The sequence below is a fragment of the Caenimonas sp. SL110 genome, assembly GCF_001044395.1.
GTDB lineage: Bacteria > Pseudomonadota > Gammaproteobacteria > Burkholderiales > Burkholderiaceae_C > Ramlibacter.
The window spans coordinates 1-57,076 of record NZ_JANU01000029.1 but is presented as its reverse complement, the minus strand read 5'-3'; the positions used below and the strand labels follow the sequence as shown (position 1 = coordinate 57,076).

Sequence of the window (57,076 nt, the reverse complement as noted above, 5' to 3'; positions counted from 1 at the left end):
AGCTTCTTCAGGAGCCAGGCCACCAGGGCACCAGAAAACACGACTGCGATAAAAACAACTGCAAATCCTGCGGCATAGCGCAAAGGCTCCGCCGCCTTGCCCATCGGCAGCCACACCGCTGCGTCCGGCGCCAGCCACTGCGCCACGAAGAACGCGGCGATCCATGCGAACACCGACAGCACTTCGTAAACCAGACCCCGCCATGCGCCGATCAACAGCGAAATCAGCAAGACGGCGACGAAAACCCAATCCAGCGTTGCCATCTACAAGGTGAGGATGGCGGCCGGTAAATCCAGCCCCTTGATCTTGTCCGCCGCCCTGGTGGCCTCTTCCTTCGTGGCAAACGGCCCGACACGCACACGCGTGCGCTTGCCGTCCTTGGTTTCGGCCACGTTGGTATATGTCTTGAGGCCTGCTCTTTCAAGCTTCATCCGGGCTTCACGGGCGATCGTCGCATCAGCAAAGGCGCCGACCTGCACCACGTATCTGCCACTGGATGCGGCTTCCGGCGATTTGCCTTCCAGCAGGGCTCGGGCCTTGGCCCCGTCGTCCGCTTTCGCCTGTGCCTTGGGGGCTTCCGGCTTGGGCTCCGACTTGGCAACTTCAGGTTTGGCTTCAGGCTTGACTGCGGCCACCTTGGGCTCCGGCTTGGGCTCGACAGGAGCCTCTGCCTTGGGCATGGGCAATGGCGCTGGCGTTTCTGCTTGGGGAGCGACCGGCACGGCAGCCACAGGGGTCGTGGTGACCTGGCCGGACGCGGCTGCTGCCGCAGTTGCGACGCTGGCAGGCTGGGCGGGCACCGCGAGCGGCCTGGCCTTGTTGCGATCGGGAATCTCGATCGGGATATCGACGGCGATCGGACGAGGCTGCGTATCGAAGAGCATCGGGAACCCGACAACGCCGATCAGCACGAGCAAGCCGGCGCCGATCAGCCGGTGCCTGGCGCGCCTGCGCATGGCCTCGACACTCTCGGCGGGTTGCTGGGTGGCTGCGGGCTCGTCGCCACTTTTACGAAACTTGAAAAAGGGCATCAGGCGAGATGTTTGGCGTGGAGGCGGGGCAATCCGTGCTGCAGGACGCCCCCTACTGTGTAGAAGGATCCGAACACGACGATTCTATCAGTGGGGGTCGCTGCGGCCACCGCAGCCGCAAGCGCTTCCATGGGGTCGTGATGGGTGCTGCCGGCGACATCGGTACGCTTTTCCTGCGTGCGCCATTTTTCGAGCAGGTTCACCGCGGACTCGGCGCGGCCAGCGGGCAAATCCGTGAAATACCAGCGGTCGATGATCGGGCCGAGTCTGGCGAACATGGTGTCCAGGTCCTTGTCTGCCATTGCCCCGAACACGGCATGCGTGGTCGGATAAAACCCCATTGCATCCAGGTTGGCGGCAAGAGCCGACACCGAATGCGGGTTGTGCGCCACGTCGAGTACCAGCATGGGTTGTCCCGGCACGATCTGGAACCGGCCCGGCAACTCCACCATCGCCAGCCCGTTGCGCACGGCCTGTGCGGTCACAGGCAACTGAGGCCTGAGCGATTCCAGCGCGGCCAGCACCCCCGACGCATTGACCAACTGGTTCGCGCCACGAAGCGCCGGGTACGCCAGCCCCGCATAGCGCCGTCCGCGCCCGGCCCAGGCCCACTGCTGCTTGTCGCCGGAGAAATTGAAGTCACGTCCCGGCAACCACAGGTCCGCGTCGATTTCAGTGGCCCGGTCGATCACGCTTTGCGGGGGCACCGGGTCGCTCACGATGGCCGGCTTACCGGTTCGCAGGATTCCCGCCTTTTCGCGGCCGATGGTTTCACGGTCGCTCCCCAGAAACTCCATGTGATCGAGGTCGATGCTGGTGATCACGGCGCAATCGGTGTCGATGATGTTGACGGCGTCGAGCCGGCCGCCCAGCCCCACCTCCAGGATCGCGACCTCCAGCCCGCTGGCCGCCATCAGGCTCATGATCGCCAGCGTGGTGAACTCGAAATACGTGAGCGTGACATCACTGCGCGCAGCTTCGACCCTGGCGAAATGCGGCACCAGCGCGTCGGGCTTGACGATCTCGCCGTGAATGCGGCAGCGCTCCTCGAAGTGCACCAGATGAGGCGAGGTGTAAACGCCGGTCTTGTAGCCTGACTGCAGCAAGATGGCTTCGAGCATGGCGCAGGTCGAGCCCTTGCCGTTGGTGCCGGCGACCGTGATCACCGGGCAGTCGAACTTCAGGTCCATGCGGTCGGCCACGGCCCGCACGCGATCCAGGCCCAGCTCTATCGTTTTGGGGTGCAGGCTGTCGCAATGCGCCAGCCAGTCTTGCAAAGTATCCATGCCCGCATTGTCCCAGCACGGCGATGTACCCTTGTTACGCAACACTATGATCGCGGCATGACTCCCGTTTTGCATGGCATCCCCAACTGCGACACCGTCAAGAAGGCCCGTGCGTGGCTGACCGAACGCGGCATCGACTACACATTCCATGACTTCAAGAAGCTGGGCGTACCGGCTGATCGCCTGGACGACTGGATCGCACAGGTCGGCTGGGAAAAGCTGGTCAATCGCCAGGGCAACACCTGGCGCAAGCTCGATGCGCAAGTGCAGGCCTCGGTGAAAGACGCCGAAAGCGCCAAGGCGGTGATGAACCAATACCCAAGCGTCATCAAGCGCCCGGTCGTCGATTGGGGCGACCAGACAACAGTGGGCTTCAGTCCAGACACCTGGGCGTCAACGATTGCACAGTGAGCCGCGCGTTTACCGGCGCTTTACCGAAGCGCAACAGCACTGCCGGGTGGATTGCCTAGAATTTGTGCAAACAGGTATCCGAAGGAGTCACCCATGAAAAAATTTGCAATGTTTTCCGCGATCGGCATGCTCGCCGCGACCGCAGGCGTCGCCCATGCGCAGCAGGACGTCGGCCGCGTGATCTCCTCCACGCCGGTGGTCCAGCAAGTGCCGGTGCCGCGCCAGGTCTGCCAGGTGCAACCCATGGCAGCGCAACCTTCCGGCGCGGGCGCGGTGATCGGCGCGATTGCCGGTGGATTGCTCGGCAACACGATCGGGCACGGCGGCGGCCGTTTTGCAGCGACCGGCATCGGCATGGTCGCCGGTGCGGCGATTGGCAACAGCGTCGAGGGCAACAACGGCTACGCCCGCAGCGGCCAGTACTGCACGACCGAATCGACCTACGAGAACCGCACGGTCGCCTACAACGTGACCTATGAGTACCAGGGCCGTCAGTACACGACGCAAATGGCCAACGACCCAGGCCCGACCATCCAGCTGCAAGTCACGCCCGTGGGAGCCACGACGCTGCAGGGCGACGGCGGCGCAAACTGGACGCCGCGCGCGACCATCATCTCTTCGGAAGTCATCGCGCAGCCGATGGTCGACTACCCGGTTTACTCGTCGGGCTACTCGCGGCCTTACTACGCGCCTGCCTACCCCGCTTACGCCCCCTCCTATGCGCCTTACATCGCACCCATCGGTATTTCCCTGGGACTGGGCTACTACGGCGGCAGCCGCCATCGTCACTGGCGCTAAGCCAGGGCGGCACCGCGCAGCGCGGGACACATGACGGGCGGCTTCGGTCGCCCGTTTTGCATGGGGGCGGCAGGAGTGAAGGCCCTCGCGGGGCGACAGCTAAAATTGGCCGATGACTACATCGACTATTGCCCAGGCCGAGATTTCCACCCAGGCCAACGTGTACTTCGACGGCAAGTGCGTCAGCCACAGCATCACGCTGGCTGACGGCACCAAAAAATCTGTCGGCGTCGTGCTCCCCTCGCAGCTGACCTTCAAGACCGGCGCGGCCGAGATCATGGAATGCGTGGCAGGTGCCTGCGAATACAAGCTGGCGGGCTCCGACAACTGGCTCAGTTCCGGCCCCGGCGACAAGTTCAGCGTCCCGGCCAACAGCAGCTTCGACATCAAGGTCGCACAGGCCTATCACTACATCTGTCACTTCGGTTAGTCCGGTCATCGGCCCATCGATTCAACGACTCCCTGCTTCATCGGCTCCAGGCGCACTCCCCCCATGTCCACCATCCTCGAAAACCTCCCCACCGGCCAAAAAGTCGGCATCGCCTTTTCAGGCGGCCTGGACACCAGCGCCGCATTGCACTGGATGCGCCTGAAGGGCGCGGTCCCGTACGCCTACACGGCCAATCTCGGGCAGCCCGACGAGCCCGACTATGAAGACATTCCGCGCAAGGCCATGCAATACGGCGCCGAGCAGGCCCGCCTGATCGACTGCCGCCTGCAGCTCGCGCACGAAGGCATCGCAGCCCTGCAGGCCGGCGCGTTCCACATCTCCACTGGCGGCCTGACCTACTTCAACACCACGCCGCTGGGCCGCGCAGTCACCGGCACGATGCTGGTGGCCGCGATGAAGGAAGACGACGTCAACATCTGGGGTGACGGCAGCACGTTCAAGGGCAACGACATCGAGCGCTTCTATCGCTACGGCCTGCTCACCAATCCGTCCCTGCGCATCTACAAGCCGTGGCTCGACCAGCTGTTCATCGACGAGCTGGGCGGTCGCGCTGAGATGTCAGCGTTCATGACCAAGGCGGGGTTTGGCTACAAGATGTCCGCCGAGAAGGCGTACTCGACCGACTCCAACATGCTGGGCGCCACGCACGAAGCCAAGGACCTGGAGAGCCTGGCGACGGGCATGAAGATCGTGAACCCGATCATGGGTGTGGCGTTCTGGAAGGACGATGTTGTGGTGAAGGCAGAGACAGTCACCGTGCGCTTTGAAGAAGGCCAGCCGACGGCCCTGAACGGCAAGACCTTCGATTCGCCTGTCGACCTCATCCTGGAAGCCAACGCCATCGGCGGGCGGCACGGCCTGGGCATGAGCGACCAGATCGAAAACCGCATCATCGAAGCCAAGAGCCGCGGCATCTATGAGGCACCCGGCCTCGCGCTGCTGTTCATTGCGTATGAGCGCCTGGTGACGGGCATCCACAACGAAGACACTATCGAGCAGTATCGCGACAACGGCCGCAAGCTCGGCCGCCTGCTGTACCAGGGCCGCTGGTTCGACCCGCAAGCCATCATGCTGCGCGAGACCGCGCAACGCTGGGTCGCGCGCGCTGTCACTGGCGAAGTCACGCTGGAGCTGCGTCGTGGCAACGACTACTCGCTGCTCAATACCGAGTCTCCCAACCTGACATACGCACCGGAGCGCCTCTCGATGGAAAAAGTAGAGAACGCACCGTTCTCGCCGAAGGATCGCATCGGGCAACTCACGATGCGCAACCTCGATATCGTCGATACGCGCCAGAAGCTGGGGATCTATTCGCGCGCCGGACTGCTGACGTCTGGCGAAGGTACGCCGATTCCGAACCTCGAGCACAAGACGAAGTGACTCGGCTGTCATTGCGGACTTGATCCGCAATCCATCGTGGATCGAGCGCAGTCGCCGCTTCGCGGTGGATGCCGGATCGAGTCCGGCATGACAGCCCTTCTTGCACTGTCATTGCGGACTTGATCCGCAATCCATGACTTCAACAGCCGTCGCCGGTGCGCGGTGGATTGCGGGTCAAGCCCGCAATGACAAGCAGGCGCGGGCTCAATCGAACGAGAACGTCAAGATCAAATCCACTGCCGTGCGCTCGCCCGCCTCCGCGCGCACGGTGATCCGGCGCGTGATGTCGTAGAAGATGAACAGCGTGCCGAGCGCCCCCGAAATGCTGCGTTCATACGCTGCATAGAAGTTGGTCCCGAACCGACGGCCCAGCGCGATCGCAGGTGCGCCCGCTGCATCACGGCGAAACGAAACTTCATCCAGCCCCAGCGACGCCGCCAATCCCTTCTTGCCGCCCGCACGATTGGCCAGCAACGCGATCGCGGCTTGCTGCACCAGCGCCGTCTCCGCGCCCGACGAAGGCGCAGCGCGGCCCGTCACGAGCCACGACAATTTTTCAGCTTCGGGCAAATCGGGCTCTGCATAAAGACGCACGAACGGTGAAAGCGCCGAGCCCGAAATCAACACCCCGACACGCTGCACCAGGTTAGGCCGGATCGCCAGAATGTCGAGCGACGGATTGTCGGCAGCGCCGGTGAACCTGATGACGCCCCGCTCGATGTTCAGTCGCTGGCCGTACGCCTGGTACTCGCCGCCAGAGGTGGTGATCACACCTGTCAGGCGCGGCTGCACCACCGAACGGCCGGTGAGCTTCAACTGCCCACGCAGCCGCGTGTCAATGCCCAGGCCCTGCACGCGAAGGTTGTCGCCCAGCTCCAGATTGACGTCCAGCGTCAGCTCCTGCGAGGGCGGCTTTGCGCCGGTGGGCTGCTGCAGGGCGCGCGCCTCGGCGCGAAGAATCGGCCCCCCTGCCCCGCGCACCACCACGTCGTCGCCCAGGCGTGGCGCTGTCTCATCCGGCAGCACGATGAGCGCCTGATCGACCTTCAATGTTCCGTTGACGATCGTGCCTTTGGCATCGCGCGAGGCGGTGATCTTTCCCGACACTGTCACCTGCCGATCCGACCGGATGCTCGCGCGCAGCCGGGTCACTTCGGCGGTGAGCTGTGTCTGCAAGCCCTCGCTGGTCCAACGGCCCTCGCCGGTGGCCACCAGGGTCCCGCCGTTGTCGCCGGGTCCGCGAAGACGGAATTCGTCGACGACCAGCCGGGTCCCCTCGAAGTGCGCGCGCAGACGTCCACCCTGCAGCTCGATTCCGTCCACCACCGAGCGAAGCGCCAGATCGTCGGCGGCCAGCGTGCCGGCCATCTGGGGAGCCGACCGCGTGCCGCTCACCGTCAGGTCCGCACCGAGTGAGCCACGCAGTCGCCAGCCAGGCGGCGCGAGCAATGACCACACGCCAATACGCGGAAGCTGCGCGCGAACCGTGCCGCTGACCGGTGCCTCCGCGGGCCACGACCATCCGGCCGCACCGCCTTGCGACAGGCGGCTTTGCAGCCGCGCATCAGCGGTGCCGCCGCGCTCGCTGTCCCAGCGCAGCACGGCAGTCACGATTTCGCCCTGACTCTCAACCGACAACCGCGCCTCGCGCACGCCGGCCTTGACCCGCGTGGCAGCCCCATCGACGGTCTCGGCCAGCACCGTGAGGTCACCGCTGGCGCGCTCCAGCGACGCGCGAATGCGAGGCGTCGCCCCGAGCGCGGCGTCCCACGACCCGTCGAACACCATGTCGCCGGCCAACGCTGTTCCCTGCAGCTGGGGTCCGCCGACCAGTTCGATCCATGCAAGCGGCAGGCCCTTGATGCGCCCTGTCGTCTTGAGCTCGCCGCGCCCGTAGCGAACGGGGTCCCAGGTGATCGTCGCCGAGCCCACGCCGCCGACGCTTCGAGGTGCGCCTAGCAATGCTTCGCCTGCGCTCGCATCCAGCGTTCCCTGCGACCACCGCACATCGAACGGACGGGCCGTCTTCAAGGTCCAGTTGCCCGCGCCCGCTGCCGGGTCGCTGCCCACCACACCCAGTGATGCGACCTGTGCAAACCAATCGCCGGGCGCGCCCGGTGCGCCACGCTTGCCGCCGCGACCTGACAGCTCGAGACTGATGCGTCTCTGTCCCGATTCAGCACGCCCGCGTACCTGCAGGGCCGCGTCGGCGAGCCGGCCGTTGAGCGTGGCCGTCGTGTCGCGCACGGTCCAGCCGGTGGGTGGCGTGGTGGGTGAGGTGGCAGGCGGCGCGGTTGAGGACGAAGCCGTCTGCGCGCTGCGCCAATCGAGTTGCGCGATATCGACCTTGGCCTGCACCGCCGGATCGCGCCAGCCGCCCTGCCACTCGGCCCGTGCCTCGGCCCGGCCTGCGGCCACCTGCGCCAGCACGGCCGGAGCGCCTGGAAGCCGTTGCAGCCATCGCGCCGCCTGCGCGAGATCGGCGGCGCTCGCGCTGATCGTGCCGCCGCCGCTGGCCGCGGACAGCTTGCCCTGCACGCTCGCGACCAGCCCTGGCACCTTGAGTTCGGCCCGCCCACTACCGGAGCGGCTTTCCAGCACCATGTCGCCGCTGGCCTGTAGCCTGGCATCCGACGTAACCACTTCCAGCGAGGCCAAAGAAAGCGCGCCACTGTTCCACCGCCCCCTGGCTGCAGCAGAACGCAGCTCCAGCGCTGCCGCCGCCGCTGCGATCTCGTTGCTTTTGACGGCGTCCTTGTCGGGTCCTTTTTCCGGGACTTTGGCGCTGCCATTTCGCGCGCGGCTCCTGGTCGAAGATGCGCCATCGGCCGCGAGCGAGACATCAAACCCGATCGCCTTGCCCTCGCCCGTCAGCGTTGCCTTGCCACTGACCGGCAACGACGCCAGCGCCCCATGAAGCGCAGCAGGATCGACGCTGGAAAGCGTGCCATCCACGGTCCAGCCATCGGCGCCGGCCCATGCGCCTTTGGCGCGCACTTCGCCGCCACCCACGGTCGCTTCCAGCGCACGGATCACCGCCTGCCCACCCTTGCGCCATTCACCGCTGGCCACGATGCGCTCGACCGGTGCGCGCTCCTTGTCCCAGGGGCCGGCCAGCGTATTGGTCGCCTCCACCTCCATGGCCCACGTGCCCGCAGAGGCGGGACGCACATCGAGCTTGCCTGACAGCGACGTGTGCGGTGCCTGTGCCCACAGCAGGCGCAGGTCCAGCCTTGCGAAATCGGCGTGCGCCTCTGGCAAGGGCTGCGCGCCCCAGGGCGTGATCCGGGCCGTAGCCGAAGCTGCAGCACCGGTTGCGGCGCTTGCACCCGAACCGGTTTGCAGTTGCGCCGTCGCGCGCATGTCCGCGACCGGCCCTTCGATGCGCGCATTGAAGGACAAAGGCAGCTGCGCCTGACCGCCGGGCACTGCGGCATCGAGCCGCCCTTGCAGCAGCGCGAGCACCGGCAGCTTGCCCTGCGCCCCGACCCGGCCCTCGCCCGAGTACAGGCCGCCCTGCCACCGCAGCCGGTCGAGCTTGACCTGGTGATAGACGTTGTCGAAGCTGTAGGTGCCGGTGACGTGAGAGACCTCGATCGTGTTGGCGGCGCTCTTGAATTCAAGCTGGCCGAGCAGCACCTGCGCGATCTCCACCCGCAGCGGCAAGGCCAGCGAAACCGGCACGATGGGCGGCGTTGGCGGGCGCTTGTCATCGATGAGCAAATGACCCGCGCGCAGGTAGTCCAGCCGCAGGGTGCCGCGCATGAGCGACAGCGGCTGCCAGGCCAGTTCGGCAGCGCGCGCCTCCAGCACCAGCCCTTCACGCTCCCAACGCAGGCGCCTGGCCTTCAGCCCGGTGCGCAGCGATCCGCTGGCGCCCTCGATCTGCAACGCCTGCCAGCGCGCGGCCCGCTCCAGCGCCCAGTCGAGCGAAGCGGGTGTCCCGGCCCACCACCACAGAAACGCGCTTGCCGCCACCAACAAGCCAAACAGGCCCGCGAGCGACATCAGCGCGATGCGAAGCGCCTTGCGCACTCCGCCCTTCAAAACGTCACTCCCAGGTTGAAGTGCAGCCGGAATTTCTTTGGCTGGATGCCGTAAGCCAGATCCACTTGCAGCGGCCCCAACGGGCTCTTCCAGCGCGCGCCTGCGCCCACGCCGAACACCGGTTTCATGCCGCCGATGCGATCGCTCACAGCACCACCGTCAATGAAAACGGCGCTTTCCCATTCGGTGGCCAGGCCGCCGCGCTTGATGGGTTGCTGCCATTCGACGCTGCCCACTGCCATGTAGCGCCCCGGCCCCACGACGTTCCCCGGACGCTCGACGCCGATTTCGCGGTAGCCGTAGCCACGCACCGTCGTGTCGCCGCCGGTGCGAAACAGCTGCGACGCCGGCACGTTCGCTGTCGATTTGGCAATCACCGCCCCCGCCTCTGCCCGAAGTTGCAAACGCCCGGACTGCAAGGGACGCACACCCAGCCAGCGAACCAGCGTGCGCTGAAAGGGACTGCGGCTTCCGGTCAGCGTCAGGCCACCGCCCAATTCAAAACCGACGCCATAGCCGCGGGTCGGATACGGCATGCGGTCGAAATAGCGCCCCGTCCAGACGTAGTTGGCGCTGATGGCCGTGCCGTCGCCGTTGTCCGGGATAGCCGTGGCCGCGCCCGCAGCGGCCCGCACATTGGCGCGCTCGTACTGCGCATACACATTGCGTTCGATATGGTCGCCCACCCAGGTGCGACCGACCCGCAGCTTCTGGCCGTGGGTGACCAGCACGCCGTCATCCACGCGCTCGGCCCGCGCCAGCACACCCCAGCGCCAGCCATCGGCATCCGGTACCGCCGTCCACTCCGTTTCGACGAAGGGCGACTTGCGTTCGAGCTGCAATTTGGTGACCGCACGCCAGCCGATCACCGGCACGCGGTTGTTGCGGTACTCCACCGAGCCCCGGGCCCCGCTGTCGGTCGAAACACCCAGTCCCAGCACGAGCTTGTGCAGGGGCGCTTCCCGAACCGTGACTTGCACCGGCGCGGCCTTGGGGTCGCCTTCGGTATCCAGCAGGATGAACGCGGAATCGAAATAGCCGCTGCCGGCCAGTCGCAATTGCGCCTGAACCAGCGCTTCCTGGTCATAGATGCTTCCAACGGGCAGGCGCGCCAGGCGCGGCACGAGGACCGGGTCGTAGCGCTCCACGCCCGTCACCACCATCTCGCCCAGACGGTAGGGCGGCCCCGAATCGAGCTTGAGGCCGAGCCCGGCGCGTGAATTGGGCGCATCGATATCGGCCAGGCTGTAGCTGATGCGGCTGACCGGGTAACGGCGCGCCATCAACTGGCGCAAGGCGGTGCTCTTGGCCTGGTCCCAGCTTTCCTGCGTGAACCGCTGACCGATCGGCAAACGCCAGCCGGCCCGTATCTCATCGCGCTGGCGCGTCACTTCAGCGTCGGCCGATTGCGCGACATCGCCTTCGAATTCGATCTTCACCTCGCTGACCTGGGTGAGCTTTCCGGGCTCGACCTCGATCACGATCAGCGGACTGGCACGCGTTGCTTCATCGCGCCGGACCACGATCTTCGGGTCGAAGTAACCGAGCGTGCCCACCAGTTCGCGCACATCGCGCTCGGCCATCACGATCAGGCGCGCGAGCTCGGTGTCGTCCAGGTCGGTCACTTCGCGGTAGCGGCGCAGCTCCAGGTGGCGGTCGAGCAGGGACTTGATCGGTGCAGGCGCGCGAACGTCGATAGCGAATGCAGGGCGGGCGGCTTCGCTGGAGGCCTGCGAATGGGCTGCGCCCACCAGCGACAGCGACAGGCCCAACGCGACAACGCACGACTGCGCCCAGTGCAGCTGGAGCCTCATGCGGACGGCCTAGACCACGACAGGTTCAGGCTCCAGTCGAATGCCAAAGCGTTCATACACGCTGGTCTGGATGGCCCGCGCCAGCGTCACGACCTCACCGCCGGTCGCGCCGCCCCGGTTGACCAGCACCAGCGCCTGCCGCTCGTAAACACCCGCATTGCCCACCGATTTGCCTTTCCAGCCGCAGGCATCGATCAGCCAGCCCGCCGCCAGCTTCACCGTGCCGTCGGCCATCGGGTAATGAACGATATTGGGCTCGCGCGCGATGATGTCCTGGCACTGGTCGGGCGAGACCGTGGGGTTCTTGAAGAAGCTGCCTGCGTTGCCGATGACGCGCGGGTCGGGCAGCTTGGCAGCGCGAACGGCGCAGACCCACTCATAGACCTGACGGGCGGACGGCTCCTGGATGCCGGTTTCCTGCATCTTTCGTTCGATGTCGGCGTACCCGAGCACCGGCTTCCAGGGACGCGGCAACCGAAACCGCACCCGCAGGATCATCGCGCGGCCAGCCAGGCCGAAATCGCCCTCCTTGGCCGCGACGTGCTTGAACACCGAATCCCGGTAGCCGAATGCGCACTGCGCGGCGTCCAGGGTGAATGTCTTGCCAGTCACCAGGTCGATGGCGTCCAGCGACTCGAAGCGGTCCTGCAGCTCGACCCCGTACGCGCCCACGTTCTGCACCGGCGATGCACCCACCGTGCCGGGAATGAGGGCCAGGTTCTCCAGGCCGTCGAAGCCCTGCTCCAGCGTCCAGGTCACGAAATCGTGCCAATTTTCGCCCGCACCAGCTTCCACGATGAAGGCACGCGGCGATTCATCGACCAGGCGGCGGCCCAGCACCTCAACCTTGAGCACCACGGGCTTCACATCGCCGGTGATGACGATGTTGCTGCCCCCGCCCAGCACAAACTTGGGCGCCGGACCATGCTCGGGGTCGGCCAGCAGCTGCTGGACATCGTCCTGGCTGCGCACTCGCACCAGCGCGCGCGCTTTCGCGACAATGCCAAAGCTGTTGTGCGCCTGCAGGGGTACGTTTTGCTCCACGATCATGGGAGAATTGTCGCATCTGCACAGAGAGCAAAACGAGTAAGAACATGCCATCTTTTGACACAGTCTGCGAACCCAACATGGTGGAAGTGAAGAACGCGGTGGAGAACGCCGCCAAAGAGATCGCCACGCGTTTCGACTTCAAGGGAACCTCCGCCGCGCTCGAACTGAAAGAAAAAGACATCACCGTCTTTGGCGACGCCGACTTCCAGCTCAGCCAGGTGCAGGACATCCTCACGGCCAAGCTGGTCAAGCGCAACGTCGATGTGCGCTTCCTGGACAAGGGCGACGTCCAGAAGATCGGCGGCGACAAGGTCAAGCAGGTGCTCAAGGTGCGCAGCGGCATCGAGACCGAGCAGGCCAAGAAGATCACCCGGCTCATCAAGGACAGCAAGATGAAGGTGCAGGCCGCCATCCAGGGCGACGCGGTGCGCATCACCGGCGCCAAGCGCGACGACCTGCAGGCGGCCATGGCGCTCATCCGCTCGGAAATCGACGATGTGCCGCTTTCCTTCGACAACTTCCGCGACTAGAAGATCGCACCCATGAAACGGCTCCGCGCCGCAGCGGCCACCTTCGCATGCATGACCGGCATGGTCTGCACCGGCGCGTTCGCCCAGGCCGTTGCGCTGCAGGGCATGCTCGGCAACAAGGCGCTGCTGATCGTCGATGGCGCAGCGCCCAGGTCAGTGGCACCCGGTGACACGCACATGGGCGTGAAGGTGATTTCCACTTCCGGCGATGAAGCCGTGGTGGACATCAAGGGGCAGCGCCGGACGCTGCGAGTCGGTGAAGCGCCGGCCAGCGTCGGCGGCACAGGCCCCAGTCGTGCCACGGGTTCAAAGATCGTCCTGACGGCGGGCAACGGTGGGCACTTCTACTCGCAAGGCGCGGTCAACGGCAAGGCCGTTTATTTCGTCGTCGATACCGGCGCGACCACCATCGCGCTCGGGGCATCGGACGCGGATCGCCTGGGCATCAACTACAAGGCCTCCGGGCAACAGGGCCGCGTGGGCACGGCCAATGGCGTGGTGAACGTCTGGCGCGTCCAGCTCGATTCGGTTCGGGTCGGTGACGTGGAAGTCCGCGGTGTCGAAGCGGCCATCCTGCCGACCAGCATGCCGTACGTGCTGCTGGGCAACAGCTTCCTGTCGCGTTTCCAGATGACGCGCAGCAACGACCAGATGGTGCTGGAGCGGCGCTACTAGCCGCTCACTGTTGAACCCTGATGCCCGAAGTCAATCCAGAAACACCCAAGGCCCGGTCCGCCGACGACAAGATCACCGCGTTCGGTCCGCTGCGCTCACCGGTATTTCGCATGTTGTGGCTGACCTGGCTGGCAGCCAACACCACGATGTGGATGAACGACGTGGCCAGCGCGTGGCTGATGACGTCGCTTGCTCCATCGCCCTTGTGGGTGGCATTGGTTCAGTCGGCATCGACACTGCCCGTTTTTCTTCTGGGCCTGCCCAGCGGCGCGCTCGCGGACATCCTGGACCGCAGGCGATTCCTGATGCTGACCCAGTTCTGGGTCGCAACCATTGCCACCATCACCTGCACGGTCCTCGTGATGGGCTGGATGACGCCAGGCCTTTTGCTGGCTCTCACATTCGCCAATGGCGTGGGGCTGGCGCTGCGCTGGCCGGTGTTTGCGGCCGTGGTGCCCGAGGTCGTTTCACGCACGCAGTTACCGCAGGCGCTGGCGCTCAACGGCGTCTCGATGAATGCGTCGCGCATCATCGGGCCGCTGGTGGCGGGCGCGTTGATTGCGAGCTTCGCCAATCCGGCCTGGGTGTTCGGGTTGAACGCCATCCTGTCCATCGGCGCAGGCATCGTCATCATGCGATGGAAACGCGAACACAAGGAGAGTCCGCTCGGGCGCGAACGTCTCACCAGCGCGATGCGGGTCGGCGTTCAATACGTCTGGCAGTCCGGGCGCATGCGCGCAGTGCTCATCCGTATCGCGCTTTTCTTTCTTCACTCGACCGCCTTGCTGGCCCTGCTGCCGTTGCTGGCACGCAGCCTGCCCGGCGGACAGGCAGGCACGTTCACGGTGCTGCTCGCATCGATGGGAGCAGGTGCCATCGTCGCGGCGCTCAACATGCCAACCCTGCGCAAATGGTTGCCGCTGCAGACGCTCGTGTTTGCCGGTACGGCCACTCAGGCCGCCGCCATGCTGGTCGTCGGTTTCGCCAACAGCATCTACTTCGCCGTGCCCGGCATGATCGTCGCCGGCGTGGCCTGGATCACGGTTGCCAATTCGCTCACTGTCGCCGCGCAAATGGGCCTGCCAGACTGGGTGCGGGCGCGCGGCATGTCGATCTACCAGATGGCACTCATGGGCTCGACCGCGGCGGGCGCGGCGCTGTGGGGCAAGGTCGCGGACATGACCAGCATCCACGACAGCATCGGCATCGCAGCGGGTTCCAGCGTCATCCTGATGGCGATTGCCCAGCGGCTGGTGACCGATCGCGGCATCGAGGAAGACCTGACCCCCTCGCATGTGTTCAAGGTGCCGCACGCCGAAGCGCCGCCCGCGCAGGGCCGTATCCAGACCAGCATCGAATACCGCATCCATCCGGCTCGCACCGCCGAGTTTCTGGACCTGATGCAGGAAAGCCGCAGAAGCCGTGTGAGCCAGGGCGCGATCGATTGGCAGGTGCTGCAGGACCTGTACGAGCCCGGCCGCATCGTCGAGCAGATCACCGATGAATCCTGGACCGAACACCTGCGCCGTTTCGACCGCGTGACGGCGGCCGATGTGGCGCTGCGCGATCGCAAGCTCGCGTTTCACATCGCCGATGAACCGCCGATCGTGACGCGGATGCTGGTGGATCGCTGAACACCACCCGCCGAACCGAGGACAGCCCGTGAAAATCAAAAGCGTCGAGCCCTTCATCCTCCATGTGCCGGTGACTGGCTCGCAGATCGCGGACAGCACGCACAGCATCACGCATTGGGGCGTGGTGGGTGCCTGCATCACCACCGAAGATGGATTGCAGGGCTACGGATTCACCGGCACCCATGCCCACCTGCCCGGCGACCAGCTCATCACGCGCTGCATCGAGACCTGCCACGCGCCGCTCTTGATCGGCGAAGACGCGAGCGACGTGCAGCGCCTGTGGCTCAAACTCGCACGCAATCCGGCGCTGCAGTGGATAGGCCGCGCGGGCATCACCACGCTTTCGCACGCAGCCATCGACATTGCGCTGTGGGACCTGAAGGCCAAGGCTGCGGGCGTGCCGCTGTGGAAACTGCTCGGCGGACAGGTGCGTGACAAAGTCCGCGCCTACAACACCGACATCGGCTGGCTGAGCATCGACGACGACAAGCTGGTGGCCGGCGCGATGGGTGCGGTGGAGCAAGGCTTTTCCGGCATCAAGATCAAGGTCGGCTCAACGGTTGAGCGCGACCTCAGGCGGCTCGAAGCCGTGCGCAAGGCGATCGGTCCCAACATCACGATGGCGGTGGACGGCAACGGCAAATGGGACCTGGCGACGTGCCTGCGGTTTTGCCGTGGCGCGTCACCGTTCGATGTGTACTGGTTCGAAGAACCGCTCTGGTACGACGACGTCAAGGCCCATGCGCAACTTGCGCGGTCGACCCACATTCCGGTTGCGCTGGGCGAGCAGCTCTACACGCAGGATGCGTTCGGCGAGTTCTTCCACCAGAACGCGATCCACTGGGTGCAGCCCGACGTGACGCGCATGGCCGGCATCACCGAGGTGTGGCGGGTGTGCGAAACCGCGAACTCGTACCGGCTGCCGGTGGCGCCGCACGCGGGCGACATGAGCCAGGTCCATGTTCACCTCAACTATGCGCATCCGGCGTGCCAGGTGCTCGAATACATCCCCTGGATCAAGGACTGCTTCACCGACCCGGCTGAGGTGGTGGATGGCATCTTCAGGCTGCCTGCAGAGCCCGGCGCCGGCACAACCCCCACGCGCCAGGCATGGGAGAAATTCCGCCGCCCCGCCGCGTGATGGGGCTGCTTTAACATCGGCTGCAAGTTTCCCCAGCTTTCAAGGAGTTTTCTGCAATGACCTATCTCGAAACCGATCCCGAAGAACATCCCGGCAACACCGGCGAACCGCGCAACGCATTCCTTGAAGAAAAGGCCTTCAAGTCACGCACTGTCATGGTGTTCGGTGCCATCAGCGATGTGGCAGCAGCCGACATCGCGCGCCGCCTGATCGCGCTGGACGCCGAGTCGCCCACGCCCATCGACATGCTGGTGAGCTCGCCCGGCGGCCACCTGGAGTCGGGCGACGCGATCCACGACATCATCCGTTTCATCAGCGCGCCGGTGAACATGATCGGCACCGGCTGGGTCGGCAGCGCGGCCACGCACCTGTACCTGGCGGTTCCGAAAGAACGCCGGTTCTGCCTGCCCAACACACGCTTTTTGATTCACCAGCCCAGCGGCCGTTCGGGCGGACAGGCGACTGACATCGCGATCCACGCGCAAGAGATCATCAAGGCCCGTGAGCGCATCGCCCGCATCATCGCGCGTGAGACCGGCAAGCCGATCGAGCAGGTGTTGCAGGACATCGAGCGGGACCGCTGGTTGTCGGCAAGCGAAGCGGTCGAGTACGGCCTGGTGGGGCGCATCATCGAGCGCAAGACGGATCTGAGGTAAGCGGTCGCAGTCGCCGCTTCGCGGTGGATGCCGGATCGAGTCCGGCATGACAGCCGGGACGAGGGCTGTCATTGCAAGTCCGGCATGACAGCCGAGAAGAGGGCTGTCATTGCAAGTCCGGCATGACAGCCGGGAAGAAGGCTGTCATTGCAGGTCCGTCATGACAGCCAGGAAGAGGGCTGTCATTGCAGGTCCGTCATGACAGCCAGGAAGAAGGCTGTCATTGCGGACTTGATCCGCAATCCATCTCCTCCCAGGCGCAGCCTCAAGCGCGCGGCACTATCCCCTTCATCTCCACCGCCGCCAGAAAATCAAAATCCACGCCCTTGTCGGCCTGCATCACCGTCGACAAAAACAGCTTGCGATAACCCCGCTGCGCAGACGGCACCACCACCGGGTTGTCCTTCGCGCGCTGGGCCAGTTCTTCATCGGACACCAGCAAACTGATCTCGCGGTTCGCCACCGACAGCCGGATGCGGTCCCCACTTCGCACATGCGCCAGCGGCCCGCCGATGGCTGACTCCGGTGTGACATGCAAAACGATGGTGCCGAAAGCCGTGCCGCTCATGCGCCCATCCGAAATCCGCACGATGTCTTTCACGCCCTGCCGCGCCAGCTTGCGCGGAATCGGGATGTAGCCGGCTTCCGGCATTCCGGGCGCGCCCTTGGGCCCGATGTTCTTCAACACGAGCACATCGCCCGCTTCCACGTCCAGGTCATCGCTGTCGATACGCAGCGCCAGATCTTCCAGACCTTCGAAAACGACTGCACGCCCGACATGCTCCATCAACTTCGGGTCAGCCGCCGATTGCTTGATGATGGCCCCGCCCGGCGCAAGATTGCCCTGCAGCACAGCAATACCGCCCTGCGGATAGATCGGGTTGTCGCGCGTGCGGATCACGTCCTGCGTGAACGGCGCACTCGCACGATCGAGTTCCTCACCGAGCGTGCGGCCCGTCACCGTGAGTGCATCCAGGTGCAGCAGGGGCTTGAGTTCGCGCAGCAGCGTGGTCATGCCACCGGCTGCGTGAAAGTGCTCCATGTAATGCTGCCCCGAGGGCTTGAGATCGACCAGCACCGGCGTCTCGCGTCCCATGCGGTCCAGCGCCTTCAGGTCCACTTCAAATCCTGCCCGACCCGCAATCGCGGTGAGATGCACGATGCCATTGGTCGAACCACCGATCGCCAGCAGCACACGCATCGCGTTCTCAAACGCTTTCGCCGTGAGGATCTGGTCAGTGCCCAATCGCGCCTTCGCCATCTGCACCGCAACCTCGCCCGTTCTCTCCGCGACGCGCATCCGGTCCGCCGTCACCGCCGGTGGTGATGCGCCACCGGGCACCGTCATACCCAGCGCCTCTGCGATGCAGGCCATCGTGCTGGCAGTACCCATCACCGAGCAGGTACCCACGCTGGCGACGAGCTGGTTGTTCACATCGGCGATCTCCTGGTCGTCGATCTCGTCGGCGCGGTAGCGGCCCCAATACCGGCGGCAGTCGGTGCACGCACCCACGGTCTCGCCGCGATGCGAACCGGTCAGCATCGAACCCGTGATGAGCTGTATCGCCGGCAAGCCCGCAGACGCCGCGCCCATCAACTGCGCAGGCACGGTCTTGTCGCAACCACCGATCAGCACCACCGCGTCCATTGGTTGCGCGCGCAACATTTCTTCGGTGTCCATCGACATCAGGTTGCGCAGGTACATGCTGGTTGGCGCAGCGAAACTCTCGCCGATGGAGATCGTCGGGAACTTCACCGGCAGGCCACCGGCGAGCATCACGCCGCGCTGCACGGCTTCGATGAGTTGCGGCATGTTGCCGTGGCAGGGGTTGTAGCCGCTCGCCGTGTCGGTGATGCCGATCACGGGCCGCTCCAGCGCGCTGTCGGTGTAACCCGCGCCCTTGATGAAAGCCTTGCGAAGAAAGAGCGAGAAGCCCGCATCGCCGTAGTTGGTCAGGCCCTTGCGCATGCCCTCTGGCTGGGCTTGGTCACCACTGTCTGGATTCTTTTGGTCTTGCATGTGTTGCCTCTTTGCTTCAGTGTAAACACGCAGATGCAAGTGCGCACTTGACCCGGCGATTTCACCGCGCGATACTTCGCGACTTCCCCAACCACCACAGGAGAGCGCTATGGAAAATTTTGACCTTGCCCTTCTGTCGGCCGCCTGACCCACGCGTCATCTCCAGTGCCCTGCTGCACCTGGTGAATCAACCCGATTCGCCGCAACTGACACCCCGGTCACCTTGATTTGCCGCTAGCCGCGGCCGGCATCCATTTTTCAATTCGTACTGCGCATGCGCTGCATGCACGGTGTGTTCGCGCACGAGTCGCGAACTGGAAAACCATTTGGATACCCACCTCAAGATGATCGATTTCGATTTTGAAAAACTCCGCCCGATCGGCCTCACGCAAGTCGTCGTGAACAGCCTGGGCGCCATGCAAGACACCACACCGCCCGGCAGCCGGCTGATGCGGATCGTGGAAACGCAGCGCGACTGGTTCACGCTGCACGACGGCGATGCCGAGCACCGGGCGCGCATCGCGCAACGGCTGGTCAATGTGCTGCAGATGCAGGACAGCACCGTCACTGTCGGCGACTGGGCGGTCGTTACCGAGGGCGGCGCTGACGACCTGTGGATCGCCGCGCTGCTTGCGCCGGTGACGCAGATCGCGCGACGCGCCAACGACGGGCGACGGCAATCGCTCGCCAGCAACGTGGACACCGCCCTTCTCACCATGGGACTGGATGACGACTTCAATCCGCGGCGTGTCGAGCGCTACATCGCCATGGTGCGGGCGGGCGACGTGGCACCGGTGGTCGTGCTGACCAAGAGCGATATCGCGCGCGACGCGCAGGAGCGCATCGCCATGCTGCGCGAACGATTGCCGGCGAGCGTGCCCATCGTGGCCGTCAACGGGATGAGCGAACATGCCCGCACCGAACTGATGCCATGGCTGCACCAAGGGCAGACCCTGGTGCTGCTCGGCTCATCCGGCGCGGGCAAGTCAACGCTGACCAACACGCTCACCGGTGCCTTCACGCAGGACACCGGCGGCGTGCGCCGGGGCGATGGACGCGGCATGCACACGACCACCGCCCGATCGATGCATCTGTGCCCCCAGGGGGCCTGCATCATCGACACCCCAGGTCTGCGCACCTGGCGACCCGACGCGGATGGCGCCGCACTCGCGGCCGCGTTCGACGACATCGAGACACTGGCGCGGCAATGCCAGTTTCGCGATTGCCGTCATCAGGGCGAACCGGGGTGCGCGGTTCAGCAGCACATCGCACCCGATCGGCTGATGAACTTTCGCAAGCTGATGCGCGACGCCGAGCGCAGCGAGCAGACACCGCTGGAACGCATCGCAATCCGCAAGAAGTGGAAGTCGCTGCACAAGGCGGGGGCGGTGCGGGCCAGGGACAAGCGGCGTTAAAAGTGGCTGCCTACTTGCGCGCCTTCACACAAATATCGATTGCCTCCAGCGTCTGCGAGAGAATTCTCTCCAGACCTGGGGGCCACGGTTTGTGCGCCTCGTAAAGACGCTTCACCGAAGCGCGATCTTCTGACGTGCACAGCTCGCGATGCCAGCGCGGCATTCGACTTGCCGATTCTTCCGGCAGGCGACTGGCAAGAACACCGTACCGGTCACGAACAAACTGCAGCAGTGCCACAGCACTGTCCGGCACTTCTGCCGCCTCGCGCCAGATCGCCGAAGCCTCGCGAACATCGACACCATCGCCCAGCGGCAAGTCAAAGGCACGTTGCCGCAGCACCGGATCGCGGTACATGCCGAGCGTCTTGTAGATGTCGTAGCGCGTGCCCCGGTCGTCGGTCTTTGGGAGCGCAGCCACCAAGGCATCGAACACGACAGGATCGTTTTCATGGGCCATCAGCTGCAGCACCGCGCGAAAGCCCGAACCCACCTGCGCGCGGTCTCCTGCGAGCCACGCCAGCGCCAGGGTCCGCGCCTGTGCCTTCAACGAGGCATCTGGCCCCAACGCGGCAACGACAGGAAGCACAGTTGCCCGCAGCCTGCGAACCTCATCGCTCTCACCCGGCCGGGGCACCCATCCCAGTTCAACCGCGCGCGCCACCAGTTCCGGCGACACGGCTTGCGACAGGGTCCTGTCTTTTCCCGCTGCAAAAAACGCAGGATGCAAATCGATCACGGCAGCGATCGCAGCCTGTGCCACAGCCGGCCGCGCATCCGTATTGAACGGCGTGACCGCAGCGACCAGGGCCTGTGCGTCAATCCCGCCAGAGCGCGCGAGCAAGGCCTGATCGTTGATGAATGCGACCGCTTCTTTGGCGCTGAGCTGGGCCGGCGGCAAGGCGCCGGAAGACTTCGCGCCGAGCCGCGACAGGTAGTAGCCCGCACCCCCCGGATTGGGCAAGACCCACGCCGGGCACGACGCGGCACCCCGCAACACCACACGCTGCCGGGGCTGACTCAGCATCGTGCAAAGGGGCTTGTCGCCGCCACCTTCGTAGCGCATGCAGACCGGCATCATCCACTTTTGCGCGACCTTGCTCGCACCCAGCGGATCGAAGCGCCGCTGCCTCAATTGCATGGCGGGCTGGCTGCGCGAGCAATCGAGTTCGAACTCGACGACCGGAATGCCCGGCTGATGAACGAATCCCGAGAAGCCGCGCGCCACCTGCGGATCGGCCTGCGCCAGCGACGCGAAGAAATCCTGGGCGGTTGCGTTGCCCCACTCGTGCTTTTTCAGGTAGCGCCGCACGCCATCGCGAAACTTTTCTTCACCGAGCCAGCCTTCGTACATCGTCAGCAGCGCGCCGCCCTTGTCGTAGGTGATGCCGTCGAATGCATTGCCCAGGTCGTCTTCGTTGTTGACCGGCTGGCGGACCTGGCGCGTCGATGCAAGCCGATCGGTGCCCGCCGCCGACATGCGCTCGCGCTGCGCGCGCGCCGTCGAATCCCAGTCCGGCCTGAATTTCGAGACGGCCTTGCGCGCCATCCAGGTGGCGAACGATTCGTTCAACCAGATATCGGTCCACCACTGCATGGTGACCAGGTTGCCGAACCACTGGTGCGCGATCTCATGGGAGCCGATGCTTGCGTACACCTGTCGGAACTGCTCGTCCTCGCGCGCGCCGTTCGCAAGCAGGAAGCCGCTGCCATAGGTGATGAGGCCTGCGTTTTCCATGGCGGCAAACCCGACAGTGACGGGAATGGCCATGCTGTCGAGCTTGTCGTACGGATACGGCGTGCCAAAGTAAGTCTCCATTTGCTCCAGCAGCTTCGGCGTGACCTCTTTCGCGTAGCGCGTCTCGGCCGAGCGGCCCTTGGGCACGATGTATCGCAGCGGCGTGCGTTTGATCCCCGCCGTGCCACCATCGACCACCTCGAACGGGCCGACGCCGAACGCCACCAGGTACGAAGGCAAAGGCGGCGTCTTGGTGAAGCGCACCTGCTTCATGCCGTTGCCGATGTCGGTCTCGGATGCAGCGGGGTTGTTGCTGACCGCGAGGTGCTCTTGCCTGACGTTCAGTGCAATCGTCCACGGCGTCTTCCAGCGTGGCTCATCGAACGATGGAACCGCCCTGCGCGCATTCATCGGCTCGAACTGCGTGTACGCATACCACTGGCCGCGGTCTTGCTGGGTGAAGATGCCGCGCGTCTCTTTGGTGGTGAACGTGCCTGTGTAAGCAATGGACAAACGCCCCCGTCCAGACGGCAGCATGGACGCAAAACGCAGGCCGACAAAATTGGGACCGCCGGCAACGACAGCGGCCTCATGCACCTTGGCCCCTATCGTCAGGGACACGCGCCCTATGGCCAGCTCTCGCGCATTGATCCAGAAAAAATCCAGCGGCCGCTTCAGGTCGACATCGATCTCCACCCGACCATCAAAGCCCCTGGCGTCGGGAACGATGGTGAGTGTCAGGTCGTAGGCGATCGGCTGGACGACATCGGTCAATCGAATCTGCGGGGGCTTGGGGTCCGGCGTGGCGCCCAACGCGGCAAAGCTGATGAAGGCGGCAATGACCGAAAGAAAGAGCAAGCGCAGGGGAACAAGCATGGCGCGGATGATAGACGCGCCCAGCGCACTGGACACGGCTACGTCGCCGAAAGGCGAGCGCGCGGATCGTAGAGCCACTTGCGGATCTTGGTCGCCCGGACCTTGGCCGCATCCGCATGACGCGGATTGAGCAGCAGGTTGAACTCTTCAGCAACGATGACGGACGGCACCAGCGCGACCAGGCTCGATGCGCTGGCGCACCAGGTCGATCCCCAGTCAACACTCACCTTGCCGGCCGGCAATGCATCCCATCCGACGAGCCTGTCGGCCTGCGCGCGAGCAGCACTGGCAACAAGGTCCGACGGCACGTCGATGCGAACGAGATAGCGATTGAGCGGCAGTCCGCAAGCGCCCAGGTGCACCAGCGTTTCCAGCACCGCCAACGCGATGGACGAGGACGCGTACACCATGGGCGTGCCGGTGGAGTTCCAGCGGCCACCCGTCTTCTCGGCACCGCGCCCGGTCAGGTCGTCAGCGACGTACGCAGGCGTGTCCGCAGCGATGCGCCAGAAAGAAGCCGTCTTCAAGCGTAGGCACCCGATTGCATCTGGGAAAGCAACTGGGAAATAGCTTCCCGGCCGTCTGCGGTGTCCAGGAATTCCTCTGGCTTGCGACCGCCCAAGGCAGCAAGCGGCTGCGCGATCCAGGCTGCGAACCACTTGGCGGCCTTGAAGCCGGCGAGGCTGCCCGACTCCCCGACCATCGTTTCCACCTGGCCAATCAGCCGGGCCAGCCCGACGATCCGCTCACTCTCATCGGCCGACAGGTCGGATCGGTTCGCGATCTTGCGATTGACGGTTGCACGCGTGAGGCCCGTGATGCGCACGAAGCGGTCTTTGGAAATGTCCATCTCGTGACTGATGTCGCCAACCACTTTGGCAGGTGCGCCGGTCTTGACCAGGGCTGCACGATCCAGGCTCGGCATGCCGAAAATCGCGGCGAAGGCGCCTTGCCTGGACATGTTCGCCCACGATCCCGATCGCTTGCGAACCACCGGTCTGCCCGGTGTCTTCAGCAGCAAGGATCGCGCTCGGGAGGGTGCTGCGGTTGAAATCATCTGGAACACCTTGCCTCAATTGAGCTTTTATCTTAGCTCATTTGATCCGATAGATATCACCTGCCAGGACGGATCCTGCACGAGCCCCTAGAATCGCCCTTCCCCCACCCCCGCGCGGCCCGCCTCACAAGGGCGCCGCCGCATTGCAGCAGTACCCGCATGTCGCTCTACAGCCTGATCTGGCAGTTCCTGCGCCGCAACCGCGCCTCCTACGCCTGGGCCGGTGCGATGCTGGCTGCCATCGCCGTGCTGATCGTGTGGATTCCGCGGCAGATCGGCCATGTGGTCGACGGCCTGGTCGCCAACCGGTTGCAGGGCCCGCAGCTCGTGCAGGAACTGCTCTGGCTGCTGGCGGCGGGCGTTGTCGTTTACTTCATGCGTGCCGGATGGCGGCTCATGCTGTTTGCAGCGTCGATGCGGCTGGGCGTCGAACTGCGCCAGCGCCTCTATGCACGGCTCACGGTGCAGGGTCCGGCGTTCTTCCAGGGCAATCGCACCGGCAACCTGATGGCGCTGGGCACCAACGACATCGACGCGGTCGAGATGGCCGCCGGTGAAGCCATGCTCGCAGGCTTCGACGGCAGCCTCACGCTGGTACTGATCGTGGGAATGATGGCGCTGGGCGTTGACGGCCGGCTCGCATTTTTTGCGCTGCTTCCATTCCCCCTGATGGCGATCAGCTTCTGGTGGATCTCGCGCCATGTGCACGCGGCCTCACGCCTGTCGCTGGAGCGTTTCGGCGCGCTCAACGACCATGTGCAAGAGACCCTCTCAGGTGTGCGCACCGTGCGCGCGCTGGGCCTGCTGCAGCGCAGCGAAGCGCAGTTTTCCAAACTGGCCGGCGCTGCCGCCGATGCGAGTTTCGACGCGCAGCGATGGGAGGCCGGATACGAGCCCGCCGTCGGCTTCACGCTGGCGATTGCCACTGCGACCACGCTTGGCTACGGCGGATGGCTGGTGTGGCACAACCAGCTCACGATCGGCCAGCTCACCGCGTTCAGCCTGTACCTCGGACAACTGATCTGGCCCATGTTCGCTGCGGGCTGGGTGCTGTCGCTGTTCGAACGCGGCAAGGCCGCATGGGCGCGGCTGCAACCCGTGCTCGATGCACCGCTGACTGTCGACGACCACGGCACGGTTGCACAGCTCACACCGGGCACCATTGATGTGAGCGATGTCCGGTTCAGCTATCCAGGCCAGCCCAAGCCCGCGCTCGATGGCGTCTCGGTCCACCTGCAGCCCGGACGTACGCTGGGCCTGGTCGGACCCACCGGCGCAGGCAAGTCCACCTTGCTGCGCCTGCTGCTGCGGCACGATGCACCAGCAGCCGGACAGATCACCTGGAACGGCATATCGCTGCACGACTACACGCTGGACGCCTTGCGCGGTGCGAATGCGTGGGTGCCGCAAGAGCCCTTCCTGTTCTCCGCATCCGTTGCAGAGAACATCGCACTCGCCCGCCCCGATGCCACGCGCGCGCAGATCGAGGAAGCCGCCACGCTCGCAGCCGTGCACGAAGACATCCAGCGCCTGCCCCGTGGCTACGACACCCCCGTCGGCGAGCGCGGCGTCACGCTGTCGGGCGGGCAGCGCCAGCGCGTGGCCATCGCACGCGCACTGCTCACGAACGCGCCCTTGCTGCTGCTGGACGACGCGCTGTCGGCCGTCGATACCGACACCGAATCGCGCATCCTCGCGCATCTGCGTCAGGCGCGCGTGGGCCGCACCGTCATCATCGTGAGTCACCGCCTGTCGACCGTCGCCGATGCAGATGAGACCCTGGTGCTGCAGGGCGGCCATGTCACCGAACATGGCAACCACGCCGCGCTGGTCGCTGGCAACAGCTGGTACGCGCGCCAGTGGCGCTACCAGCAACTGGAGGCAAGCCTCGATGCCAGTTGAATCGCCTGCAACGACATCGCTGCCCGCCGAGCCGAAGGCGCGCCGCGCGCTGGTGAGCGACGCCGCAAACCTGCTGCTGCGCTCGGCCGCGCCGGAGAAATCGCACGTCATCTGGGGCACCTTCTGGCTCACGATTGCGGCGCTGCTCGAAGCCTTCGGCCCGCTCGCAGGCAAGTACCTGATCGACAACTACCTGCTGCCACGCAACGCCCAGGTTCCGCAGATCGTGGCGCTGATCGCAGGCGCACTCGTTGCAGGCATGGCGGCCAGCTGGATTCGCTACCTGCAACTGTCTCGCTTGGCGGGTTTGGCGATGCGGTCGGTGCGGCGCATCCGCGAGAGCGTGTACGGCCACGTGCTTCGCCTGCCCATGAGCTTCTTCGATCGCGCCATCACCGGGCAGCTGGTCAGCCGCGTCACCAACGACACCGAAGCCGTCAAGACGCTGTATGTGCAGGTGCTGTTTGTCATGCTTGACAGCGTGATCGTGCTGCTGGGCGCGATGGCGGCCATGCTGTGGCTCGACTGGCGACTGATGCTGATCGTGGCCACGCTCGGGCCGGTGGTGGTCCTGATCGTGCTGCTGTACCAGCGCATCTCGGCGCCTGCGGTGACGCGCACCCGCGAGCTGCGCAGCGAACTCAATGCGCAGATGGCCGAATCCATCGCGGGGATGCCGGTGCTGCAGGCGGCCAATGCAGCGGGCCGGTTCGACCAGCGGTTCGGTGCGCTCAATCAATCGCACTACCAGTCGCGCCAGCAAGAGCTCAAGGCCAACGCCTGGCTGCTGCGGCCGGTGCTCGACTTCATGAACGTGCTGCTGGTGTGCGTGGTGGTGTACGTGTTCGGCTCGCGCACCGAGGGTGTGGCGCTGACTGCGCTGGAAGTCGGCGTGCTGTACGCGTTCATCAACTACATCGGTCGCGTGGTCGAGCCCCTCATCCAGATCACGATGCAGTTCGCGCAGCTGACGCAGGCCATGGTAGGCGCCGCGCGTGTGAACGTGCTGCTGAAAGAAGCCGAGGCACCGGTTGCCGACGACCTCGGTCAGGTGACGGACGGCGGCATACAGATCGACCAGCTCGACTTTGAATACCTTGCCGGGCGTCCGGTGTTGCACGACATCAACCTGCACATCGCACCGGGCAGCTTCTACGGCATCGTGGGGCACACCGGCAGCGGCAAGAGCACGTTGCTGTCGCTGTTGCTGCGCTTCTATCCGGCGCGGCCCGGCAGTATTCGCATCGACGGAACGGCGGTCGATTCGATTGGCGAAGATCACTTTCGGGACCGTGTGGGACTGGTGCCGCAAGAGCCCTTTCTGCTGGCAGCAACTGCGCGCGAGAACATCACGATGGGCCGCACGCTGACGGACGAACAGGTCGAGAAGGCCGCGCGCGCTGCGCACGCCCACGACTTCATCGTGTCGCTCGAAGGCGGCTACAACACGCCGCTGGGTGAAGGCGGCGCACGCCTTTCCGTGGGGCAAAAGCAGCTGCTGGCGATTGCACGCGCACTGGCGGGCGAACCGCGCATCCTGTTCCTGGACGAGGCCACCTCGCACATCGACTCGGAGACCGAGCAGGTGGTGCAGCGCGCGCTGTCGGCCTTGCGCGGCAAGGTCACCATCGTTGCCATCGCGCACCGGCTGTCCACGGTGCGTGACGCCGACCGCATCATCGTCCTGAACCACGGCCGCATCGCCGAAAGCGGCACGCATAGCGACCTGATGACCATAGCCAACGGCTTGTACCAGCGGCTGTACCTGCTGCAGCAGCTGGAGACCGAGGAAGAACTCCCGATCGAGCCGTCCACTCGCCCGGGTTGAGCCCTCACCCGTTCGCCCTGAGCTTGTCGAAGGGCCCGCCCCGCGCCACAATGCCCCGGATGCGCCCACCTCCATCACTCCTGCGCAATGCCACGGTACCGGCGGCCGTGGTGCTGCTGGTTGCCTGCGCAGCCGTGATGCCACCCTTGCAGCTGGACGTCGCCGCCAAAGCCCCCAGGCTCACCGGCTACGGCGAATCCGCCATCCCCATCACCACGATATCGCCGCAGGCGCGCGATCTCTTCAACGATGGCGTGCTGCAGGCCTATGCCTTCAACGAAGTCGAAGCCGTCCGCATCTTCAAGGCGGCGCTCGCCAGGGACCCCGCCTGTGCGATGTGTGCCTGGGGCGTCGCGTGGCAGCTCGGCCCCAACATCAATGACCCCAGCCGGGACAACACGGCCGAAGCAGTCAAGTACGTCGATCACGCGCTGCGCAACCTTGCCAGCGCAACACCCAGGGAGCAGGCGCTGATCGCCTCGCTCGCATTGCGTTACGCGCACACCAGCACCGCCCGTGAGACGGCCCCCCTCGTCGCCGTGTGCGGCAAGAAAAACGAAGACGGCGATTCGATCCACCCGCTGGACGTGGCCTATGCCGAACGCATGCGCCAACTCGCGCAGCAGTACCCGTCAGACCCCGACATCCTCTCGCTCTATGCAGAGGCCGAGATGATCGCAACCGAAGAATCGATCATCTGGAGCAAGGACGGCAAGCCCGCAGGCCGCATCGGCGAAGTCGCAAGCCGGCTGGAAAAGCTGATAGCGGCCAGCCCTGCGATGGCCCGGCACGTCGGCCTGACGCACTACCTTGTGCATGCGGTGGATGCGCCCTCGGTTGCGGCGCGCGGCGCAGCGGCAGCCGACCAACTCGGCAAGCTGGCGCCGATGTCGCCGCACCTGGTGCACATGCCCTCTCACATCTACGTGCACCTGGGTCGCTTCGCGCAGGCCGCCTCGGTGAACGAGAAAGCCGTTGCCAACGACGTGGCGTTCGCACAGACGGTGACGCAGCAGGGGTTCAGTGTCAGCAAGGACTGGCGCGGGCACAACCAGCACTTCCTCTGGTACGCCGCCGTCATGGCCGGCCGCGAGGACCTGGCACTCGCGACAGCCGACGACATGGCCAAGCGCTTTGCGACGAACCAGGGCGCGTTCTTTGAGTTCGTTCGCAGCATGCGCATCATCACGCTGGTGCGCATGGAGCGCTGGGATCAATTGCTCAAGGAGCCACTACCCACAGGCGACCGGGGCGTCGGCCAGGCCTGGTACGAATACGGACGTGGCATGGCGCAGGCGCGATTGGGGCGCACTGCCGACGCGCAGGCGTCACTCGCACGGCTGCAGGCTGCGGCTGCCGGCACGCGCACCCGGTTCACAGCAGACAACGGCCCGCAACGCACCGCGCGCGCGTTGGTCAATGCGCCAGAAGCCGGGCTGAAAGCCGAACTGGCTTTTGTGCGCGGACAAGCGGACGAGGCGATGAAATTCCAGGCGGAGATGATCGAAGCGACTTCAAAGATCGACGCACGCGAACCACCGATGCTGGCCGATGGCACGCGATTGACACTGGGGCAATTGCAGGCTCGCGCGGCGCGTTGGCCGGATGCGGAAGCGACCTACCGGCAGGCATTGGCCGATCACCCCGGCAGCGGATGGGCGCTGCGCGGCTTGCTGCAGGCGCTACGCGCGCAGGGCAAACAGGCCGAGGCGGAGAAGGTGAAGGCGGAGCTGGATCGGCAGTGGGGCGCGGCGAGCGGACATTTGCGGGGGATCTGACCCGCTGTTGAGCCGCCGCTTGACCGACGGCCAGCCGGCCCGGCTGCGGCCTGTCGCACGATTGCCCCGGTTCGTCGCATGACGGATGCGCCCCGTCCCTGCGATCCCTAAAGTCCCGTCCATCACAACGACCGCACCGGACAAGGACCACGCCATGCACAGCTACTCGCAACCCCGCACCCACCACCTCTTCGCGTTCGCAGTCGCCCTCGCCATGAGCCTGGGCTCGGTATCGGTCTTTGCCGGATCGTGGTTTGGCGGCGAGACTGTCAAGGGCAACGGCGTCGTCAAGAAGCAGGAGCGCAACGTCGGCGCATTCAAGGGCGTTGAACTCTCGATGGTGGCCGACGTGGAAGTGCGCATGGGCGCCGTCGATGGCGTGAGCATCGAGGCCGACGAAAACCTGTTGCCGCTCATTGAATCGAGCGTCACGAACGGCACGCTCAGGCTCAAGCCGGTGCGCAAGAATCTGCGGCTCGATGGCCGCACGCTCAGGATCGTCGTCACCGCAAAAGAGATCCAGCAGCTGGGCGTCTCGGGCGCGGGCAACATCACCGGCTCTGGCCTCAAATCGCCGAAGCTCGAACTGGAAATCGCAGGCTCGGGCACCATAGCCGTGAAGCAGGTCCAGACCGACGCACTCGAAGCATCCATCGGTGGCAGCGGCACCATCAAGGTCGGCGGCACGACTCGCAAGTTCACAGCCGAGATCGCAGGCTCAGGCGACATCGAAGCGCAGCAACTCAAGGCGGAAGAAGCCCAGGTCAGCATCGCGGGTTCAGGCGATGCGAGCCTGTGGCCGGTGTCGTCGTTGAAAGCATCGATTGCCGGCTCAGGCGATGTCACGTATTACGGCGACCCGAAGATGAGCAGCAGCGTTGCAGGCTCGGGCAGCATCAAGCGCCTGGGTGCAACGCCGCGATAATCGTTTGTCATGCCGGACCCTTCGACAAGCTCAGGAAAGCCTGGATCCGGCATCCACTGCGAAGCGGACGCGGCGCCCGTTCAACGATGGATTGCGGATCAAGTCCGCAATGACAGCCTCCCCCAGAATGTCATGCCGGACTCGATCCGGCATCCACCGCGAAGCGGCGACTGCTGACAGCCAAACACTGCGAGGTCACATGAGTTCCACCCCAGCCACCATCCCAAACACCAACCCCCTCCTCCAACCCTGGACCTCCCCCTACGGCCTGCCGCCGTTCGATGCAGTCAAACCCGAACATTTCGAGCCCGCACTCACCCATGCGATGCGCGAACACATGGCTGAGCTCGATGCCATCGCGGCCAACAATGCGCCCGCCGATTTCGACAACACGCTCGCCGCGTTCGATCGCAGCGGTCGTTTGCTCAACCGGGTGCAGGGGCTTTTTCGCAACCTGTGTTCATCGCTGACTTCGCCTGAACTGCAAGCCGTGCAGCGCGAGATGGCAGGGCCGCTCGCAGCGCATGAGAGCGCAGTGTTCATGCACACGCCGCTCTTCAAACGCGTGCTGGCGGTGTACGAAGTTCGCCAGCGGCTGGGCCTCACGCCCGAGCAGCTCCGGCTTCTTGAACGGGTCCACCTCGACTTTGTCCGCGCCGGTGCCATGCTCGCTGCCGCTGCGCAGGAGCGATACGCGCAAGTCATGCAAGAGCTCGCCAAAGTGAACACGGCCTTCGCGCAGAACGTGCTGCATGACGAAACCAGCTGGCAGCTCGAACTGCACAGTGAAGCCGACATGGCGGGCCTGCCGGACTTCGTGAAGGACGCTGCGCGCGCAGCAGCCAAAGACCGCAAGCTGTCGTGCGAAGGCGCGATCACGCTGTCACGCTCATCCATCCTGCCGTTCCTCACCTTCTCGCAGCGCCGTGACTTGCGCGAGCAGGCGTTCAAGGCCTGGACCACGCGCGGTGAGCATGCAGGCGAACACGACAACCGCGGGCTCATCGCGCACATCCTCCAGCTGCGGCGCGAACAGGCGAAGCTGCACGGCTATGCGACCTTCGCCGACTACGCGCTGGTCGACCGCATGGCACGCGAACCCGCCGCGGTGAGCAAACTGCTGGACAACGTATGGGAGCGCGCCAAGCCGGTGGTCGAACGCGAACGCGACATGCTCTTGTCCGTGCAAAGCGACAGCGGCGGCGAGGGACCGATCGAAGCATGGGACTGGCGCTTCTGGGCCGAGAAAGTTCGCCAGCGCGACTATGCAATCGACGACGCCGAGGTCAAGCCCTACTTCGCGCTCGAACGGATGGTGCAGGCCGCGTTCGACTGCGCGCAAAAACTGTTTGGCGTGACATTCACCGCGCGTCCCGATCTGCAAACCTACCACCCGGATGTGCTCGCCTACGAAGTACACGATGCGCAAGGCGAACAGGTGGGCCTGTTCCTGCAGGACAACTTCGCGCGTGCCGGCAAACGCAGCGGCGCCTGGATGAGCGGCCTGGCCTGGCAAAACCGCAATGGCGGCGTCACGCGACCCATCATCCTGAACAACAACAACTTTGCGAAGGGTGCGCCGACGCTGTTGTCGTTTGACGATGTGCGCACGCTCTTTCACGAGTTCGGACACGGCCTGCACGGCTTGCTGTCGAACGTGACCTATGAGCAGCTCACCGGCACCTCGGTGCTGCGCGATTTTGTCGAGCTGCCATCGCAACTGTTCGAGCACTGGACCACCGAGCCGGAGGTGCTGCGCAAGCACGCACGTCATGTGGATACCGGCGAGCCAATTGCCGAATCGCTCATCCACAAGCTGCAGGCTGCGCGAAAGTTCGGGCAGGGCTACGAGACGGTGCGCTATACATCGAGCGCGCTGCTCGACATGGCCGCGCACAGCCATCCCGACCCGGAGAGCGTGACCGACTGGGTCGCATTCGAGGCCGACATCCTGCGCGGCCTGGGCATGCCGCAAGCCGTGCACCCGATGCACCGCCTCGTGCACTTCCAGCACCTGTTCAACAGTGACGGCTATGCCGCTGGTTATTACGTGTACCTGTGGGCCGAAGTGCTCGACGCCGATGCATTCGGCGCATTCCGCGAAGCAGGCAACGTGTTCGATCCGGTGGTTGCTGAGCGGCTCAAGCGCTGCATCTATTCATCAGGCAACAGCGTGGAGCCGGGCCAGGCATTCGAAGCGTTCCGGGGCCGCCCGCCGAGGATAGAGCCGCTGCTGGAAAAGCGGGGGTTGGCTGAGCCGGCTTGAATGAGGCCCCGGCCATAGTCAGTTGCGATGTGAAGAAGTGAGAAGTAAACTTCACATATCGTGAAAAGCTCGACCGGCTTAGCCAGGACATCAGACCCCATCATTGCAACGCTCGTCAGGCGTCGCAAGGAGGTGGGCTTGCCCCAGCAGGTCGTCGCCGAGCGCGCCGGTATCAGTCGTCGGGCGCTGGTCAGCATTGAGGGCGGGAACGACTGCACATTGAGCACCTTGAGGGCACTGTGTGGCGCGTTGGGTGTGACTCTTCAGACATCCGTCCGGGATGGTGCGAGCCACCCCGTTCCAGCACCCAGCTTCCGCTCGGCGGCCGAGATGTCCACTTACCAGGAAGACCGTGAACTGGCTGAAGCGATGCACGTGCAGTCCATGAGTCCGGCTGAGTTATCCAATTGGCTGGCGACGGGTTGGGACCGGTTGCAGAAGCAGGCCGACGCACTTTATGCAGAGGTAGACCGCCCGGCGACCCACTCGTCACGCCACTTCCGGACTATCGCGGATAAGAATCGCTTTGACGAAGATCAGGAACTGCAATTTGCTGTTGCAGTCGCCATGCGGAATCATCCGGCCCGGCCGACACACCAATGACTCGACGAAATCCCACGCACGACGATGTGGCATTGCTCGCCCAGGCGCTGGCTGAACACGGCGTCGAGTACGTGTTGATAGGTGGCACCGCGATGGCGCTACACGGCTTTCCGCGGATGACCAAAGACATTGATCTGTTTCTTCCCGTCGATGCCGACAACAACAGGCGCCTGCTGGCAGCGCTCCAAGCCATTCCGAATAGCAGCGCAGCGATCGCATCGCTGCGGCCGGAATTCATGGATCAAGGGTACTCAACTGCCTTTGAAGGTGATATCGCTATCGACCTTCTCTACGTCGCTGCCTCGAAAGTGTTCGACGATTTGCGTGCGCATATCAAGCATGTTCAGTTCAATGGCGTCGTCGTGTCCACGCTGGATATCGACGGGATGCTGATCTCCAAGCAGACCTCGCGCGAGACGGATGTGCCCGATCGCCTCAAGCTCGAGCGCCTGAGAAGCGCGCTGTTCGAGGCAGAAAAACAAAGGCGAATTGCGAACCTGCCGGACCTTGTGCTGCACAAATCACCGTCAGTCAGGCTCTTTGCCCGAATCGCCTTTGCCTCAATGAACTCGGCCGACCCGAGCAGGGTCAACTGGAAGGAAGTCGAAGCTCGCGTAGTTGATGCAGCGATGACCGAGCCGGGCATGACGCATGCTGAGGTCGCAAATGCTCTGTGCGACCTCAGCCCCGGTGCTGTATTCCCAAGTCGTCAGGCAGCCATTCGAAAGGCCGCCGCACTGGCCTCTCGCAAATAGGGCGCGCATCACACGAAAAACGGCCCGCAGAGCGGGCCGTTGGTCATTTCACCTGAAGCGAAATCAGGCCTTCTTCTTCGCAGCCTTGATGTCGGCTTCAGCCTTTTCGTGGGTTGCCTTGGCCTGGGCCTTGCAGGCCTTTTCTTCAGCACCCTTCATGGGCTTGCAGGCCTTCTTGGCGGCCTTGTACTCAGCGTCAACCTTCTTGTCGGCGGCCTTGGCTTCTGCCTTGGTCATCGATGCTGCCATCGGGGCCGAAGCGCCAGCCATCGGGGCGCCAGCGTGGGCGGCAGCGAAAGCGGTGCCCGACAGGCCGAAAGCGAGGGCTGCGGAAATAGCGAGGAGCGTCTTGTTCATGGTGTGTTGTTCCTTGGGTTGGCGTAAGCCGGAGAGTCGGCTACTTGAACAACGGATTGGAGCATCGGCGGGGTGTAGGACAAGGCCGCTACATAGCCCGCAAGAGCGTCAAATTGTCAACGCTCACAGATCGCCGACAAGCTCAGCAATCGCGCCACCGACTTCATCGAGCCGCAGTCGGGCCTGCTGGGCGTCCAGCGAAAGCCGGGACATCACGATCGCCGTCTTCACATGGCCGCCCGCTGCATGAAGCAGTGATCTGGCATCGGGCCGGGTCACGCCAAGCGTCGTCATCAGGATGCGCTCGCCCCTGTCCTGCAACTTGTCGCAGGTCACCTGCAAATCAACCATCAGGTTGCCGAACACCTTGCCGGTTCTCACCATCGCTGTGGTGCTGATGGTGTTGAGCACGAGCTTGGTCGCCGTGCCCGCCTTCATGCGGGTTGATCCCGTGATGACCTCGGGGCCCACCAGCGGCGCGATGATCACGTCATAGGATTTCGTCAACGCATGCCGGGGGTAGGAGCACAGCAAAAAACCGGTCTTCGCCCCCAGTTCGCCTGCCCGACGCAAGGCGCCGTGAACAAAGGGCGTTGTCCCCGATGCCGCGATCCCGAGCACGAAATCGTTGGCGCCCACCTGTTTGTCATCCATCGCAGCTGCGCCGTCTTCCGGGCGATCTTCCGCGCCCTCGCGGGCCTTGAGAAGCGCCTCGAAACCACCAGCCATCACGCCCTGGATCAGGTCGGCATCGACGCCGTAGGTCGGCGGCATCTCGGAGGCATCCAGCACGCCCAGGCGACCCGAGGTGCCTGCCCCCACGTAGATCAGGCGGCCCCCGGCACGAAAGCATGCGACCACCATGTCGATGGCGCGGGCGATCGGTTCGCGCTCCTGCGCGACAGCGTCGGCGACCCCGGCGTCTTCCGCATTGATCAGGTCCACGATCTCCAGCGTGGAGAGCTGGTCGATGTCGACGGTGCGCGGGTTCTGCTGTTCAGTCAGGCGCGTGTCGAGATGCTCGTCGCCGGGCGATGGGGCTACTGGAATCGACATGAGTTGATGGTGCAAGATCCGCACCACAGCACTTGTAGGACGCCTGCGTTTGTAGCGATCAGCCGGGGAGCGATTCGAGCTTCGCGCTGGCTTCGCGCTTGCCCATGGTGCGCAGTGCCGAGATGGCTTGCAGGTGCTTGGCGCGGGGCCTTGCCTTGCCCTGCTCCCACTTGTAGACCGACTGGCCCGATGCGCCCACCAGCGCGCCGCAAGCCGCAGCCGACAGGCCCAGGCGCTTGCGCTGCTCGGCAAAACCCTTGGCGCTGAAGCGAAGCTTTCGCTCGCCCGCCTCGTCGGCCTGCGCGGGTGCGCTCTTGCCCGAGCCCCGCTTGACCTGCCGCAGCTGCTGCTCCAGGGTCTTGATATGACGCTTGAGCGCAGCGATATCGGTGCGGTACTGGCTCACCGCTTTTTTCATGCCCTCGGTCTGCGCGCGGACTTCCTTGCGCGCCACTCGGGAGATTTCGCTTTTGAGGAGGGATGCAATATTTGGCATGGATGCTATTGTGCACGGATGAGCTGACTACCCGCGCGGTGGAATTTCAAGGCCGCGTTTCACTGCGGGACGCGCTGCAAATGTCTCCAGCACGCGAGTGACTTCGGGGTACTCGCCCATCCGGATAAGGTCTCCGGCATCGTAGAAGCCGATCAGGTTCCTGATCCATGGAAACGTCGCTATATCAACGATGCTGTATTGGCTGCCCATGATCCATGCGCGGCCTTTCAGGCGCGTATTCAGTACGCCCAGCAGCCGCCGGGTCTCATCGACATAACGATCGCGCGGACGCTTGTCTTCGAAATCCTTGCCGGCAAATTTATGAAAGAAGCCGAGCTGTCCGAACATGGGGCCAACGCTGCCCATCTGGAACATCAGCCACTGGAGCGTCTCGTAGCGACCGGCTGCATCGTGGGCCATCAGCTGGCCTGTCTTTTCGGCGAGGTAGAAAAGAATCGCGCCAGATTCAAAAAGTGCGATCGGCTTTCCACCCGGACCACTCGGATCGAGGATGGCCGGAATCTTGCCGTTGGGATTGAGCGACTCGAACTCGCTGGACTTCTGGTCGGTGCTCGTAAACGCCACGAGGTGCGCCTCGTACGGCAAGCCGACCTCCTCCAGCATGATCGAGACTTTCACGCCATTGGGCGTGGGCAGCGAATAGAGCTGGAGCCGATCAGGGTGCTGCGCGGGCCATTTGCGGGTGATGGGGAAATCGGACAGTGCGGTCATGACGGGGCTTTCGGCTTGAATCAGCGGTGCGACAAGTGCTTGTGCGATCATGCCCTGACGAACAGCAAGCTGCCATGACCTACCAAATCACCCTCTACGAGGCCGATGTTTCACCTGAGCAATTGCGCAGCGCCGAGCAGCGTTTTCGCAACGCGCTGGAAGAAGTGTTGGGCTGCGCAGAAATGGTGATGCCGGTGTACCAGGCCTATCAGCGGCTGATCGGTGCCTACGGCGAATCGCCCGACATCGACAACCTGACTGAAGCCGAGCGGATGATCCTGGACCAATGGCAGGCTGCCGAGCTTGCCGCTGTCACCGCCGCGTTCGGACCCAACCGGTACATGGGCGATGCGATGTACGAATTGAAGGCCTAGGCGCTACGCCGATCATTTGCGTGCATCACCTGCTCGCATCACCTGCGCACATCACTTGCGCATCGCGGCAACCAGCCGCGCGTTCACTTCGGACTGCTGCGCGATCTCGCGCGCGAACTCGGCAGCGCTTCCGGTTGCCGGCATGTTGCCGCCGTCTGCCAGCATCTTTCGAAAGTCCGACTGCGCAAGTACCTGCGCGCATGCCGCATTGAGTTTGTCGACAACCGCAGCGGGCGTCGCTGGCGGCGCGAACAAACCAAACAATGAACTGAGGTTCGCAGCAGGGCAGCCCAGTTCCGCAAAAGTCGGCAAGCCCGGAAGCGTCGGTGATCGTGTGGGTGCACCGAGTGCGAGTGCTGCAAGACGCGCATTTTTCACATAGTCGATCTGCAGTGGCGCGAGGTTGCTCGACAGCAGCTCGAACCGTCCGGCCAGCGCATCCTGCAACTGTGGCGCACCGCCCGAGTACGGCACATGAACGATGTTGAGCTTGAACTCCAGGCGCACCTGCTCCAGCGCGAGGTGCCCGATGGTGCCCACGCCCGAAGTCGCCCATCGCACTCCGTTCGAGCTCGCGCGGGCCTCACGCAACATGTCGGGGAACGTCGACGCATTGAGCCCCGGTGTGCCCAGCACCAGCAGCGGCGTATGCATGACACCGCTCACCGGTGCCACGCGCGGCAGGGGACTGCCAAAGTACGGAGACAGGGCGAGCGGGCTGATCGCGCAAAAGCCCAGCGTGCGTCCGTCGGGGTTGGCCTGCGCCAGTGAGGTGAGCGCCAGGCTGCCTCCCGCGCCGGGCCGGTTCTCGACAATGATCGTTTCCTTCAGCAGCGTCCCCAGGCGCTGCGCGAACACACGCGCAACCGAATCGCTCACACCACCCGGCGGATAGGCAACGACGATGCGCATCGCCTGCTGTGCGAAGACGCCGCTGGCCATCGAGCCACCCGCCATCGCCAGAAGATCGCGCCTGCGCATCACGCAGCCGCTTTCGGAACTGACTGGCGCACCAGTTCGACGAACGAGCGCAGCGCTCCCTTGCATTCGGATTCGCGAAACGCCAGCGTGAGTGGTGCATCCAGCGACGAAGCGTTCTTCAGCGGCCTGTACTCCACCGAATCGGCATGCACGCCCTGCATCGATGCAGGAACCACCGTGACGCCCTCGCCTGCAGCGACCAGGCTGAGGGCGGTCGTCATGCGACCGACTTCATGCGCGATCGGCGGCGAGAAACCCTGCTTCTCGCACAGGGCCAGCACGTTGGCATAAAGCCCTGGCGCGCCGGTCTGGCGAACCAGGATGAATCGCTCACCGCGTAATTCGCGCAGCGCGAGCGGCCTGGGCTTGCCGCCCAGCAAGGCATGACCCGTCGGCAGTGCCACCAGCACCGATTCGCGCAGCAAGGTCTCGAACACCATGCCCGCAGGCCGCGCCACCGGCACACGCAGGAACGCACAGTGCAGCTTGCCCGCAGCGACAGATTCGGTCAGGCCTGCAGCGTGGTCCTCACCGACCTGCATCGCGATGCCGGGATACGCCTTGCGGCATTCGCGCAGCACCTTGGGGGTGAATGCGTGCGCCGCTGCCGAACTGGTGAACCCGATGCCCAACACGCCGGCGTGACCTGAGGCCAACGCACGCATGCGGGTTTGCATCGCCTGCGCCTCGCCGAGCAGGCGGCGGCTATCGACGAGCAACAACTCGCCGCTTTCGGTCAGCGTGACGCCCTTGGGGTGACGAAGAAAAAGAGTCGTGCCCAGTGTTTCTTCGAGCGCGCGGATCTGCTGGCTCAGGGGCGGCTGCTGCATGCCCAGACGCACGGCAGCTTTCGTGATGTGACCCGTCTCGGCGACGGCCACGAAATAGCGCAGGTGTTTCAGGTCCAAAACAGCATATCCAATTCGTCTGCACAGGGGTCATTAATTCTATTTGCTCCAATGACGCTCCACTCCTATCGTTTGCCCCAAAGCTGGAGACAAGAAGTTGCCATACACCCATGCCTTGCGCACTTTCGCATTCGTTGCGGCATCGATTGCTGTTCTTTCGGGGTGCGCCACCGCGCCACCTGCCGAGCCACCCGTCGCGCTTGACACCATCGCGTGCCCGGCCGAGGTGCCGGCCGCAACGAGGTGCATGTCGGGCCGCGATGCTGCGGGCGCGCACCTGCTGATCGCGATGCCGGCCCAGTGGAACGGCACGCTGGTCCTGCATGCGCATGGGGGTCCGACGCTCGGCGCGCCGGTCTTCTCGCGCAATGTCGAGGACTTGAAGCGCTGGTCCGTCATCGTGAAGGCCGGCTACGCGTTTGCGGGGTCGAGCTTCCGCCAGGGCGGCGTGGCCGTGCGCGCTGCCGCCGAGGACACCGAGCGCCTGCGCCGCATCTTCGTGCGCCAGGTCGCCAAGCCAAAGTTCACCATCCTGCACGGCCAGTCGTGGGGCGCGAGCGTCGCTGCTGTCGGCGCATCGATGTTCACCGACGACGGCACCGGCAAGCGGCCCTATGACGCCGTGCTGCTGACCAGCGGTGTGCTTGCAGGCGGCTCACGCGTCTACGATTTCAGGCTCGACCTGCGCGTGATCTACCAGTCGCTGTGCGGCAACCATCCCAAATCCGACGAGCCGCAATACCCGCTGGCGATCGGCCTGCCCGCCGGCGCCAAGCTCACCTCGGCAGAACTTGCCGGCCGCGTCAACGAATGCCTCGCGCTGAACAAGCCAGTGGCCGAACGCACGCCCGAGCAGCAGCGCAAGGTGCAGACCATCGTCGACGTGGTGAAGATCCCGGCCAACACCATCACGAGCCATCTCACCTGGGCGACGTTTCACTTCCAGGAAATCTCGCAGCGCGCCGGTGGCCGCAGCCCGTTTGGCAACGTGGGCGCGCAATACGCCGGCTCTCCCGACGACCGCGCGCTGAACGCTGCTGTCGCGCGATACGCAGCCGACCCGCAGGCCCGCGCCGCCTTCAGCGCCGACACCGACCCCAACGGCCGCATTCCAGTGCCCGTGCTCACCGTTCACGGCGTCGGCGACACGACAGCGTTCGTCGAAAACCAGGACAGCTTCCGCCGCACGATGGAAGCCGCGGGCACCGCCGGTCATCTGGTGCAGACCTTCACGGCAGATGCGGCGCACAGCTACCTGAACGAGCCTGTCTACCCGACGCTGCTCGCCGCGCTATCGGCATGGGCGCAAGGCGGCCCCAAGCCCACGCCCGCGCAGATCGCCCAGCAGTGCGCAAGCTTCGAGCCGGCATTCGGCAAGGGATGCAGGTTCCTTCCCGATTTCAAGCCCCAGCCGCTGTCCACGCGCATCACACCGCGCCCGTAGTACCCCCACTTTTTTCTGGAGTTCCCCATGAGAGCACGCAAAGTCAAGATTGCGGAAAACGCGCCTGTCGATACACCGATCTATTCGTTCGACCACAACGGCGCGTCTGGTTTGAGTTACGCGCTTTCCGGCACAGATGCAGCCTTCTTCAAGGTATCGAGCGACGGTGTCGTCACGCTCAGGAACCCCGCCGACTACGAGGTGCGCACGCTCTACTCGTTCGACCTGCTCATCATCACGAGCACCCACACACTCACGCAGTCCATCAGGGTCGGCGTGAAGAATCTCAACGACGAAGCACCCGTCTTCACGTCGGGCGGCAAGGGCTTTGTCGCCGAGGGCGAGCGTGTGGTCTATCGCGCAAGCACCACCGATGCAGACCAGCCGTTTCGCCAGGCCAACTTCAGCCTGACCGGGCAAGACGCGCACCTGCTGGAAATCTCGCGCTCGGGCGTCGTCCGGCTGCTGGAGCCCGCTGACCACGAGACTCGCACGAGCTACGACTTCAACGTGGTTGCCAACGACGGCGTGAACACGACCGTGCGCGCCGTGCATGTGACCGTGGACAACGCCAACGACACTGCGCCGGTGTTCACGTCCGGCAGCACCGGCAGCGTCACCGAGAACGCACCGACCTCCACGGCGATCTACACCGCGACCACCACCGATGCCGACGGCCTCGGGGCGCCGGACTACTCGCTGTCTGGCGCGGATGCAGCGCTGCTCAACATCTCCAGCGAGGGCGTGGTCACGCTCAAGGCATCTCCCGATTACGAAGTGAAGGCGAGCTACGAATTCAACGTCATCGCAGACGACGGCGAGCAGACTGCAACTCAGGCCGTCGTGGTCTCGGTCATCAACGTCGCGCCCACCCTTGCCATCACCAGTTCCGCCGACCTGCTGCAAGACGGTGAATCGGCAACGATCACATTCACCTTCAGCGAAGACCCGGGCACCAGTTTCATCGCGGGCGATATTGCAGTGTCGGGCGGCACGCTCACGGGCCTCACCGGCACGGGCCTGGTGCGCACCGCAACCTTCACCGCCGCCACCAGCGCCAACCTCAGCACAGGCGGCAAGGTCACCGTGTTGCCGGGCAACTTCACCGACCTGGCAGGCCTGGCAGGCGTCGCCGCCGAGGGCACAGGCGCACTGGCTCCCAGCGTCAGCATCGCAACCGTGTTCAATGAAGTCCTGTTCGTGGGCAACAGCGCGACATTCGGCCGCGCCGATCCGGTCATGTCGTACAACACCTGGGACGCGCAGACCAACCCCGGCGGCGTGCATGACCTCACCTCACCCGATCGCGGCGGCAACTTCGCCAACCAGACCGGCGCCAACCTGTACGAGCCGCACAACTGGGGCGGCGTGCCGGGCCTGGTGGACATGTTCGCCGACCAGGTCGGCCTGAGCTGGGATGTGTCGCTTTCGACCCGCAACGCAGCCACACTGCGCGGCCACTACCTCAACACATCGCCAGCCGCATGGGACCTGCGCGGCAACATCTCGGGCCAGGAATGGGACATCGTCGTGCTGCAGGACCAGACCGATGAACCCCTGCCCGGCGGCTCCGGCTCCATCACCTTCGCCCCCGGCAGTTCGACGGCCACGCTGATCGTCACGCCCACCAGCGACGCACTCAAGGAATACGACGAGACGCTCTCGCTCACGCTGTCAGCCGACGCGGCCTACCGCGTGGGCACCAGCAGCGCAGTGACCACCACCATCCAGAACGACGACCCCACGGCACCCGTCACCGATCCGGCGCTGCCTACGATCACGCTGGTGGCTGCACAGGGCTCGGCTGCCGAAGACGGCGCAGGCAACCTTGTCTTCACCTTCACGCGAACCGGTGCCACGACGAATGCCATCACGATCAACTTTGCAGCGACCCGCGATGGCTCGACCGCACCTTCGATCACAGCGGACCTGGAGCACTACAACATCGCCACGGGCGCGTTTGTCGGTACGAGCGCCACGGGCAGCTCAGCCTATCGGTTTAGCAGCGGCGGCGGATTTGAAACCAGCGGCTCGACCGCAGCGCCGACCACCACCGGCAGCATTTCATTCACCAGCAGCACCGGCACCATCGTCATCCCGGCCGGTCAGACATCGGCCAGCATCACGCTCGACCCCAAGTCCGACGCGACGATTGAATCCGACGAGTCGGTCAAGCTCACGCTGTCATCCAACGCCAACTACAACGTCGGCACCGCAGGCGAAGTCAAGGCCACCATCGTCAACGACGACTTCGCGGTCGGCACCGACCTGACCCTGCCCAACGTGACGCTATCGCTGAGTTCGGCCGCCAGCGCCTACGAGAGCGCCGGACAAAGCCTGATCTACACCTTCACCCGCAGCGGCAGCACGACCAGCGCGCTGACAGTGAAGTTCAAGGAAGACGGCACGGCTACCTACTTCTCGGGCGAGCCGACCCAGTCCGACTTCGGCATTTCCACCACCGGCGCCACGGCAGCGTCGCTGGAAACCACCTCTGGCAGCAACGCCGACATCCCCGCGTTCGAGCAGTACGCGACGCTGATCGAAAACTACATCCACACCGGCGCCGCCGACGGTGCCATTGCCGCGAACCCCAACGCCAGCGAAGAGACCGACGTGTACCTGTACGCGACATGGGCTCGCCCCGACATGGTCGCCGGTGCCTGGGACATGCTCACCGAGAAGATCCTGCAGCCAAACGGCGCCTACACAGGCGGCACGATCTCGCAGTCGGACACCAAGGCCACGGCCTACTACCTCACGCTCGAAGAGATGAGCGCCGACCTCACCGCCGCGTACACCCACCTGGCCGAGACCAACACCGATTTCGTCGGCGTCGCGCCGGTGAGCACGGCCTTCATGGCCGCCGTGCAGGCAGGCCTTGCGATCCGCGATCCGTACACCGAGACCGAAACAGACAGCGTCAGCACCGGCCAGATCAACCTCTGGTTTGACGACAACCTGCACGCCAGCAAGTACGGCTCGTACCTCGCAGGCCTCACATTGTTTGAAACGATGACGGGACTCGATGCGCGTGTGCTGGGCGCGGGCGATGTCGTGGCGCAAGACCTGGGCATCGATGCAGCGACTGCAGTGGCGCTCCAGCAGGTGGCATCGGCCACGCTGGGCTTCGACCAGACGTACCACTGGAGCGCACCGGGCGCCGTCACGGACCTGGGCGGCACCCATGAATCAGCCACGCTGGCAACGGCAGGCGCGTTTACCTTCGTCGATGCAGCATTCGCCGAACACTCGGTGAGCGTGCAATCGCAGGACGGCAATCTGGGAACACTCACGGCGCAAATTCGCTCGGACGGTCATGCCGGACAGGTCAACTGGCTCTACACGGTGAACAACCAGGTCGCGGACCCGCTGCTGGCACCGGGCGCCGGGCGCATGGAGTACTTCACCGTGACGCTCGATGACGGCAACGGCCATTCGAGCGTGGAGATCATCGGTGTGAGCCTGACCGGACAGCTCGAAATCTGACGGGGCATGGCGAGCGCGAGACCAAAGACTCGTGCAGGCTTTCCCTAGTTACCGGGGGACCCGCGGGCCGGAAAGATCGCGGGCATGATTTCCAGTTCCACCACGGCGGGCCGACGTGCCTCGCAAGCCGGCCATGCCCGGCTCGCAGCGGCCATGCGAGTCGAGACCCCCTTGCCCCGCCGCCATGGCGAGCCGCCGCAGCGCGGGCTTCATTTTGTCCATGGAAAAGCGGGTGAGCATGTGCAACTCGAATTTTCCGAACTGGAACAAAAGAGTTTTTCGTTTCCCCCGGCCATGGGCTTCGGACCCTGCGGCAGCTATGTCGACGACATGGGCTACATACAGCGGCGAGGCAGCTTCATGCCCGAGCGGCTTCTTCACGGCACGCGCCAGTTCGTGCAAATTCTGCAAACTCAGGACGACGCAGTCCTTGTGCGCCAGACCATGGAGCAGGCGGCTGTCCCCGGCTTTCACAGCAAGAACCGCCATGCCCCCAATTGCGTGGGCGCCGCAGGCGAAGTGATCAGCGCGGTGCTCAAGACCGCACCCCTCGCGCCGACCGGGCAGTACGTGTCGGGCCCGGAACTCGCTGATCGCATACGTGCGGTACTAGGCAGCAGGGGCATCGACACGGCTGCCGAGCCGCCACGCGCGCAGGAACCCGCTGGACTTGGTGGATCGGCCTATGGCGGCTCGATTTACGACTGACGAGCGCGCTTGCAACCGCACGGGCTGATATTCGGCGGTAGAGTAGTCAGGCAAAAATCACTGCCTGATACATGAATCCCATCGACCTGCGCCAGATCGCCATTGAAGCCATGAAGACGCGCGATCTGCGGCCCGCCTTCGCGCCCGAAGCGCTGCGCGAAGCAGAGGCTGCGCGCACCAAAGCGCCGGAGCGAAGCGGCGACATTCGCGACCTGCGGCACCTGCTGTGGTTTTCAATCGACAACGACGACACGCGCGACCTCGACCAGCTCAGCTTTGCGCAGGAGCACCCTGACGGCGGAACGCGGCTGCTGGTGGCCATCGCCGATGTCGATGCGCTGGTCAAGCCGGACCGCGCGATCGACGAACACGCGGGCGCCAACACCACATCGGTCTATACCGCAGCCGGCGTCTTTCCGATGCTGCCGGAGTTGCTGTCCAACGACCTGACCTCGCTGCACGAGTCGCAGGAGCGGCTGGCCGTTGTCGTGGACATGCGGGTAGCGCCTGATGGTGCGGTGGCGCAGGCAGACGTGTACCGCGCGACGGTTTTCAACCACGCCAAGCTGGCCTATGACGCCGTGTCTGCATGGCTGGACGGACAAGCGCCGCCCCTGCCGAAGCTCGCGCAGGTGCCGGGCCTGGAAGAGCAGTTGCGGCTGCACGATGCACTGGCATCGCGGCTTCGGCAGCTGCGCAGCGACCGCGGCGCATTGAACCTGAAGTCGAGCGCAGCGCGCCCGGTATTCAAGGACGGTGAGCTGGTTGACCTGCAACCCGACGAGAAGAATCGCGCCAAGGATCTGATTGCCGACCTGATGATTGCGGCCAATGGCGCAACGGCCCGCTACCTCGTGGAAAAGGGTTTTCCTTCGCTGCGGCGTCTGCTGCAGGCGCCCCGGCGCTGGGACCGCATCGTCGCGCTTGCGGCTTCGCATGGTGTCGCCTTGCCCGCAGAGGCCGATGCGCTGGCGCTCGATGGCTTTTTGCAGCTTCGCCGCAAGGCCGACCCCGAAGGGTTTGCCGACCTGTCGCTGTCGGTGGTGAAGATGCTGGGCGCGGGCGAGTATTCGGCTGGCGCTGCGGGCGTCAAATCGCAGGGGCACTTTGGATTGGCTGTGGCTGATTACGCTCACTCCACCGCACCGAACCGCCGCTATCCCGACCTCATCACGCAGCGCCTGCTCAAGGCCGCCATCGCAGGCGACGCGCCGCCCTATGACGCAGAGGCGCTCGCCGCGATTGCCAGCCACAGCACCACGCAGGAAAACAATGCGAACAAGGTCGAGCGGCAGGTATTGAAGGCTGCAGGTGCCTGGCTGCTGCATGACCGCATCGGCGAGTCATTCGATGCCATCGTGACCGGCGCAGCGCCCAAGGGCACCTTCGTGCGCATTCACCGCCCGATGCTCGAGGGCCGCGTCGTGCGCGGGTTTGAAGGACTCGATGTGGGTGATGTGCTGCGTGTGCGGCTGGTGGCGGTCGATGCGCTTCAAAGCTTCATCGACTTCGAGCGGGTGACTTGAGGCTGTCATTGCGGGCTCGATGCGCAATCCATGTCTTCAACGGCCGTCGCCGCTGCGCGGTGGATGCCGGATCAAGTCCGGCATGACAGCCGGGCTGTCATTGCGGGCTCGATGCGCAATCCATGTCTTCAACAGCCGTCGCCATTCAATCCGCCGTCAGTTTCCGATCCATGATGATCTTCTTCCACGTCGCGCGATCGGCGTTGGTCATCGCGATGAACTGCTGCGGCGTGCCGCCCACGGGCTCGATCCCCAGCCGCGCGAGACGCTCTTTCACATCGGCATCCTGCAGGGCCTGATTGACGGCAGTGCTCAATCGCATCACCACATCGTTGGGCAGGCCCTTGGGTCCATACAGGCCAAACCAGGTCACCGCAACAAAACCCGGAATCGTCTCGGCAATCGCTGGCAGATCGGGCATCAAGGGCGAGCGCTTCGCGGTCGTGATGCCCAATGCGCGCAGGCGCCCTTCCTTCACGTGCGGCAAGCCGCTGGGCAGCGAATCGAGCAACAGATCAAGCTTGCCACTCACCAGATCAGGAATGGCCAGCGCGGTGCCGCGATACGGAATGTGAACCAGGTACAGCCCGGCCATCGCCTTGAAGTACTCGGTGCCCAGATGCACAACGGTGCCGTTGCCACTGCTTGCATAGTTGAGCTTGCCGGGGTTCTTGCGCGCGAGATCGACCCACTCCTTCACCGTCTTCGCAGGTGAGCTGTTGGGCACCAGCATGATGCTCGGTGCATTGCCCACATGGGTGATGGGCGTGAAGTCGGCGACCGCGTCGTAGGGAACCTTGCCGAAGCTCGGTCCGATGCTGTGGGTGCTGCTGGTCGCCAGCAGCAGGGTGTAGCCGTCGGGCGCGGATTTGGCCGCGAGGTCCGAGCCAATCGTGCCGCCTGCACCGGGCTTGTTGTCCACGACGACCGTGGTGCCCAGGCGCTCACCGAGCTTTTGCGAAACGGCGCGGGCAAAGATGTCGGTCGCACCGCCCGCCGGAAACGGCACCACCAGCCGGATCGGCCTGGTGGGGTAAGTCTGTGAAGACTGCGCAAGGGCTGCAGGCACTGCAGCGAGGGCACCTGCAGCGATCAGCAGCGCGGAGAAGATTCTGGAAAATGTCATTCGGCTTTCGCACCTGAGAATTGCACGATCTTCGCCCATTTCTCGGTTTCCATCCGGTGGATCGCCCAGAACTGCTCGGGCGTGCCGCCGATCGGCAGGCCGCCCAGGTCCGCAAACTTCGCCTTCATGGCCGGATCGGCCAGCGCCGCGTTGATCTCGCGATTCAGGCGCGCCACGATGTAAGGCGGTGTGCCCTTGGGCGCAGCGATGCCGAACCAGGCGCTCGCCTCGTATCCGGGCACCGTTTCTGCAATGGCCTGAACATCGGGCAAGGCGGGCGAGCGCTGCGTGCTGGTCACGCCGATGGCGCGCACCGTGCCCGCGCGAATGTGGCTGATGATGGACGGCATGTTGTCGAAGATCACATCGACCTGCCCGCCGATCAGGTCCACCGTGGCGGGGCCCGCACCCTTGTACGGAATGTGCTTCATGCTCACGCCCGCCATCGACTTGAACATCTCGCCCGACAGGTGCACCGAAGTGCCCGCGCCCGACGAAGCCATGTTCACCTTGTCCGGATTCTTCTTCGCGTAGTCGATGAACTCGGCGACAGTCTTTGCCGGAAAGTTCTTGGTAACCGTCATCACGTTGGGCACGCGAATGAGACCACCCAGCGGCACCATGTCGTCCAGGAAGTTGAACGACAGCTTCTGGTAGAGGCTCGCGTTGATCGCATTGGCCGGGTTGACCAAAAAGATCGTGTGGCCGTCGGCGGGCGAGCGGATCGCCATTTCGGTGCCGATGTTGTTGCCGCCACCGGCCCGGTTTTCAACCACGACCTGCTGGTTGAGCCGCGTGGAAAGCCACTGCCCCATCAGTCGCGCGAGGATGTCGGTCGTGCCGCCCGGCGGGTACGACACGATGAATTTGACGGGCTTGGTGGGGTAGTCCGGATCGGCCGCCCCTGCAGCGAAGGCGCTGCAAAGCAGGACCAGAGCCGAGACGAGTTTTTGCAGCAATCGCATGAAATCTCCTGTGATGTTGGGAAATGCAAGCTCACCTGGACGTGTCGCAGACAGCGTATAGGCAGGCCGGACCCAGCGTCAATCGGTGAAGTCGAGTGCAACTTTTGCCTACCGCTGGACAACCCCGAGCACCGGGAGCGGCAGCGGGTGATAACCTCATCGCGCCTTTTCGAAAGCCTCAAATGAACCACCGTCCCGTTTCACGTTTGCTGCGCGCGCTCGCAATCACCTCTGCCGCCGCGCTGCTGAATCCCGCTGCAGCCCTTGCACAGGCCTTTCCTCCGGCCAAGCCCATCACGCTGGTCGTTGGCTTTGCGCCCGGTGGGGCCGCAGACGCTGCGGCCCGGCTCATCGCCAAAAAGCTGGGCGAGAACATCGGCCAGACCGTCCTTGTCGAAAACAAGGCTGGCGCAGGCGGCAACATCGCCCACCAGCAGGTCGCGCAGGGCCCCGCCGACGGCACCATGCTGCTGCTGGGCTCGATCGGCCCGCTCACCATTGCGCCGCACATGATGAAGCTTGCCTACGACCCGTTCAAAGATCTGGCTGCCATCTCTGGCGGGGTGAATTTTCCGAACCTGCTGGTGGTGCATCCGGGCGCGGGCATCAAGAACATGGCGGACTTCCTGGCGGCGGCCAGGAAGGCACCCAACAATGTGTCGTACGCCTCGACAGGCAACGGTTCCGCATCGCATCTGGCGGGCGAACTCTTCGCGGCGCGCACCGGCACTGAAATGCTGCACGTGCCCTACAAGGGCGGCGCGCCTGCGATGAACGACCTGCTGGGGGGCCGATTCACCGGCTACTTCTCTGCACCACCGACCTCGCTGCCGCACGTCGAGTCGGGCAAGCTGATTCCGCTGGCGACCACGGGGCTCACGCGCCCCGCCTACATGCCCAACATTCCGACCGTGGCCGAGTCGGGCCTGCCCGGATTCGAGGCGCTCAACTGGTATGCATTCGTGGGCTCGTCAAAGATGCCCGCGGCGATGCTCGACCGCTACAACCTTGAAATCGTCAAGGTGCTCAATGACCCCGGCGTCCGCGAAGCGCTCCTGAAGCACGGCCTGTCCGCGCATCCCACCACGCGCGCCGAACTCACCGAGTTCATGCACAAGGAATCGACCAAGTGGGCGCAGATCGTGAAGGACAGGAATATCAGGCCGGAGTGAAACCGCCGCGCAGATTTCGGCTCAGCTTTGCGGACGCTCAAGACGATGAAGGTACTCGTCCCAGAGTTGCTGGACTACTTTTGCCTGGAGCCGGTCTTTGGGCGCCTTCTGCGGATCGCGCCCCTTGAGCTTTGAAAGGCGCTGCTTCAGCCGGATGAAGTCCAGCGGATGGAGCGTCCTCATCATGGCCATCTCACCGCTGACACCGATCACCAGCTGCTCGAACCGCCGTCCACTGGCAATCTTGTCGCCATCGGCAATTTGCACCGCCCAAAAATCGTCTTCGTCCTCCGACATCAGCATCGGGTGAGGATCGTCACCCGTGGCCTTTCTGCGTATGACATCAATCTCGAACCCGTCGTCATTGACGGCCGTCTGGAGTTGATTGCGCATGACCTTGAACGTTGGATCGGCTTTTCGCAGGATGCCGATCAGCGAGCCCGCACCTCCCTTTTGCAGCGTGGTTGCAAACGCCAGTCGCTGCCGCGCGTCGAACAGCAGATCCAGGTCCATGGTTGCGAGCGCACCGGGCTCCACACGCACACCGGCTGCAGTCTCATAGGCGTAGACAGAGTGCGTCCCGATCACCATGAAGTTGTCGGCGACGCCAGCTGCATCGAGTGCGGCCAGTGCGCGAACCACGATTGTCGGCACCCGGCCGACGCGATAGACGCGATTGAGCTTTCGCTGTTCTTCAAGGCGCTTTTTCAATGCAGCCAGACGCATCTGTGCTGGCTTTTTTCGCGCCTGAAAATTCTCGAACATCTGCACGGTGCGCTCGTCTTTCGGACCCAGCGATTTCTGGGCGCCGCTTGCGCTCGCCCGAATCAGGTACGTGCCGCCGCCCACCTGCTTCCAGGTCATCGAGCCCTTGACTTGCGACGCCTCACGACGCGCAGCATTGAAAGCGCGCCAGGTGCTTTGTGCGTTCACCAACTCGCGAAGCTGCGACTCATCAAGTTCCAGCAGCTGATGGACCATATCCAGTTTCCGACTAAATCAAGATTTATGCAATTTACTCGGAAATACATTTAAATTCAACGACATACCATAAATTTCCATATTGACCGCGAGTCAGCATATTCATCTCTTCATGCAGAATCGGCGCACGACCATCTGGTGCGCAATTCATTTCGCACCACCCCAGCAGTAACAGGAGCGCAACTTGGCAACTTTCAACGGCGGCCCCAACAACGACACGCTTGTGGGCACCACCAACGCCGACACCATCTTCGGCTTTTCCGGCAACGACTACCTCGAAGGCCGCGATGGCAATGACTCTCTCGATGGCGGCGACGGCGACGACATCGTCTATGCCAGCTCGGGCAACGACACGCTGCAGGGTGCCACGGGCGATGACGGCCTTGCGGGGGACCTGGGCGACGACTTCATCAATGGCGGTGCCGATTTCGACCTCGCGTTCTACGACGCAGCACCCTCGGGAGTCACCGTCAGTCTCGCGACGGGCCTGTCCAGCGGCGGTGACGGCAACGACACCCTCACCGGCATAGAGGGGCTGATCGGCTCCAACTACAACGATTCGCTGACGGGTGACGCCAAAGACAACGACCTGTACGGCGGCGCGGGCCTGGACACCTTGACTGGAATGGACGGCAACGACTACCTGCAGGGCGATAACAGCGACGACCTGCTGGTGGGCGGCAACGGCAACGACGTGCTGGCCGGGGGCAATGGCAGCGACTTCCTCGATGGTGGTTCCGGGGTGGACACGGGCGGCTACGCACTCAACCAGCTGCGCAGCGCCTACTCGGTGCAGGTGTACGGCACTGGCCTGACGGTCGAACGCGCCGGTGAGGGGCGCGACACCCTGTCGGGTGTCGAGGTGCTGAGCTTCCAGGACGGCGACTTCGTCGTCACCACGACCGGCGCCGGACTGCTCGCCGCGCAAGTGGTGGGCACGCTGTTCGGCACGGTGGGCCTGGCCAACCCGGCCCTGGTGGGCTATTACTTCGAGCTGTTCCAGTGGGGCCTCACGCTGGAAGAGGTCTCCAGCATCGCTGTCGCATCCGACGAATTCGCGCTGGCGGCCGGATCGCATTCCGATATCGATTTCGTCAATGCCATGTACAAGAATGTGGCCGGCGTGCTGCCGTCTGCGCCGGTGCAGGCCGAACTGGTCGGCTACCTGCAAGCCGGCTACAGCCAGGGCTATATCGCCTCTGTCGCAGCCGACATTTTCGGCATGCGTTCCACCGACCTGAAGTTCGAAGCCGATGTCGCATCGGTGAAGCTGGGTGTGGATTCCGCCGAGTCCATCACCGGCGATGCGGGCGAGCAGCACATCGTCGGACGTGGCGGCAATGACACCATCACGGGCCTGGGTGGCAGCGACACGATCGACGGCGGCAGCGGCATTGACCGGGCTGTCTATACCAAGGCCAGGGCCGACTATTCCGTCACGCACAACGACGTGGGGCTGGTGGTGGACGACCTGGCCAACACCGACCTGGACAAACTCATCTCGATTGAACGCGTGTCATACACCGACACAAACGTGGCGTACGACATCGCATCGGGCCATGCCGGCACCGCTGCCAAGATCATCGGCGCCCTGTTCGGTGTCGCGGCGCTGCAGGAAAAGGCGCTCGTAGGCCAATACATCGCCATGCTCGACTCCGGCATGAGCCAGGAGGCGGTCGTGGGCGTGGCGGCTGCATCGGACCGCTTTGGCAGCGAAGCCGGCGGCCACAGCAACCAGCAGTTCGCAGAGCGCATCTATCTCAACATCGCCGGCGTGGCAGGAACTCCGGATGCGATCGCGCCCATCGTCCACATCCTGGATACCGGCAATTCGCAAGCGGTGATCGGCACGCTCGCTGCCGAGCTTGACTACAACATCGCGCACATCGGCCTGGCGGGCCTTGCGCAGACAGGGCTGCAATACGAGCTGATCTGAGGCCGCGCAGTCGGGCATTGCCCCATCCGGCTGCGGGCACGCTACAGTCGAGCCATGCGACCCCCACCTGCCGAAGTCACCGAAGGCGCAGCCTCTCGTGCGCCCCAGGCCGGGCCGATGCAGATCCGCATCGTGCGGCAAAAGGACTTCATGGGGCTCGAAGCGGCGGGCTCGCTTGACCTGGGGACCCTGCTGGAGGTCATCGCCAAGCTGGGCACCCTGACCCGGCAAAGCGGCGAGCAGCGCGTGCTTTTTGACCTGCTTCACCTGGACGGCCAACCGCAGGTTGCCGGGCAGATGCAGGTCGGCGACCAGATCGGCAAGAGCCTGTCACACGTCCAGCGCGTGGCCTCTGCCGTTCCCGTCGACCGCATCACACATGCCAGCGAAAACGTCGCGCGCACCCATGGCGTCACCATGAAGGTGTTCGGCGACAGGGACACGGCCATTGCATGGCTTCGCGAGGGCAGCACACCCGAAGAAGCGGCGGCACCTGCTGTCAGGACCTCATCGCTCGATCCGGCGCGCTCGGCCATCTGGGCTGCAGTGCGGCACCTGTTTCCGCCGCACGCGCAGGCCATACAGCTGCCCACCGGAACCCTGGCCATCTCGTGGCCGATCTCCAAGCAGCAGCACCGCGACGCGCGCTACGAAATGGCCACGCCGATCACCGTTCGCCTGGAACCCGACCTGCTGGAAAGCCTCAACGTGGCCACGGCCGAACAGCGCAAGCGCATCGCATCCAACCAGGAAGCAGCCTTCCGCGCCGGGATGATCGGCTACGACCCGTACACGGCGGTGCCCAAGGCGCGAGTCATCGTCCTGGGCTGAACAGGCCCCTCATCAATCTCGTCTGACAACTGCCTGCGCGGCGTGCCGACAGGCTGGGCTTTTTGAGTCCGTCAAGCTGGACTGCCGCCGACGAAATGCCGAGCGGACAGATCCAACTTCATCCAGGAGATAAGCCATGACAGACAAGAAGCCAAGCAATCCCGATCCCATCACCGGCGAGCCGGGCGCTCATCCTGTTGGCACCGGCATGGGTGCGACAGGCGGCGCGGTCGCAGGCGCTACCGTGGGCTCGGTCGCAGGTCCGATCGGCACGGTTGCAGGCGCCGTCATCGGCGCTGTTGCAGGCGGCATGGCCGGCAAGGCTGCAGCCGAAGGCGTGAACCCCACGGTGGAAGACAGCTACTGGCGCGAGAACTACAACAAGCACCCCAGCTACAAGTCCGACTACACCTATGACGACTACGCGCCAGCCTTCCGCTCGGGTTACACCGGCTGGGAGCGTGCACAGGCATCGGGCGGCAAGTCGTTCGACTCGATCGAACCCAGCTTGCGCAGCGACTGGGAAAAAGCCAGGGGCAAGTCGCGCCTGAACTGGGAAGAAGCCAAGAGCGCCTCGCGCGCTGCATGGGACCGCATCGAGCGCGCCATGCCCGGTGACGCCGACGGCGACGGCCGGTAAGACCTGACCCGCGCAACGAACAAGCCGCCCCACCGGGCGGCTTTTTTGTGGGCGTTCGCGTTGAAGAAAAGTCGTCAGACCTTGCGCCTGATCGCACTGCCGATGGGCAGGTAGCGCAGCAGCTTCACGGCTCCATCGCGGCCGCTGGCAGCGCGCCCCACCAGCGCGGTGCCAGCCATCAGGCCCAGCGTGCGCAGCAACAGCGACGGGCTCCTGCGCGACAGCAGCCATACGCCGATGCCGGCGCCCAGCACCATCCAGTGTTCACCGGGGATGCCCGGGCGGGCATCGTCGGCGGCCTTGATTTCCTTGAGCGTCTCGACGGCAGAATCAACGGCGGATTGGGCTGCGGTGGGTTCTTGGTAGCGGATGATTTTCATGTGTTCATGCTACGAAGCCGGGCGCGGCGGCTGCGTAGGAATCCGCCGCGATCTGAGCCGCAAATTACTGCGAAACCGGTCGGGGGTGCTCCAGGAAGAACCGGACCATCTCGGCGCTGGCATCCGGGCCGCGCGAGTCGGTGTACGAGCCCGCGGCCGATCCGCCCGACCATGCATGAGGCGAACCATGCACGACCCAGTGCTCGGCCACGACGCGTCCGGTGAACTGCTCGGTGTGGACATGTCGGGTGGCTGCTCGCGCATCGGCGGCATCAACGCTGTGCGTCTCGACCAGCGAAGCGCCGGCTGTCGAAGATGCGATCACGCTGTCGCCATTGGACGGGTGCACAGTCGAGTCGGCATCGCCATGAAACACGATCGTGGGCACGCCTTGCATGGCGTTCGACCCGGCTGGCGCACCGCTTCGCATGGCTGACAGCGCTGCGGACAGGTCCGTTGCAGAGCTGGCCGCCAGACCGGAGTGAACGCCAACCGCTGCGTACAGGTCGGGATAGGTCGCGCCCAGGATGGCCGCCATCGCCCCGCCGGCTGAGAGTCCTGCAACATAGACGCGGTTCGCATCGATCGAATACTGCGCCATCACGGCGCGCGTCATGCCGGCGATCACCTCGGGTTCGCCCCGGCCGCGCTGCTGGTGGGTGTGCTTGAACCAGTTCCAGCATCCCTGGGGGTTGGCCTGCCTCGACTGCGCCGGGTACAGGACATAAAAGCCCTGCTGCGCTGCCAGCTCGTTCATGGCGGTTCCGGCTGCGAAGTCGTCGGGGTTCTGTTTGCAGCCATGGAGCATGACCACGAGCGGCAACGACCCGGCCTGCGCGCCATCGGCTGCGCCCGGCGGGACGAACAGTTTGTAGTCGCGTTGCATGGCACCGCTGGTGTGCGTGCCGGTGATGAACTGTGAAGACGCCGCAGCGCCGGTGGTGTCCGCGGTGTGATGGGCCGCAGGGTCGATGGCGTCGGTGAGTTCACGCGCCTGCACGTCGATGACTTCGGAAGTGGGCACAGGGCTGGAGGACGGGCTGGAGGACGGCATGGCGCCATGGAGCGCGGCCTGGATCTTCGCGGTCGCCTGCATCAGTTTCTGGAGCGTGGGGTTCATGGGTACTGCTTTCATGCGCCGCTCATGCGGCTTTTCAGGGCTTCCTTCACCGCCGGACTTGCATGAAGCACGCCCAGCACGGTGATGGATTCGATGGTGGCAAGCGCCAACGCCGGGGTGACGTCAGCTGCGATGGAAGCCAGCCCGAGCACGCGGATCTGCAACACCTGCCCGGCCGCCTTGACGGCCTTGAGCTCTTGCGCGGTGAAGTTCTGGATACCCAGCACCAGTGTCTTGCGCGCGATGACCTGCCGGACGACATCCTGGTGCGTGCCCAGCTGGTTGCGGATCGCCGTGCGGATGAGGTCGGTGCGGTTGTTGTAGAAGCCCTCCTGGACCAGCAGGTCGATCTGGCCGAGATCGACACAACCCAGGTTGATCGTGATCTTCTCGTCGGCGGGCTTGGGTGCGGCAGATTTCGCTGCGAGGGTGGCGCTACGGGGTGGCATGAAACCATCCTAGCACCATCCAGGTGGATGGTGCGTAGGACGCGATCCCACCGGACCGGACGGGACGATCAGGCTTTTTTCGAGCCCAGTCGCGATTCAGTTCCCTTGAGCAGCCGCGCGATGTTTTCCTGGTGCCGCCAGCCCAGCAGCACGGCCATCGCGGCCAGGGCGATGGCCACTGCCGTATCCGAATACCAGGCCACGCCGTGACCGAGCAGGTAATACAGCGGCGCGAACACAGCCGACACCAGCGAGGCGAGCGACGAGTAGCGAAAGAAGAACGCGATGATCAGCCATGTCAGCGCTGTCGCCAGGCCGAGCCAGAGGTTGATGCCGAAAACGACCCCGATAAAAGTCGCCACGCCCTTGCCGCCCTTGAAGTGAAAGAACACGGGCCACAGGTGCCCCAGGAATGCGGCGAGCCCCACCATCGCCATCGCTCCTTCTTCCATGCCGAACGGAGCGCCATAGCGACGCACCAGCAGCACCGGGATCAGGCCCTTCAACGCATCGAGCAGCAGCGTGACGATGGCAGCGGGCTTGCTGCCCGAACGCAGCACATTGGTCGCGCCGGGGTTCTTGCTGCCAAAGGTGCGCGGGTCCTGGAGCCCCATCACACGGCTGACGAGGACCGCGAACGACAACGAGCCGACCAGATAGGCGGCGAGCACCGCGAGGATGGAATGGATGTAAGGCAAGGCGGTTGTCTCCGGCGTGTGCGACTGGCTATTCTGCCAGCGCGCAATTCACCGTCCTTGCACCGAGCAACTGCACGCAAACCTGAGGATCGATGCCCACAAGATAGCCGCGCCGACCGCCGTTGAGCACGATGCGCGGCAACCGGGCGATGCTCTCTTCGATGTAGACCGGCATCGCCTTGCGCGTGCCGAACGGGGACGTGCCGCCCACCAGATAACCGCTGTGCCGGTTGGCTACCTCCGGCTTGCATGGCTCCACCGATTTCGCGCCGATCTGCCGCGCGAGGTTCTTGGTCGACACCTTGCGGTTGCCGTGCATCAGCACGACGAGCGGCCTGGCTTTTTCGTCTTCCATGATGAGCGTCTTGATCACCGTGAACGGGTCCAGGCCCAGCACTTGCGCACTGTGCTGCGCGCCGCCGTGCTCGAGGTACTCGTAGGGATGCTCGGTGAAATCGACCTTGTTCGCCTTGAGGAAGGCAGTCGCCGGGGTTTCGCTGACGTGGTCTCTTTTAGCCATGTCTAGCCTCTACCGGCTGTCATGCCGGACTCGATCCGGCATCCACCGCGAAGCGGCAGCCGCGCTTGAGCAGAGATGGATTGCGGATCAAGCGAAGTAATCGGCCCCCTGCCGCAAATCGCG

The 57,076-nt window shown here is 64.5% G+C and carries 50 protein-coding genes (1 of these 50 cut by a window edge); 26 read left to right on the top strand and 24 right to left on the bottom strand.

The window, feature by feature from the left end; translation table 11 throughout:
- The 3 genes in view from AQ12_RS13950 to folC are tightly spaced (each overlapping or abutting the next) and all read right to left on the bottom strand, a layout consistent with a single transcriptional unit that may run on beyond the window.
- Positions 1–263, bottom strand: the 5' portion of a protein-coding gene (locus AQ12_RS13950; RefSeq protein ID WP_048440539.1) for a CvpA family protein. Its footprint begins 226 nt before the window's first position; 263 of the gene's 489 nt are visible here — the first part of the coding sequence; it begins with the start codon at positions 261–263; its stop codon lies beyond the left edge, outside the window.
- Positions 264–1,031 carry an SPOR domain-containing protein gene (locus tag AQ12_RS13945; protein WP_048440538.1) on the bottom strand — a complete coding sequence of 256 codons (768 nt, stop codon included), beginning with the start codon at positions 1,029–1,031 and terminating at the stop codon, positions 264–266. It abuts the gene before it with no gap.
- Complete coding sequence (folC, locus tag AQ12_RS13940) at positions 1,031–2,317, bottom strand: bifunctional tetrahydrofolate synthase/dihydrofolate synthase (RefSeq protein WP_048440537.1); 1,287 nt, start codon at positions 2,315–2,317, stop codon at positions 1,031–1,033. Before folC ends, AQ12_RS13945 begins: the two co-directional genes overlap by 1 nt.
- 57 nt (positions 2,318–2,374) lie before the next feature.
- Between folC and AQ12_RS13935 the strand changes: the two genes are divergently transcribed.
- From AQ12_RS13935 to argG, 4 genes are all read left to right on the top strand, one after another.
- Complete coding sequence (locus tag AQ12_RS13935) at positions 2,375–2,728, top strand: ArsC family reductase (RefSeq protein ID WP_048440536.1); 354 nt, start codon at positions 2,375–2,377, stop codon at positions 2,726–2,728.
- A gap of 93 nt (positions 2,729–2,821) precedes the next feature.
- On the top strand, positions 2,822–3,526 hold the full coding sequence (locus tag AQ12_RS13930; protein WP_048440535.1) for a glycine zipper 2TM domain-containing protein: 705 nt from the start codon (positions 2,822–2,824) through the stop codon (positions 3,524–3,526).
- Between the two features lie 112 nt (positions 3,527–3,638).
- A complete protein-coding gene (locus AQ12_RS13925; protein WP_048440534.1) occupies positions 3,639–3,956 on the top strand; it encodes a pyrimidine/purine nucleoside phosphorylase in 318 nt (105 codons plus the stop codon).
- A 63-nt stretch (positions 3,957–4,019) separates the two neighbouring features.
- Positions 4,020–5,357 (top strand): argininosuccinate synthase, encoded by a 1,338-nt coding sequence (gene argG, locus AQ12_RS13920; RefSeq protein ID WP_048440533.1) that lies wholly within the window; start codon positions 4,020–4,022, stop codon positions 5,355–5,357.
- A gap of 204 nt (positions 5,358–5,561) precedes the next feature.
- Here the strand turns inward: argG and AQ12_RS13915 are convergent, their stop codons facing one another.
- Genes AQ12_RS13915 through murB form a run of 3 tightly spaced genes read right to left on the bottom strand, consistent with a single transcriptional unit; the run spans position 5,562 to position 12,268 of the window.
- Positions 5,562–9,392 carry a translocation/assembly module TamB domain-containing protein gene (locus tag AQ12_RS13915; protein ID WP_238587724.1) on the bottom strand — a complete coding sequence of 1,277 codons (3,831 nt, stop codon included), beginning with the start codon at positions 9,390–9,392 and terminating at the stop codon, positions 5,562–5,564.
- An 8-nt stretch (positions 9,393–9,400) separates the two neighbouring features.
- Positions 9,401–11,218 carry an autotransporter assembly complex family protein gene (locus AQ12_RS13910; RefSeq protein ID WP_053076733.1) on the bottom strand — a complete coding sequence of 606 codons (1,818 nt, stop codon included), beginning with the start codon at positions 11,216–11,218 and terminating at the stop codon, positions 9,401–9,403.
- 9 nt (positions 11,219–11,227) lie between these two features.
- Positions 11,228–12,268, bottom strand: coding sequence for a UDP-N-acetylmuramate dehydrogenase (murB, locus tag AQ12_RS13905; RefSeq protein WP_048440531.1), 1,041 nt, complete (start codon positions 12,266–12,268; stop codon positions 11,228–11,230).
- 44 nt (positions 12,269–12,312) lie between these two features.
- Here murB and AQ12_RS13900 point away from each other — a divergent pair, with 44 nt between their 5' ends.
- Genes AQ12_RS13900 through AQ12_RS13880 form a run of 5 tightly spaced genes read left to right on the top strand, consistent with a single transcriptional unit; the run spans position 12,313 to position 16,904 of the window.
- Positions 12,313–12,798 (top strand): YajQ family cyclic di-GMP-binding protein, encoded by a 486-nt coding sequence (locus AQ12_RS13900; protein WP_048440530.1) that lies wholly within the window; start codon positions 12,313–12,315, stop codon positions 12,796–12,798.
- A 12-nt stretch (positions 12,799–12,810) separates the two neighbouring features.
- On the top strand, positions 12,811–13,473 hold the full coding sequence (locus tag AQ12_RS13895) for a TIGR02281 family clan AA aspartic protease (protein ID WP_048440529.1): 663 nt from the start codon (positions 12,811–12,813) through the stop codon (positions 13,471–13,473).
- Between the two features lie 20 nt (positions 13,474–13,493).
- On the top strand, positions 13,494–15,107 hold the full coding sequence (locus AQ12_RS13890) for an MFS transporter (RefSeq protein WP_048440528.1): 1,614 nt from the start codon (positions 13,494–13,496) through the stop codon (positions 15,105–15,107).
- Between the two features lie 28 nt (positions 15,108–15,135).
- Complete coding sequence (locus AQ12_RS13885) at positions 15,136–16,248, top strand: mandelate racemase/muconate lactonizing enzyme family protein (RefSeq protein ID WP_048440527.1); 1,113 nt, start codon at positions 15,136–15,138, stop codon at positions 16,246–16,248.
- A gap of 56 nt (positions 16,249–16,304) precedes the next feature.
- Positions 16,305–16,904 carry an ATP-dependent Clp protease proteolytic subunit gene (locus AQ12_RS13880; RefSeq protein ID WP_048440526.1) on the top strand — a complete coding sequence of 200 codons (600 nt, stop codon included), beginning with the start codon at positions 16,305–16,307 and terminating at the stop codon, positions 16,902–16,904.
- Positions 16,905–17,169: 265 nt separating this feature from the next.
- Here the strand turns inward: AQ12_RS13880 and AQ12_RS13875 are convergent, their stop codons facing one another.
- Positions 17,170–18,924 (bottom strand): IlvD/Edd family dehydratase, encoded by a 1,755-nt coding sequence (locus AQ12_RS13875; protein ID WP_048440525.1) that lies wholly within the window; start codon positions 18,922–18,924, stop codon positions 17,170–17,172.
- A gap of 326 nt (positions 18,925–19,250) precedes the next feature.
- On the opposite strand from AQ12_RS13875, the gene rsgA reads away from it, so the two are divergent.
- Positions 19,251–20,339, top strand: a complete 1,089-nt coding sequence (rsgA, locus tag AQ12_RS13870; protein ID WP_238587723.1) for a ribosome small subunit-dependent GTPase A — start codon at positions 19,251–19,253, stop codon at positions 20,337–20,339.
- Between the two features lie 10 nt (positions 20,340–20,349).
- On the opposite strand, the gene AQ12_RS13865 is transcribed toward rsgA, so the two are convergent.
- Genes AQ12_RS13865 through AQ12_RS23315 form a run of 3 tightly spaced genes read right to left on the bottom strand, consistent with a single transcriptional unit; the run spans position 20,350 to position 24,007 of the window.
- The gene (locus tag AQ12_RS13865; protein WP_152682798.1) at positions 20,350–22,950 is read right to left on the bottom strand and encodes a M1 family metallopeptidase; all 2,601 of its coding nucleotides are present in this window, start codon (positions 22,948–22,950) and stop codon (positions 20,350–20,352) included.
- 38 nt (positions 22,951–22,988) lie between these two features.
- Positions 22,989–23,477 carry an RES family NAD+ phosphorylase gene (locus AQ12_RS13860; RefSeq protein ID WP_048440524.1) on the bottom strand — a complete coding sequence of 163 codons (489 nt, stop codon included), beginning with the start codon at positions 23,475–23,477 and terminating at the stop codon, positions 22,989–22,991.
- Positions 23,474–24,007, bottom strand: coding sequence for an antitoxin Xre-like helix-turn-helix domain-containing protein (locus AQ12_RS23315; RefSeq protein ID WP_238587722.1), 534 nt, complete (start codon positions 24,005–24,007; stop codon positions 23,474–23,476). Before AQ12_RS23315 ends, AQ12_RS13860 begins: the two co-directional genes overlap by 4 nt.
- A 159-nt stretch (positions 24,008–24,166) precedes the next feature.
- On the opposite strand from AQ12_RS23315, the gene AQ12_RS13850 reads away from it, so the two are divergent.
- The 7 genes from AQ12_RS13850 (at position 24,167) to AQ12_RS22805 (ending at position 34,064) form a co-directional block, all read left to right on the top strand.
- Positions 24,167–25,909 carry an ABC transporter ATP-binding protein gene (locus AQ12_RS13850; protein ID WP_048440522.1) on the top strand — a complete coding sequence of 581 codons (1,743 nt, stop codon included), beginning with the start codon at positions 24,167–24,169 and terminating at the stop codon, positions 25,907–25,909.
- Positions 25,899–27,737 carry an ABC transporter ATP-binding protein gene (locus AQ12_RS13845; protein ID WP_082151593.1) on the top strand — a complete coding sequence of 613 codons (1,839 nt, stop codon included), beginning with the start codon at positions 25,899–25,901 and terminating at the stop codon, positions 27,735–27,737. Before AQ12_RS13850 ends, AQ12_RS13845 begins: the two co-directional genes overlap by 11 nt.
- A gap of 59 nt (positions 27,738–27,796) precedes the next feature.
- A complete protein-coding gene (locus AQ12_RS13840; RefSeq protein WP_048440521.1) occupies positions 27,797–29,515 on the top strand; it encodes a hypothetical protein in 1,719 nt (572 codons plus the stop codon).
- A 154-nt stretch (positions 29,516–29,669) separates the two neighbouring features.
- Positions 29,670–30,440, top strand: a complete 771-nt coding sequence (locus tag AQ12_RS13835) for a head GIN domain-containing protein (RefSeq protein WP_053076731.1) — start codon at positions 29,670–29,672, stop codon at positions 30,438–30,440.
- A gap of 199 nt (positions 30,441–30,639) precedes the next feature.
- Complete coding sequence (locus AQ12_RS13830; RefSeq protein ID WP_048440520.1) at positions 30,640–32,706, top strand: M3 family metallopeptidase; 2,067 nt, start codon at positions 30,640–30,642, stop codon at positions 32,704–32,706.
- 60 nt (positions 32,707–32,766) lie between these two features.
- Complete coding sequence (locus AQ12_RS22185; RefSeq protein ID WP_161799031.1) at positions 32,767–33,309, top strand: helix-turn-helix domain-containing protein; 543 nt, start codon at positions 32,767–32,769, stop codon at positions 33,307–33,309.
- A gap of 26 nt (positions 33,310–33,335) precedes the next feature.
- A complete protein-coding gene (locus tag AQ12_RS22805) occupies positions 33,336–34,064 on the top strand; it encodes a nucleotidyl transferase AbiEii/AbiGii toxin family protein (RefSeq protein WP_202967506.1) in 729 nt (242 codons plus the stop codon).
- Between the two features lie 63 nt (positions 34,065–34,127).
- Here AQ12_RS22805 and AQ12_RS13815 read toward each other — a convergent pair whose 3' ends face one another.
- From AQ12_RS13815 to AQ12_RS13800, 4 genes are all read right to left on the bottom strand, one after another.
- Entirely contained in the window at positions 34,128–34,421 is a 294-nt protein-coding gene (locus tag AQ12_RS13815) for a hypothetical protein (RefSeq protein WP_048440519.1), read from the bottom strand.
- Between the two features lie 123 nt (positions 34,422–34,544).
- On the bottom strand, positions 34,545–35,477 hold the full coding sequence (murQ, locus tag AQ12_RS13810) for an N-acetylmuramic acid 6-phosphate etherase (RefSeq protein ID WP_048440518.1): 933 nt from the start codon (positions 35,475–35,477) through the stop codon (positions 34,545–34,547).
- A gap of 58 nt (positions 35,478–35,535) precedes the next feature.
- Positions 35,536–35,973, bottom strand: a complete 438-nt coding sequence (locus AQ12_RS13805; protein ID WP_193387979.1) for a DNA-binding transcriptional regulator — start codon at positions 35,971–35,973, stop codon at positions 35,536–35,538.
- 27 nt (positions 35,974–36,000) lie between these two features.
- Positions 36,001–36,705: a glutathione binding-like protein gene (locus AQ12_RS13800; protein WP_048440590.1), complete on the bottom strand. Its 705-nt coding sequence runs from the start codon at positions 36,703–36,705 to the stop codon at positions 36,001–36,003.
- A 74-nt stretch (positions 36,706–36,779) separates the two neighbouring features.
- Between AQ12_RS13800 and AQ12_RS13795 the strand changes: the two genes are divergently transcribed.
- The gene (locus AQ12_RS13795; protein ID WP_048440516.1) at positions 36,780–37,079 is read left to right on the top strand and encodes a hypothetical protein; all 300 of its coding nucleotides are present in this window, start codon (positions 36,780–36,782) and stop codon (positions 37,077–37,079) included.
- A gap of 51 nt (positions 37,080–37,130) precedes the next feature.
- Here the strand turns inward: AQ12_RS13795 and AQ12_RS13790 are convergent, their stop codons facing one another.
- A complete protein-coding gene (locus AQ12_RS13790; protein ID WP_053076729.1) occupies positions 37,131–38,060 on the bottom strand; it encodes a tripartite tricarboxylate transporter substrate binding protein in 930 nt (309 codons plus the stop codon).
- On the bottom strand, positions 38,060–38,968 hold the full coding sequence (locus tag AQ12_RS13785) for a LysR family transcriptional regulator (RefSeq protein ID WP_048440514.1): 909 nt from the start codon (positions 38,966–38,968) through the stop codon (positions 38,060–38,062). Before AQ12_RS13785 ends, AQ12_RS13790 begins: the two co-directional genes overlap by 1 nt.
- A 97-nt stretch (positions 38,969–39,065) precedes the next feature.
- Between AQ12_RS13785 and AQ12_RS13780 the strand changes: the two genes are divergently transcribed.
- The 4 genes from AQ12_RS13780 to AQ12_RS13765 all read left to right on the top strand — a co-directional run bounded on the left by AQ12_RS13780 (position 39,066) and on the right by AQ12_RS13765 (position 46,135).
- A complete protein-coding gene (locus tag AQ12_RS13780; protein WP_152682796.1) occupies positions 39,066–40,412 on the top strand; it encodes a hypothetical protein in 1,347 nt (448 codons plus the stop codon).
- A gap of 27 nt (positions 40,413–40,439) precedes the next feature.
- A complete protein-coding gene (locus tag AQ12_RS13775; protein WP_048440512.1) occupies positions 40,440–43,901 on the top strand; it encodes a cadherin domain-containing protein in 3,462 nt (1,153 codons plus the stop codon).
- A gap of 84 nt (positions 43,902–43,985) precedes the next feature.
- A complete protein-coding gene (locus AQ12_RS13770; protein WP_048440511.1) occupies positions 43,986–44,609 on the top strand; it encodes a hypothetical protein in 624 nt (207 codons plus the stop codon).
- 71 nt (positions 44,610–44,680) lie between these two features.
- Positions 44,681–46,135 (top strand): RNB domain-containing ribonuclease, encoded by a 1,455-nt coding sequence (locus AQ12_RS13765; protein WP_048440510.1) that lies wholly within the window; start codon positions 44,681–44,683, stop codon positions 46,133–46,135.
- Between the two features lie 145 nt (positions 46,136–46,280).
- On the opposite strand, the gene AQ12_RS13760 is transcribed toward AQ12_RS13765, so the two are convergent.
- Together AQ12_RS13760 and AQ12_RS13755 are read right to left on the bottom strand one after the other, a co-directional pair.
- Positions 46,281–47,261 (bottom strand): tripartite tricarboxylate transporter substrate binding protein, encoded by a 981-nt coding sequence (locus AQ12_RS13760; RefSeq protein ID WP_048440509.1) that lies wholly within the window; start codon positions 47,259–47,261, stop codon positions 46,281–46,283.
- Complete coding sequence (locus AQ12_RS13755; RefSeq protein WP_048440508.1) at positions 47,258–48,226, bottom strand: tripartite tricarboxylate transporter substrate binding protein; 969 nt, start codon at positions 48,224–48,226, stop codon at positions 47,258–47,260. Before AQ12_RS13755 ends, AQ12_RS13760 begins: the two co-directional genes overlap by 4 nt.
- Before the next feature lie 182 nt (positions 48,227–48,408).
- Here AQ12_RS13755 and AQ12_RS13750 point away from each other — a divergent pair, with 182 nt between their 5' ends.
- Positions 48,409–49,398: a tripartite tricarboxylate transporter substrate binding protein gene (locus AQ12_RS13750; RefSeq protein ID WP_048440507.1), complete on the top strand. Its 990-nt coding sequence runs from the start codon at positions 48,409–48,411 to the stop codon at positions 49,396–49,398.
- A gap of 21 nt (positions 49,399–49,419) precedes the next feature.
- Here AQ12_RS13750 and AQ12_RS13745 read toward each other — a convergent pair whose 3' ends face one another.
- Entirely contained in the window at positions 49,420–50,379 is a 960-nt protein-coding gene (locus AQ12_RS13745) for a GSU2403 family nucleotidyltransferase fold protein (protein WP_048440506.1), read from the bottom strand.
- Positions 50,380–50,563: 184 nt separating this feature from the next.
- Between AQ12_RS13745 and AQ12_RS13740 the strand changes: the two genes are divergently transcribed.
- The 3 genes from AQ12_RS13740 to AQ12_RS13730 all read left to right on the top strand — a co-directional run bounded on the left by AQ12_RS13740 (position 50,564) and on the right by AQ12_RS13730 (position 53,786).
- A complete protein-coding gene (locus tag AQ12_RS13740; RefSeq protein WP_048440505.1) occupies positions 50,564–52,315 on the top strand; it encodes a calcium-binding protein in 1,752 nt (583 codons plus the stop codon).
- A gap of 54 nt (positions 52,316–52,369) precedes the next feature.
- On the top strand, positions 52,370–53,146 hold the full coding sequence (locus AQ12_RS13735) for an STAS/SEC14 domain-containing protein (RefSeq protein WP_048440504.1): 777 nt from the start codon (positions 52,370–52,372) through the stop codon (positions 53,144–53,146).
- 136 nt (positions 53,147–53,282) lie between these two features.
- Complete coding sequence (locus AQ12_RS13730; protein ID WP_048440503.1) at positions 53,283–53,786, top strand: hypothetical protein; 504 nt, start codon at positions 53,283–53,285, stop codon at positions 53,784–53,786.
- A gap of 74 nt (positions 53,787–53,860) precedes the next feature.
- On the opposite strand, the gene AQ12_RS13725 is transcribed toward AQ12_RS13730, so the two are convergent.
- From AQ12_RS13725 to ybaK, 5 genes are all read right to left on the bottom strand, one after another.
- Positions 53,861–54,166, bottom strand: a complete 306-nt coding sequence (locus AQ12_RS13725; protein WP_048440502.1) for a hypothetical protein — start codon at positions 54,164–54,166, stop codon at positions 53,861–53,863.
- 64 nt (positions 54,167–54,230) lie between these two features.
- A complete protein-coding gene (locus AQ12_RS13720) occupies positions 54,231–55,301 on the bottom strand; it encodes a PHB depolymerase family esterase (protein ID WP_053076728.1) in 1,071 nt (356 codons plus the stop codon).
- Positions 55,298–55,735 carry a CopG family transcriptional regulator gene (locus AQ12_RS13715; RefSeq protein ID WP_048440500.1) on the bottom strand — a complete coding sequence of 146 codons (438 nt, stop codon included), beginning with the start codon at positions 55,733–55,735 and terminating at the stop codon, positions 55,298–55,300. Before AQ12_RS13715 ends, AQ12_RS13720 begins: the two co-directional genes overlap by 4 nt.
- 68 nt (positions 55,736–55,803) lie before the next feature.
- The gene (plsY, locus tag AQ12_RS13710) at positions 55,804–56,433 is read right to left on the bottom strand and encodes a glycerol-3-phosphate 1-O-acyltransferase PlsY (protein ID WP_048440499.1); all 630 of its coding nucleotides are present in this window, start codon (positions 56,431–56,433) and stop codon (positions 55,804–55,806) included.
- A gap of 28 nt (positions 56,434–56,461) precedes the next feature.
- Positions 56,462–56,953: a Cys-tRNA(Pro) deacylase gene (gene ybaK, locus AQ12_RS13705; protein WP_048440498.1), complete on the bottom strand. Its 492-nt coding sequence runs from the start codon at positions 56,951–56,953 to the stop codon at positions 56,462–56,464.
- Positions 56,954–57,076: the final 123 nt, after the last annotated feature.

What these genes read in the sequence shown, in the direction of transcription:
- AQ12_RS13835 (WP_053076731.1), top strand. Translation starts at nt 29,670, where the DNA reads ATGCACAGCTACTCGCAACCCCGCACCCACCACCTCTTCGCGTTCGCA.
- AQ12_RS13755 (WP_048440508.1), bottom strand. Translation starts at nt 48,226, where the DNA reads ATGCGATTGCTGCAAAAACTCGTCTCGGCTCTGGTCCTGCTTTGCAGC.
- AQ12_RS13880 (WP_048440526.1), top strand. Translation starts at nt 16,305, where the DNA reads ATGACCTATCTCGAAACCGATCCCGAAGAACATCCCGGCAACACCGGC.
- folC (WP_048440537.1), bottom strand. Translation starts at nt 2,317, where the DNA reads ATGGATACTTTGCAAGACTGGCTGGCGCATTGCGACAGCCTGCACCCC.
- AQ12_RS13945 (WP_048440538.1), bottom strand. Translation starts at nt 1,031, where the DNA reads ATGCCCTTTTTCAAGTTTCGTAAAAGTGGCGACGAGCCCGCAGCCACC.
- AQ12_RS13900 (WP_048440530.1), top strand. Translation starts at nt 12,313, where the DNA reads ATGCCATCTTTTGACACAGTCTGCGAACCCAACATGGTGGAAGTGAAG.
- AQ12_RS13765 (WP_048440510.1), top strand. Translation starts at nt 44,681, where the DNA reads ATGAATCCCATCGACCTGCGCCAGATCGCCATTGAAGCCATGAAGACG.
- AQ12_RS23315 (WP_238587722.1), bottom strand. Translation starts at nt 24,007, where the DNA reads ATGATTTCAACCGCAGCACCCTCCCGAGCGCGATCCTTGCTGCTGAAG.
- AQ12_RS13805 (WP_193387979.1), bottom strand. Translation starts at nt 35,973, where the DNA reads ATGCCAAATATTGCATCCCTCCTCAAAAGCGAAATCTCCCGAGTGGCG.
- AQ12_RS13830 (WP_048440520.1), top strand. Translation starts at nt 30,640, where the DNA reads ATGAGTTCCACCCCAGCCACCATCCCAAACACCAACCCCCTCCTCCAA.
- AQ12_RS13725 (WP_048440502.1), bottom strand. Translation starts at nt 54,166, where the DNA reads ATGAAAATCATCCGCTACCAAGAACCCACCGCAGCCCAATCCGCCGTT.
- argG (WP_048440533.1), top strand. Translation starts at nt 4,020, where the DNA reads ATGTCCACCATCCTCGAAAACCTCCCCACCGGCCAAAAAGTCGGCATC.
- AQ12_RS13875 (WP_048440525.1), bottom strand. Translation starts at nt 18,924, where the DNA reads ATGCAAGACCAAAAGAATCCAGACAGTGGTGACCAAGCCCAGCCAGAG.
- AQ12_RS13775 (WP_048440512.1), top strand. Translation starts at nt 40,440, where the DNA reads ATGAGAGCACGCAAAGTCAAGATTGCGGAAAACGCGCCTGTCGATACA.
- AQ12_RS13840 (WP_048440521.1), top strand. Translation starts at nt 27,797, where the DNA reads ATGCGCCCACCTCCATCACTCCTGCGCAATGCCACGGTACCGGCGGCC.
- murQ (WP_048440518.1), bottom strand. Translation starts at nt 35,477, where the DNA reads ATGTCGATTCCAGTAGCCCCATCGCCCGGCGACGAGCATCTCGACACG.
- AQ12_RS13720 (WP_053076728.1), bottom strand. Translation starts at nt 55,301, where the DNA reads ATGAAAGCAGTACCCATGAACCCCACGCTCCAGAAACTGATGCAGGCG.
- AQ12_RS13890 (WP_048440528.1), top strand. Translation starts at nt 13,494, where the DNA reads ATGCCCGAAGTCAATCCAGAAACACCCAAGGCCCGGTCCGCCGACGAC.
- AQ12_RS13760 (WP_048440509.1), bottom strand. Translation starts at nt 47,261, where the DNA reads ATGACATTTTCCAGAATCTTCTCCGCGCTGCTGATCGCTGCAGGTGCC.
- AQ12_RS13865 (WP_152682798.1), bottom strand. Translation starts at nt 22,950, where the DNA reads ATGCTTGTTCCCCTGCGCTTGCTCTTTCTTTCGGTCATTGCCGCCTTC.
- AQ12_RS13925 (WP_048440534.1), top strand. Translation starts at nt 3,639, where the DNA reads ATGACTACATCGACTATTGCCCAGGCCGAGATTTCCACCCAGGCCAAC.
- AQ12_RS13935 (WP_048440536.1), top strand. Translation starts at nt 2,375, where the DNA reads ATGACTCCCGTTTTGCATGGCATCCCCAACTGCGACACCGTCAAGAAG.
- ybaK (WP_048440498.1), bottom strand. Translation starts at nt 56,953, where the DNA reads ATGGCTAAAAGAGACCACGTCAGCGAAACCCCGGCGACTGCCTTCCTC.
- AQ12_RS13795 (WP_048440516.1), top strand. Translation starts at nt 36,780, where the DNA reads ATGACCTACCAAATCACCCTCTACGAGGCCGATGTTTCACCTGAGCAA.
- murB (WP_048440531.1), bottom strand. Translation starts at nt 12,268, where the DNA reads ATGATCGTGGAGCAAAACGTACCCCTGCAGGCGCACAACAGCTTTGGC.
- AQ12_RS13735 (WP_048440504.1), top strand. Translation starts at nt 52,370, where the DNA reads ATGCGACCCCCACCTGCCGAAGTCACCGAAGGCGCAGCCTCTCGTGCG.
- AQ12_RS13715 (WP_048440500.1), bottom strand. Translation starts at nt 55,735, where the DNA reads ATGCCACCCCGTAGCGCCACCCTCGCAGCGAAATCTGCCGCACCCAAG.
- AQ12_RS13770 (WP_048440511.1), top strand. Translation starts at nt 43,986, where the DNA reads ATGATTTCCAGTTCCACCACGGCGGGCCGACGTGCCTCGCAAGCCGGC.
- AQ12_RS13790 (WP_053076729.1), bottom strand. Translation starts at nt 38,060, where the DNA reads ATGCGCAGGCGCGATCTTCTGGCGATGGCGGGTGGCTCGATGGCCAGC.
- AQ12_RS13895 (WP_048440529.1), top strand. Translation starts at nt 12,811, where the DNA reads ATGAAACGGCTCCGCGCCGCAGCGGCCACCTTCGCATGCATGACCGGC.
- AQ12_RS13745 (WP_048440506.1), bottom strand. Translation starts at nt 50,379, where the DNA reads ATGGTCCATCAGCTGCTGGAACTTGATGAGTCGCAGCTTCGCGAGTTG.
- AQ12_RS13800 (WP_048440590.1), bottom strand. Translation starts at nt 36,705, where the DNA reads ATGACCGCACTGTCCGATTTCCCCATCACCCGCAAATGGCCCGCGCAG.
- AQ12_RS13930 (WP_048440535.1), top strand. Translation starts at nt 2,822, where the DNA reads ATGAAAAAATTTGCAATGTTTTCCGCGATCGGCATGCTCGCCGCGACC.
- AQ12_RS13845 (WP_082151593.1), top strand. Translation starts at nt 25,899, where the DNA reads ATGCCAGTTGAATCGCCTGCAACGACATCGCTGCCCGCCGAGCCGAAG.
- AQ12_RS13815 (WP_048440519.1), bottom strand. Translation starts at nt 34,421, where the DNA reads ATGAACAAGACGCTCCTCGCTATTTCCGCAGCCCTCGCTTTCGGCCTG.
- AQ12_RS13730 (WP_048440503.1), top strand. Translation starts at nt 53,283, where the DNA reads ATGACAGACAAGAAGCCAAGCAATCCCGATCCCATCACCGGCGAGCCG.
- AQ12_RS13910 (WP_053076733.1), bottom strand. Translation starts at nt 11,218, where the DNA reads ATGAGGCTCCAGCTGCACTGGGCGCAGTCGTGCGTTGTCGCGTTGGGC.
- AQ12_RS13850 (WP_048440522.1), top strand. Translation starts at nt 24,167, where the DNA reads ATGTCGCTCTACAGCCTGATCTGGCAGTTCCTGCGCCGCAACCGCGCC.
- AQ12_RS13750 (WP_048440507.1), top strand. Translation starts at nt 48,409, where the DNA reads ATGAACCACCGTCCCGTTTCACGTTTGCTGCGCGCGCTCGCAATCACC.